Source organism: Hyalangium ruber (genome assembly GCF_034259325.1).
GTDB lineage: Bacteria > Myxococcota > Myxococcia > Myxococcales > Myxococcaceae > Hyalangium_A > Hyalangium_A rubrum.
Genome location: NZ_JAXIVS010000013.1, coordinates 230,686 through 287,258 on the forward strand (window position 1 = coordinate 230,686; position 56,573 = coordinate 287,258).

Consider the following 56,573-nt stretch of genomic DNA (forward strand, 5'->3'; position numbering starts at 1 on the left):
TGCTACGCTGCACTCCACACGCTTCGTCGTAAGGGACACCATGACTGGCACCAACCGGCCCGAAGAGGGGCCGGTGCAGCTCGATGGGAGCGAAGGCGAGGGGGGAGGGCAGATCCTCCGCTCGGCGCTGTCGCTGTCCCTGATTACCGGCCGGCCGTTCGTCATCACCCGGCTGCGTGAGCGCCGAAAGCCCTCGGGCCTGCGCCCCCAGCACCTGGCGTGTGTGCGCGGAGCCGAGGCCATCAGCTCCAGCTCCAGCGAGGGGGCCGTCGTGGACGCCTCGGAGCTGTCTTTCACTCCAGGCCCGGTGCGCCCCGGGGACTACCTGCTGGAGGTGGGCACCGCCGGCAGCATCCCGCTGCTCTTCCAGTGCCTGTTCTTCCCCCTGGCGCTGGTGGGCGGGGGAAAGCTCACCCTGCGCGGGGGCACGCACCTGCCGCACAGCCCCAGCTACCACTACCTCGCGAACGTCTGGCTGCCGGTGATGCACGCCTATGGGCTGCGCGCCTCGCTGGGCCTCACCCATGCCGGCTTCTACCCGGAGGGCGGCGGCGAGTTCGACGCGGAGATCTCCGCTCCCGCCGAGCCCCCGCGCCTGGTGGATCTGCCCGCGCGCGGCACGCTGCACGACATCACCGTGAGCTCCTTCGTGGGCGGGCTGCCCTTCTCCATCGCGGACCGCCAGTCGCGCGCCGCCGAGGCGGCCCTGCGGGAGCGGGGGATCTACTGTAACTCCCAGAACCGGGCGCTGCCGGTGACGCGCTCGGCGGGCACCGTCACCTTCATCCTGGCGCAGTTCGAGAACACCTTCGCGGGCTTCACCGCCCTGGGCGAGCGGGGGAGGCCGGCGGAAGAGGTGGGGCGCGAGGCCGCCGAGGCGGTGGCGCGCTTCATGGAGTCCGCGGGTGCCATCGACGAGCACCTGGGCGATCAGATCCTCCTGCCGGCGGCGCTGTTGGCGGCGGGGAGGCTGGGGCCGGCTTCTCCGGGCACCACACGCTTCACGACCGAGCGGGTGACGGAGCACCTCACGACGCACGCACGCATCGTCGAGCGCTTCCTGCCGGTGCGCGTGCAGGTCGAGCCGGGAGGCGCGGTGGAGGTCCGCCCGGTCTAGGCAGCACCGAAGGGGGGAACATGCGGATCTGCGTCACTACGTTCGGCTCCGAGGGAGACATCCAGCCCTACCTCGCCCTCGCCGGCGGGCTCCGCGAGGCGGGGCACGAGGTGGTGTTCGCGAGCATCGACCGCTATGCCGAGCGGGCCCGCGCGCTCGGGTTGACGTACGTGACCGTGGGGCGCCCGTGGGTGGACCGGCCCGCCGCCGAGGCGACCGCGGCCTTCCGCGAGCGAAACCCCGCCAAGCAGGCCGGCATGTTCACGCGCCTGCTGGAAGAGGATCTCGCCGCCACGGTGCCCGGGCTCCTCGAGGTGACGCGCGACGTGGATCTGGTCGTCAGCCACGCCTTCAATGTGGCGGGCACGGCGGCGGCGCGCGCCCACCGCAAGCCGGTCGTCGTGGGCCACCTGTTCCACAACACGCTGCGGCAGCGGCGGAGCTCTCCCTTCGGCATCCACCTGGGGAGCCTGGGAAACGCGTTGATGTGGCGGATGGCCGAGGCGATGACGCGCCAGCACACCGATCCTCCGCTCAACCGCGCGGTGGTGGCGGCGGGGCTCGCGCCGTGGCGTGACATCCTGTTCCGCTCGGGCCACTCGGAGCTGCTGAACCTCGTGGCCATCAGCCCCTCGATCGTCCCTCCGGATCCCCTGTGGGAGGGGCGCTACCTCGTGAGCGGGTACTGGTTCACTCCTCCCTCCCAGTTCACGCCGGACGCTCGGCTGGCCTCCTTCGTCGAGGGGGAGCGGCCAGTGGTGGTGACGTTCGGCTCCATGGGTGGCGAGGACCCCCGGGAGAAGACCGCCACGTTGGTGGAGGCACTGCGGCGCTCGGGCCGCAAGGCGATCCTCCAGGCCGGCTGGGGCAACCTGGGAGAGGGCGAGCTTCCCCCAAATGTCCTGCGCGTGGGCTTCGTCTCGCACGACTGGTTGTTCTCACACGCCGCCTGCGTGGTTCATCACGGCGGCGCGGGCACCACGGCGGCGACACTCCGGGCTGGAGTCCCCTCGGTGGTGGTCTGGCACCTGGGAGATCAGCCCGTGTGGGGACGGATCCTCGAGCGCCACGGGGTGGCACCACGAGCCATCGCGCACACACGGCTCACGGCCGAGCGGCTCTCCGAGGCCCTCGGGCACGTGCTGGACGAGAAAGGTTTCGGGGAACGGGCCCGCAAACTGGCGGAGCGCATCCACCAGGAAGACGGGGTCACCACGGCCGTACGGGCGATCGAGGGTGCCCTGAAAGCGCGCGCGCCGTAGCCGCCACGGGCCACAGCGCGGGACCGGCGGAGGGAAGGGCTAGGCCTGCTCCTCTTCGCCCTGCTCCTCGTCCTCGTCTCCGCCCTTCTTGCTGCGCCGCGAGGCGGCGCCGAAGGTGTTCGCGTCGGCCATTTCCTTCGTCGTGTTGCGATAGGCGCGCAGCGCGAACGGGGTGGCGGCCAGGAGCACGAGGCCTCCCAGACCGATGGCCGCCCAGGGGATGGGCGTCTCCTTGATCTGGATGTCGTTGCCGTAGGGGTTCATGTTGCCACCCAGCTGACGGGCCTTGATCGCCGCCTTCTCTTCATCGGTGAGCTCGGCGGGAGGCTGGAAGTCCTGCACCGGGCGGCCGGCGAGGACGGCGCCTCCGGTGAGCAGGGCGGACAGGAGGACAAGTCGCGAGAACGTACGCATGGCTCACCATCCTACCACGGGACGACCCGCCGAGAGCCAGAGGGAGGTGGAGGCACCCTCCTCGGGGCCCGGGAGCCTCGGTCCCGGAGGGGCGCTGCCGCCTCCACGCTCGTGGGAGGGGCAAGCGGGTAGCGCGCCCCAGGGGAACGGGAGTTTACATGCCAGTGGAACAAGGCTTGCGTCCGTCCCAGCGCTCCATTACGCGCGGGGGCCCACTCCTTCCTCCAGGCTCTCATGGTGCGCATCGTCTTCGTCGCCCTCGCCAACCTGTTGATCCTGGTGCGGTACCTGCTGGGGCTGCCGTTCCGGCTGCTGGCCTCGCGTCACCGCCCCACCCATGTCCGCTTCCGGCTCGCCGGAGATCCGCCGTACCGCGAGCGGCGCCGCGCCCCGCTGCGGCTACGACTGGGAGGCAGCTCCCTCGAGCCGGCCACCGTCTCCTCGCTGGAGTCCTTCCAGGAGGCGCTCGGGCTGCTGGCGAAGGATCCGCGCGTCAAGGGCATCCTCCTGGAGCTGGAGGGGCTCGAGATCGGCTCGGCGAAGAAGGACGCGCTGGTGAAGTTGCTCACCGACTTCCGGGCCGCGGGCAAGCGGGTGGTGGCGTGGGCGGTGAGCACGGACAGCGTGGGCTACCAGGTGATGTGCGCGGCGGACGAGGTGCTCCTGGCCCCGGCCGGGCGGCTGGAGCTGGTGGGCTACGCGGCGGAGGCCACGGCGCTGGGAGAGGGGCTCGCGCGCGTGGGCATCCAGGCGCACTTCGTGCGGCGCGGCGCCTACAAGACGGCGCCGGAGCTGTTCACCCACTCGCACGTCTCGGACATCCAGCGGCAGACGCTGGAGGCCTTCCTGGATGAGCGCTACGCGGAGCTGGTGGAGGCGATCTCCCGAGGCCGCAAGCGCTCGCCCGAGGAGGTGCGCGCGCTGATCGACGCGGGGCCCTACAGCGCCCAGCGCGCGGTGTCGGCGGGGCTGGTGGACGCGATGTGCAGCGAGGCGGACCTGCCGGCGCGGCTGGAGCCCCCCAGGCCGGAGGAGAAGGCCAAGGCCCCCGCCGAGTCCGAGGCCGAAGCGGAAGCCGAGGAGTCGCTGGAGCCGATGGATACCTGGCTGGCGGCACTGCCCTGGGCTCCGGTGAAGTGGCGCCCGGTGCGGCGCAAGCCGAGGCTGGGGCTGGTGGTGCTCTCGGGGATGATCGTCCCGGGCAAGGGCTCGGGAGGCCCGGTCGGCCCGACCACGGCGGGCGCGGACGCGCTGGTCAAGGCGGTGCGCGCGGCGGGACGGGACAAGCGGGCCAAGGCGCTGGTGCTCTACATCAACAGCCCGGGAGGTTCGGCGCTGGCCTCGGAGCTCATCCTCGAGGCGGTGCAGCGCGTGGCGCGCAAGAAGCCGGTGATCGCCTACGTGGATCAGGTGTGCGCCAGCGGCGGGTACATGGCGGCGCTGGGCGCCAAGGAGATCTGGACGGCGCCCCACGCGATCATCGGCTCCATCGGCGTCTTCGCGGGCAAGTTCGAGGCCTCCGGGTTGCTGGAGCGGCTCGGGGTGCGCCGGACGATCATCGCCCGCGGAGAGAACGCGGGGATCTTCTCGGTGTCCCGGGGCTTCACGCCGCACGAGCGCGAGTCGCTGGAGGCGGAGGTGGAGGAGACGTACCAGGCCTTCCTGGGCCACGTGGCGAAGGCGCGCGGCCGGACGAAGGAGGAGATTCATGAGCGCGCCGAGGGGCGGGTGTACTCGGGCACGCGCGCCATGACGGCGGGGCTGGTGGATCGGCTCGGCGGCTTCGAGGACGCCTGTCGCCACGCGCTGAACCTGGCCAAGGTGCCGACCGAGAAGTTCGAGCTGATGACGTACGGCGGAGGAGCGCGCCGTCGCTCGCTCCTCCAGCTTCTGCTCAGTATGTCGAGCACGCACCTGTACGCACTCTGCCCAACCTGCTGGGGCCTGGCGGGCTTCAAGGCAGGCGAGCACTTCGACGGATGAACCCTGTTACCCTGCCGCGCGTCATGAAGCCCGTCTCCCGCCTGCTCCTGCTGTGGGTCCTGGCCGCTGGGTGCGCCACGCCCAAGGGCCCCAACGTCGTCGCGGAGTCCTACGCGAAGGCGCTGGAGGAGAACCGCCTCGCGGAGGCCTACGCCCTCACCACGGGACTGCCCGAGGGCGAGGTGGGCTTCCGGGAGCGCTATGCGGACGTCGCCGTCCGCCGGGAGCGTGTGTCCGCCGTGCGCCAGGCGACGGAGGGCATGGAGGCCCGCGCCCCGGGGCTGATCCTGGAGCGCCGCGCGGCCACCTGGCGCGTGGTGGAGATGCGGCCGTCGGACGAGGCGAAGGCGGCCCTCACGCGTTTCCTCAACGCGGTGGAGTCCAAGGACTGGGAGAAGGCCTGGAGCCTGCTGAGCGGGCCCCTGCGCGCGCGCTACACCCCGGACCGGTTCCGCGAGGACTTCCAGCGCGAGCCGCTCGCCAAGGAGCGCCTGCGCCGCGCCCGGCTGGCACTCAAGGGCAACGTGAAGGTGACGGGCAGTGAGGCCGCCTTCCCGCTGGGCGCGGATCGAAACGTGCGCCTGGTCATGGAAGAGGGCGAGTACCGGGTCGCCGCCATCGAGTAGGCCCCCTGTCAGGGCCATGCAGGCGGGCAAAGGCCCGGTGCGTGCGGCGGGTGTCCAGCTGCGTTAAACGTCGTTGACAGTTCTCGGGGCGGGTGGCCATCCTCCGCGCCCTTCCGGGCTTGCAACTGCCCGATTTCCAAAAGGTTTCAGGTGTACCGATGAGCGTTTCCGAGCGCGACATCCTCGCGGCGATGTCGAAGGTGATGGATCCCGAGCTGCATGTGGATCTGGTGAAGGCGGGGATGGTGAAGGACATCCGCGTGAGCGGCGACACGGTGAAGCTGAAGATCGAGCTGACCACGCCCGCCTGTCCGATGAAGGGGAAGATCCAGGCGGATGCCGAAGCGGCGCTCAAGGGAGTGCCGGGGCTGAAGTCCTTCGATATCGAGTGGGGCGCGCAGGTGCGGGCCACGGGCGGCGCGGCGCCGGGCCAGGGGCAGGCGCTGCTGCCGGGCGTGAAGAACATCATCCTGGTGGGCGCGGGCAAGGGCGGTGTGGGCAAGAGCACGGTGGCGGTGAACCTGGCCGTGGCGCTGTCGAAGCACGGGGCCAAGGTGGGCCTGCTGGACGCGGACTTCTACGGCCCGTCCATCCCGCTGATGACCGGCATCACCGAGCGCCCGGTGAGCCCGGACGGCAAGACGCTCAACCCCATGGTGAAGCATGGCCTCAAGGTCATGTCGATCGGCTTCCTGGTGGAGCCGGACCAGGCGCTCATCTGGCGCGGGCCCATGCTGCACGGCGCGCTGATGCAGCTGGTGCGCGACGTTCACTGGGGCGAGCTGGACTACCTCATCCTGGACCTGCCGCCGGGCACGGGAGACGTGGCGCTGTCGCTCTCGCAGAACATGCGCGCGGCGGGCGCGGTGCTCGTCACCACGCCGCAGGACGTGGCGCTGGCGGACGTGGTGCGCGCCAAGCAGATGTTCGACAAGGTCCACATCCCGGTGCTGGGGATCGTGGAGAACATGAGCCAGTTCGTCTGCCCGCACTGCTCGAAGACGACGAACATCTTCCACCACGGCGGCGGGAAGAAGGCGGCGGAGATGTTCAACATCTCATTCCTGGGCGAGGTGCCCCTGGATCTGAAGGTTCGCGAGTCGGGAGACTCGGGGGTGCCCGTGGTGGCGGGCGCGCCGGACAGCCCGGAGGCGAAGGCGTTCATGGAGATCGCCCGCAACGTGGCGGGCCGGGTGTCGGCCGAGAGCGCGCGTGCCATCCGCCTGCCGGTGATGCAGGCTCGCTGAGTCCCGCAGTCCCCGAGGTCCCGCATGGCTGGTGACAGTGAAGACTACCCGCCGGATCCGCTGGATGACGATCCGGACTTCGCTCCGCACGGGAGCCGGGAGAGCCGCGCCGGCTTCGTGCCGGAGTTCGTGCGCAAGATGGCGGTAGCGGGGCTGGGCGCCATCTTCATGACGGAGGAGGGCATCCGCAACCTCGCCGGGCAGCTCAAGCTGCCCAAGGAAGTGCTGGGCTTCATCCTCTCCCAGGCGGAGCGGACCAAGGACGAGATCGGCCGGGTGCTGGCGGAGGAGGTGCGCCGCTTCCTGCAGTCGGAGAAGCTGCGCGAGGAGTTCGTCAAGCTGATGTCGGGCATGACGCTGGATGTGCGAGCGCAGATCCGCCTGGTGCCGGCCGACGAGGAGAAGAAGGAGGGCACCGCCGAAGCCAAGGCCAGCGAAGGGGCCTCGGCGGAGCCCAAGGTGGTCATCTCCGAGCTGAACGCGCGCCGCGGCGGCAAGCGGACGAAGAAGGAGTGACGTTGGAGCCCGAAGCGCGGCCGAGCTGGCGCAACCACCCGATGATGAAGCGCCTGCCGTTGCTGGTGCTCGCGGGGCTGGGCCTGTGGCTGTGGCAGGTGACGCGCACGCCGGAGCGTGAGCTGGTGTGGCAACTGGACGGCTCGGGCTGGGGCGCTGTGCGGAGCCTGGACTTCCAGGTAACGGCGGAGGACGGACGGATCGTCAAGCGCGAGGAGCGGTTCTTCTCGGAGGCGCCGCCGGCGGAGGTGAAGGTGAAGGTGGATCTGCCCGAGGGTACCTACCGGGCGCTCATCTTCGTGAAGGAGCCGGGGCGCCCCACGCGTCCGCCGCTGGTGGAGTCGTTCGCGCTGGGCGAGGACCAGTACGTCATCCGAAGGCTGCGGCTGCCTCCGAGTCGTTGACCGGGTCGGAGGGTGGGGGCTATAGCGCCCGCACTTCACTCTTGGCCGAGGTCGTCATGGCAACGGAGCACATCGTCGTCGTCGGGGCAGGGCAGATGGGCGCGGGCATCGCGCAGGTGGCGCTGGTCGCAGGGCTGCGCGTCACGCTGGTGGACGTCTCCAAGGAGGGACTCGCCAAGGGCGCCGACCGCATCCGCGCGGGCCTGGCGAAGCTGGCGGAGAAGGGCAAGCTGGACGCCGAGAAGCGCAAGACGGCGGAAGCCAACCTGGCCACCTCCACGAGCATCACCGAGGTGAAGGACGTGGACTTCGCCGTCGAGGCGGTGACGGAGAACGAGGACCTCAAACGGCGCATCTTCCAGGAACTGGACACGGTGGTGAAGCCGGGTGGGGTGCTGGCGACGAACACCTCGTCGATTCCGATCACGCGCATCGCGGCGTCGACGAAGCGCCCGGAGGCGGTGATCGGGATGCACTTCATGAACCCGGTGCCGGTGATGCAGCTGGTGGAGCTGATTCGAGGCGCGGCGACGTCGGACGAGACGTACCAGAAGACGCGGGCGCTGGCGGAGAAGATGGGGAAGACGACGGTGGTGTCCAAAGACATGCCGGGCTTCATCGTCAACCGCATCCTGATTCCGATGCTGAACGAGGCGTGCTTCGCGCTGATGGAGGGGCTGGGGACGGCGGAGGACATCGACACGGCGATGAAGCTGGGGACGAACCAGCCCATGGGCCCGCTGCAACTGGCGGACTTCATTGGCCTGGACACGTGCCTCTACATCGCCGAGGTGTTGCACAAGGGCCTGGGTGACGACAAGTACCGCCCCTGCCCGCTGCTGCGTCAGTACGTGGACGCCGGCTGGTACGGCAAGAAGAGCGGCCGCGGCTTCTACAAGTACTGAGCGCCCGTCGATAGACTCGCGCCCCATGGAGCCGACAGGAGGCCGTGGGGTGCATCGATCGAGATTGTTGAAGTGGGCCCTGGTGACGCTCGCGCTCGCGGGCTGTGCCACGACGAAGGGGGCGACGGGCACGGAGCCCGTCCTGGCCATCCGGAATGTCCGCATCTTCGATGGGCAGCGGGTGATCCCCGAGGGCACGGTGGTGGTGAGCGGCGGGAAGATCCTCGCCGTGGGCGCGGACGTGAGCCCGCCCGAGGGCGCCGAGGTGCTCGACGGCCAGGGGCAGACGCTGCTGCCCGGCCTCATCGACGCGCACTTCCACGCCGATGGCCCGGACGCCTACCGGGCCGCGCTCGCATTTGGCGCCACCACGGTGTTGGACATGTTCGCCCAGCTCTCGTCCGCCGGGGCGCGCACCCCCGTCGAGCAACTGCCCCAGCGAGGGCCGGACGAGGCGGACAACCTGATGGGGCTGCTCATCACCGCACCGGGCGCGCACGGGACCGAGTATCCCGGTGTCACCGCCCTGACGGCCACCACCCCACAGGAGTGCGAGGCGGCGGTGGAGCGCGCCGTGGCGGCGGGCTCCCGGTTCATCAAGCTCGTCTACGACTCGGGGGAGTTCATCACCCCGCAGCCCGTGCCTACCCTGAAGCGCGAGGTGATGGCTGGCTGCATCCAGGCGGCCCATGCGCGAAACCGGATGGTGGTCGTCCACGCCACCACCGCCCGCGAGAGTCGCGAGACCCTGGAAGCCGGCGTGGATGGGATCGTCCACGGCATCGCAGGCCCGATGCCGGACGACGCCTACCTGCAGCTGCTGGTGCAGCGCGGCGCATTCGTGGTGCCCACGCTCGCGGTCATCCACGCCGCAGCCGGCCAGGGACACCTGGAGCGGGTGTTGAATGACCAGTTGCTGGAGCCCTACGTGACGCCGAGCAGCCTTGCCATGCTGAAGCTGACGTTTCCGGAGGGCTTCGGTGCGCTCCTGCGGCCGGATGTGACGCGGCAGTACACCCGGAAGCTGGTGGAGGCGGGCGTGCCTGTGCTGGCGGGCTCGGACTCCTTCAACCCCGGCGTCACGGTGGGCGCCAGCCTGCACTACGAACTCGAGCTGTTGGTGGAGTCGGGGCTCACACCCGAGCAGACGTTGGCGGCGGCCACCTCGGTACCCGCCACGGCGTTCCACCTCTCCGATCGGGGCCGCATCGCCCCGGGACTGAGGGCGGATCTGCTGCTCGTGCGAGGCGACCCCACGAAGGACATCCGGCAGGCCCGAGACATCGTCGGCGTGTGGAAAGAGGGCCGCAGGCTCGATCGTGACGCCTACCGTGCCTCCGTGGCGGCCGCGCGCGCCCAGGGCACGAAGCCCTGAGGGTGAACGGAAACCGGCGCTCGGACTCCGAGGCTTGTTGTGGGTTTGCGAGGGGCTGGTAACTTCCGCGCCCCACTTTCGTTCCCCTCCCGAGGAGCCACATGGCCTACGAGAACATCCGGCTGGAGTCGCAGGGACCCGTCACGACGCTCACGATCGATCGGCCCAAGGCGCTCAACGCGCTCAACAGCAAGACGCTGCAGGAGATCGAGTCCGCGCTGCAGTCCCTGACCTCCGAAACGCGCGTCCTCATCCTCACGGGAGGAGGGGAGAAGTCCTTCGTCGCGGGGGCGGACATCGCGGAGATGTCGGCCATCAGCGCCTCGCAGGCGCGGGAGTTCGCGGCGCTGGGCCACCGGGTGATGGCGGCGCTGGAGTCCCTTCCGTGCGTGACGATCGCGGCGGTGAACGGCTTCGCCCTCGGCGGTGGCTGCGAGCTGGCCCTGGGGTGCGACCTCATCTACGCCTCGGAGAAGGCGAAGCTGGGGCTGCCCGAGGTGTCGCTGGGCGTCATCCCCGGCTTCGGCGGCACGCAGCGGCTGGCGCGGCTGGTGGGGAAGATGCGGGCCAAGGAGCTCATCTTCACGGGCGGTCACATTCCGGCCGCACAGGCGAAGGAGTACGGCCTGGTGCTCGAGGTGCTGCCGCCCGAGCAGCTGATGGAGCACTGCCGCACCGTGGCCACCAAGATGCTCAAGAACGGCCCGCTCGCTATCTCCCAGGCCAAGCGAGTCATCGAGTTCGGCGCGGACCAGGATCTGCGCGCGGCCAACGAGCTGGAGCGCCAGGGCTTCGCGGCGCTCTTCGGCTCGGAGGACCAGCGTGAGGGCATGAAGGCGTTCCTGGAGAAGCGCGCCGCCGCCTTCACGGGCAAGTAAGGCGCCAGGCCGTACGTTCTCTAATAGGCACGGCAACTCGCCCTCGGGGTCGTCCCCGAGGGCGAGCGCTATTCCCCTCGGGCGCGGCCCATACTATGGAGACCGGCCAAATTTCCTCAGGAGTGCCATGAACTTCGAGCTGACCGACGTCCAGCGCGAGATCCAGCGGATGTGTCGCGAGTTCGCCGCGCGCGAGCTCATCCCGAATGCCCGGAAGTGGGACGAGACCCACGCGTGGCCCACCGAGGCGGTGAAGAAGCTGGCGGAGCTGGCGCTGCTGGGCGTGGCGGTGCCGGAGCAGTACGGCGGCGCCGGGCTGGACAACGTCTGCTACGCCATCGCCATGGAGGAGATCAGCCGCGGCTGTGCCTCCACGGGCGTCATCATGAGCGTGAACAACTCGCTCTACTGCGATCCGGTGATGAAGTTCGGCACCGAGGAGCAGAAGGAGCAGTTCCTCAAGCCCTTCGCGAGCGGCCAGAAGCTGGGCTGCTTCGGCCTGACGGAGCCCGAGGCGGGCAGCGACGCGGCGGCGCAGAAGACGGTCGCGGTGCGCCGGGGCGACGAGTACGTCATCAACGGCTCGAAGAACTGGATCACCAACGGCCCGAAGGCGGACGCCATCGTCCTGTTCACGATGACGAACAAGGAGGCCGGCCACAAGGGCATCACCACGTTCGTGGTGCCCACGAACACGCCGGGCTTCACCCGCGCCGAGCCGGACAAGAAGATGGGCATCAGCGCGGCGCACTCCTGCTCCATGTTCTTCGAGGACATGCGCGTGCCGGCGAAGTACATGCTGGGCAAGGAGGGCGACGGCTTCAAGATCGCCATGAGCACGCTGGACGGCGGGCGCATCGGCATCGCGGCGCAGGCGCTGGGCATCGCCCGGGCGGCGTTCGAGGAGGCGGTGCGCTACTCGGGCGAGCGCAAGACGTTCGGCAAGCCCATCCGCGACCACCAGGCCATCCAGTTCATGCTGGCGGACATGGCCACGGAGATCGACGCGGCGCGGCTGTTGGTCCACCAGGCGGCGGTGCTCAAGGACAAGGGCGTGCGCCACAGCGTGGAGAGCTCGATGGCGAAGCTGTACGCCAGCGAGATGGCCAGCCGGGTGGCGAACAAGGCGCTGCAGGTCCATGGCGGCATGGGCTACAGCAAGGAGATGGACGCCGAGCGCCACGTGCGCGACGCGCGCATCACCGAGATCTACGAGGGGACGAGCGAGATCCAGCGCATCGTCATCTCGGCCAACCTGCTGAAGGAGTAGGGCGCATGAGGCGGTCCTTCGTCGCGATGATGGTGCTGGCCTCCACGGTGGCGCTCGCCCAGGGCGAGCCCGGCTCGAAGCCGTCCAAGGGGGCACGGAAGAAGGCGCCGGCGGAGCTGGACGTGAGCCGGATGCCCTTCTCTCCGGACTCGATCCAGCAGGTGATGATCCACCACAAGGGGAAGATCCAGGCCTGCTACGAGGACACGATGGCGGAGAAGGACAAGAAGGTGGAGGGCAAGCTGATGACGTCCTTCACCATCACCGCCTCGGGCCTGGTGAAGGACGCCAAGGTGCTGAAGAAGGGCACCACGCTCAAGGACAGCGAGCTGCATGACTGCGTGGTGGCGGTGCTGACGGCGCTGACCTTCCCCCAGCCGCCGGACGGCATGGACCACCCCATCGAGTATCCGTTCAACCTCAAGGCCATCGAGTAGGACTCCACACCGTGAACCTCGAGCTGACCGAGACCCAGACGCTCATCCGCGACACCGCGCGCAAGTTCGCCAAGGAGCGGGTCGCCCCCCGGGCGCGCACCATCGACCGGGAGGAGTACTTCCCCACGGAGCTCTTCAAGGAGCTCGGGGAGGTGGGCCTGCTGGGGGTGAACATCCCCGCGCGCTACGGCGGCTCGGAGGCCGGGGTGGTCTCCTACGCGCTGGCGATGATGGAGGTTTCGGCGGCGTGTGCCTCGACGTCGGTGGCGATGGCCGTGACGAACATGTGCGCGGAGCTGATCAACGCGTACGGCACGGACGCGCAGCGCGAGAAGTTCGTCACGAAGCTGGCCTCGGGCGAGGCGATCGTGGGCTCGTTCGCGCTCTCGGAGCCCCATGCGGGCTCGGATCCGGGCGCGCTGCTGACCTCGGCGGTGCGCAAGGGCGACAAGTGGGTGCTCAACGGCAGCAAGCAGTGGATCACCTCGGGCGCGTACGCGGGGGTGATGGTGGTGTGGGCGCGCACGTCTCCGGCGGGCAACAAGGGCCTGTCGGCCTTCATCGTCGAGGGCGGGACCAAGGGCCTCATCATCGGCAAGCATGAGGACAAGATGGGCTTGCGGGCCTCGAACACGGTGAGCCTGACGTTCGAGGACTGCGAGATCCCGGCGGACCAGATCCTGGGCAAGGAAGGCGACGGGTTCAAGCTGGCGATGGTGGCCCTGGACGGCGGCCGCATCGGCATTGCTTCCCAGGCGTGCGGGGTGGCGCGGGCAGCGCTGGACGCCTCGGTGCGCTACACGAAGGACCGCAAGGCGTTCGGGCAGGCGGTGGCGGAGTTCCAGGCGCCGCGCTTCATGATGGCGGACATGAAGGTGCAGCTCGCGGCGGCGGAGTTGCTGACGTTCCGCGCGGCGCACCTCAAGGAGAACGGCAAGCCGTTCACCCGCGAGGCCTCGATGGCGAAGCTGTACGCCAGCGAGATGGCCAACCGCGTCTGCGACAAGGCCGTGCAGCTGCACGGCGGCTACGGCTACATCGACGAGTTTCCGGTGGAGCGCTACTTCCGGGATGCCCGCGTGCAGACCATCTACGAGGGCACCAGCGAGATCCAGCGGATGGTGATCGCCCGGGAGACGTTCAAGCTCTTCTCCTGAGCGACCGTCGACCTAGCCCTTCACCGCGCCCGCGGTGAGGCCCGAGACGATCTTCCGCTGGAAGATCAGCACCAGCACCACGAGCGGCACGGTGACGATGACCGAGGCGGCCATGATGAGGCCCCACGGGGTCTCGAAGGCGCTGCCGCCGCTGAACAGCGCGATGGCCACCGGCACCGTCCGCACGCTGTCGGACTGGGTGAAGGTGAGCGCGAAGAGGAACTCGTTCCACGCCGCGATGAACGCCAGCAGTCCCGTCGTGGCCATGGCGGGCCCCAAGAGCGGCAGGAACACGCGGGTGAGGATGGTCCATGGCGTGGCCCCGTCCACGATGGCCGCCTCCTCCAGCTCCTTGGGCAGCTCGCGCATGAACGTCGTCAGCACCCAGACCGTGAAGGGCAGGGTGAGGATCAGGTTGGAGAGCGCCAGGGCCGGCAGCTTGTTGTAGAGCCCCAGCCAGCGCACCAGCTCGAACATGCCCGACAGCACGGCGATCTGCGGGAACATGGACACGCCGAGCACCGCCAGCAGCAGCGCCTTACGCCCCCGGAACTCGATGCGCGCCAGCGCGAACGAGGCCGTCAGCCCCAGCAGCAGCGAGGCCACCACCACCGCCGTGGCGACGATGACCGAGTTGAGGATGTTCTGCCCGAAGGGCTGCGCCTCGAAGACCGCCGTGTAGTTGCTCCAGGCGGGTTGCTTGGGCCAGGGATCCACTTCGAACAGCTCGCTGCCCGTCTTCAGCGACGTGACGATCGCCCAGTAGAACGGGAACAGCGTGTAGACGGCGATGAACGCCAGCAGCAGCCAGAACGCGATCTTCTTGACCCAGCGCATGGCTCAGGCCTCCTCGCCCAGCTTCACCCGGCCCACCACCATGTAGACGGCGGTGAACAGGGCGATGAGCGCGAACAACAGCGATGCGGATGCGGACCCGACACCTATCTCCTGGTACTCGAACATCCGCTGCCGCGCGTAGCCAGCCATGGGCATGGTGTCCGTGCTACCGCCGGTGAGCACGAAGAACACATCGAACACGCGCAGCGCGTCCAGCATGCGGAAGATGATGGCCACCAGCAGCGGCCCTTTCAGCACCGGCAGGGTGATCTGGAAGAAGACCCGGATGGGCCCCGCGCCGTCGATGCGCGCCGCCTCGTACATGTCCTCGGGCAGCATCTGCAGCGCCGCGAGGATCAGCAGCGCCATGAAGGGCGTCGTCTTCCACACGTCCACGGCCACCACCGCCGCGAACGACAGCCCTGACTCGGCGATCCACGCCAGCGGCTCGTCGATGACTCCCAGGTACATGAGGATCGCGTTGATGACGCCGTAGCTGTCATTGAACATCCACCCCCACATCCTCGCGGAGACGACGGTGGGAATGGCCCACGGCACCAGCACCGCGGCGCGGAGCAGCGCCCGGCCGCGGAACTTGGCGTGCAGGGCCATGGCGACGACCAGGCCCAGCACCGTCTCGAGGAACACGGACAGGAAGGCGAACCGGAAGGTGGTCCACACCGTGGTCCACCAGTCCGAGTCCTCCAGCACCGTCCGCAGGCTCTCCAGCCCCACGAACTGAGAGGCCGTCATGTCCGTCAGGTTCGCGTCCGTGAACGAGAACCAGAAGGTGCGAGCCAATGGCCAGCCCGCGACCAACACCATCGCCACCAGGGTGGGAGTCAGGAACAACCATGCCGCGCGGGTGCGCTGGCGCGTGAGCGCCGAGGCGCGATCCGTGGGCCCGGGAGCGCCCGTGGCCGCGCTGGCTGCGATAGGAGTCGTGGGGCTGGCCATGGTTCAGCGCCTCCTCACTGCCACTTGCCGTCCTTGCCCAGCTTCTTGATCTTCTCCTCCGCCTTCTTCAGCTGGTCGGTCGCCTTGCCCTTGCCGGAGAGCGTGGCGTAGACGGCGTTGCGGAACTCGGTGCTCACCTGGTTGTACTTCGCACCGGTGATCGTCGGCCGCGGCACCGCGTTGACGAAGGTGTTGTACAGCTCGCCGATGAAGGGGTTGGCCTTGAGCAGCTCCGCGTCCTTGTAGAGGCTCATGATGGTGGGGTTGAACGAGGCCACCAGCGCGCGGCGCTTCTGCTCCTCGGGGCCCGTCAGGTACTTCACCAGGTCCGCCGCCAGCTGCGGGTTCTTCGAGTACTTCGACACGCCCAGCTGCCAGCCGCCCAGCGTACCGGTGGACTTGCCCTCCGCGCCGCCCTTGGGCAGCGCCATCACGCCCACCTTGCCCGCGATCGGGCTGTCCTTCGCGTTGGCCAGCGCCCAGGCGTACGGCCAGTTGCGCATGAACACCGCGTCGCCCTTCTGGAACACGCCGCGCGCGCCTTCCTCCTCGTAGGACAGCACGCCCTTGGGCGCTACGTTGCCGATCAGCCCCGCGAAGAAGTCGATGGCCTCCGCGGCCTTGGGGTTGTTGAGGGTGACCTGGCCCTTGGCGTCCACGATCGTGCCGCCGCCGAAGGAGTCCACCCACTCCAGCGCGTTGCACGTCAGGCCCTCGTACGCCTTGCCCTGGAAGACGTAGCCCACCAGCTTGGCGTTGCCGCCCTTCTTCTCGGCATCCACCACCGTCTTGGCCGTCTGGGCCAATTCCTGCCACGTGGTGGGCGGCTTCTGCCCGTGCTTCTCCAGCAAGTCCTTGCGGTAGTAGAGGAGCCCCGCGTCGGTGAACCACGGGATGGCGATCAGCTTGCCATTGACTGTGTTGTTCTTAACAATTGGCTGGAAGTGCTGTTGGAGCACCTCCGCCGGGAAGTAGGGCGTCAGGTCCACGAAGTGGTTGGCCACGATGCCGGGCCACACCACGTCGATGCGCACCACGTCCAGATCCGAGGAGCCCGCGGCCAGCAATTGCTGGAACTGCGCCAGCTGCTGCCCCGCGTCGGTGGGCACGCTCATGAGCTCCACGGTGTGGCCGGTCTTCTTCGCCCAGGCCTCCGCGCCCTGCTTGCAGACATCCGCCTCCTGCCCCACGGAACCGCAAGCGATGACGAGCTTCTCGGCCAGAGCCAGGCCCGGGGTAACGAGCGTTACCGCGGCGGCGAGTCCTGCCAGTGCCTTCTTCATTGCGTATGTCCCTCCCTCGAAGCGCCCCGGTTCTGGAGCGCGTCCCCACGAGCAGCGTCTGCCTTCACGCACCCGTGGGCCGCGCCCCCCGTACCACGGTTTCTCGCTGATCAAGAGGCTTGAATATGGCAACTATTAGGTTTTATGAGGGCCCCGGAATGTGAGTCCTACCAGGGGGAGCCTCTTCCCACTGGCTTACTCCTCACATCCTCCGGAGCTAGATCGTGTCATCTCGCATTGTGCATCTCGTGACTCAATGTTGGCGGAAGTCTCCCGTGGTTTCGTTGCTAGCCGTGCTGAGCTTCTTGGCGCTGCCTTCTCCCGCGCATGCCGCGCTGGAGTCGGGGCCTCTCGAGATCGGCATGTACGGCCGCATGGGCGTGGCCTGGAATCCCCAGAACGGCCAGTTCGTTCAGGGCCAGACCCTGAACCTGCTGGGCGTGACGCTCGGTGGTCGTTTCGAGGAGGGTGACTACCTCGAGCCGACGATCAAGCTGCACATCGTGCGGCCCAGCACGGAGGACACCACCAAGACGTACTTCCACTTCGTCCTCACGCCGTCGATGTTCTCGGCCAACGGCTCGTTCCTGGGCGCCTTCGCCAACAACTTCTCGGCCAACCTGCGCATCGAGCTGTTCCAGGCGTACCTGGAGGCCGGCAACATCTTCGTCCCGGATCTGAAGGTGTGGGCCGGCCAGCGCTTCTACCGCGGCACGGACGTCCACATCGCCGACTACTTCTATTTCAACAACCTGGCCTCCCAGGGCTTCGGCGCCAAGTACAAGGGCCTGGACGTCGCCGTGCTGCTGCAGACCAACCGCAACCAGGGCCTGTACGCGATCGATCAGGACGGGGACCCGAACACCAGCAACCCGCTGATCCAGCGTCAGCGCACCACGTTCGTCGGCCAGTACGTGCTGCCGGTGATGGAGAAGCACTCGCTGCAGTTCCTGGGTGAGTTCCACTACCTGCCGGCCGCGCGTACCAACATTGGCAGCCAGGCGCTGGCGCGCCGCGACTACGGCTACGTGGGCGGCGTCAAGGGTCGCCTGGATCTGGGCAATGGCAGCTTCAACGAGCTGTCGGTGCGCGTCGGCGGCGGCATCGCCAACGGCGCCTTCGGTGCCTCGCAGACGTGGAGCACCTACGGTCGGACCAACGAGGACGATCGCTACGGCGGCGCGCTGGGCGTCGAGGCGGTGGAGCACATCCTCGTGAACGTGAACCCGCTGCTCTCGCTCAACGGCTACGGCATCTTCCAGTACAGCCAGGGCGCCAGCGGCCTGTCACAGGACCACGCCATGAACTTCGCCACGGGCGTGCGCAGCTTCCTGTACCTGCACAACCAGTTCCACCTGATCAACGAGCTGAGCTTCCAGGGGGTCGCCACCGGCCTGCCGGAGGGCGTGGAGTCTCCGCCGCTGCCCTGGGCGACCAAGTTCTCCATCGTGCCGACCATCGTCCCCTCGGGTGAGCGCTCGGCCTGGGCGCGGCCGCACCTGCGCTTCATCTACACGCTGGCCTACTACAGTGAGGGCGCGCGCAGCGCGGCTCGGGCGAACTCGTCCGTCGCCTCGCCGTACCTGCGCAACTTCGGTCCGCGCGAGTTCGGCCACTTCCTGGGCGCCCGCGCCGAGTGGTGGTTCTAAATCGGCCCGTTGTCTGGATGCTCCTGGGGCGGGCAGGCTTGCCGCCCTGGGCCCCGGCTCGCCCCCTCGGACATGTTGCCTGGGGGGGCAGCCGTTCATAGAGAGAGTGAACAAGAATCGCGTGCTCGCTTGACTGCCGGAAAGACCGGTGTCTAGGGTGCGCGGCTTCCAGTCCCCAAGGTGGGGACACACGAGGTTCCCGTCGCGCCCCGCGGGTGACTTTCGTGACGAACAGGGGCAGCTGTACCCGTTTCCAAGGACTTTCAATTCATGCAGCAGAATGTGAACCAGCAGATCGGACCGGAGGCCGGCGACGAGGATTTTGCCGCGATGTTCGAGGCGTCGCTCAAGGAGCGCGGTGGTGACGGCATCCTCAAGGAAGGGGAGATCGTCAAAGGCACCGTCGTTCAGGTGACGAAGGACTACGCGATCGTCGACATCGGCTACAAGTCCGAGGGCCAGGTTCCGATCTCGGAGTTCACCAGCCCGCGCGGCGAGATCACCGTGAAGGCCGGTGACGCCGTGGAAGTGCTCCTGGAGAGCCGCGAGAACGACACCGGCATGGTCGTCCTCTCCAAGGAGAAGGCCGACAAGATGCGCATCTGGGACGAGATCAGCGCCGCCTGCGAGCGCGATGAGATCGTCAAGGGCACCATCGTTGGCCGCGTGAAGGGTGGCCTCTCCGTCGACATCGGCGTCAAGGCGTTCCTGCCCGGCAGCCAGGTCGATATCCGCCCCGTGCGCAACCTTGACCAGTACATCTCGAAGGAATTCGAGTTCAAGGTCATCAAGTTCAACAAGAAGCGCGGCAACATCGTCCTGAGCCGCCGCGTGCTCCTCGAGAAGCAGCGCGAGGAGATGAAGAAGGAGACCCTCAAGAACCTCAAGGAGGGTGCGGTCCTCAAGGGCGTGGTCAAGAACCTCACCGACTACGGCGCCTTCATCGACCTGGGCGGCATCGACGGCCTGCTGCACATCACCGACATGTCCTGGGGCCGCATCGGTCACCCCAGCGAGATGTTCAACGTGGGCGACGAAGTCCGCGTGGTGGTGCTCAAGTTCGACCCGACGCAGGAGCGCGTCAGCCTGGGCCTCAAGCAGATCCAGGAGGATCCGTGGCACCGCGCCGACGAGAAGTACCCGGTCGGCACGCGCGTTCGCGGCAAGGTCGTCTCCATCACCGACTACGGCGCCTTCATCGAGATCGAGCAGGGCGTCGAGGGTCTGGTGCACGTGTCCGAGATGTCCTGGACCAAGCGCCTCAAGCACCCGTCCAAGATCCTGGAGGTCGGCCAGGAGGTGGAGGCCGTCGTCCTGGACATCGATCCGAAGGCCAAGCGCATCGCGCTGGGCATGAAGCAGATCGAGCAGAACCCCTGGACGCTGCTGGAGGACAAGTACCCGATCGGCTCCGTCATCAAGGGCCAGATCCGCAACGTCACCGACTTCGGCGTGTTCGTCGGCGTCGAGGAGGGCGTGGACGGCCTGGTGCATGTGTCCGATATCTCCTGGACCCAGCGCATCAAGCACCCGGGCGAGCTCTACAAGAAGGGCGACGAGGTCGAGGCGGTGGTGCTCAACATCGACGTCGAGAACGAGCGCTTCAGCCTGGGCATCAAGCAGCTCACGCCGGACCCCTGGGAGACGCTGTCCGAGCGCACCCCGGTGGGCAGCCGCGTGAAGGGCAAGGTCACCAAGGTCACCGACTTCGGCGCGTTCGTGGAGATCGAGCCGGGCATCGAGGGTCTGGTCCACGTGTCCGAGCTGCGTGAGGAGCGCGTGGAGAACCCCCGCGACGTGGTCCAGGAGGCTCAGGATGTCGAGGTGAAGATCATCGACATCAACACCCAGGACCGGAAGGTGGCGCTGTCGATGAAGGCGCTCATCGGCGAGGGCTCGGATGACTACCGCGAGTACCTGCGCAAGCAGGCCGAGGGCAGCAAGGCGCGCCTCGGCGACGTGATGGCGAGCAAGCTGAAGAAGTAGCCCTCGCTCCTCCCACTGGGAGGCACGCATGGGCGGCCGGGTTCCCGAATGGGGGCCCGGCCGTCTGCTTTTTCGGGCACTTACATGCATGAAGTCGGCGGGCCTGGGTGTTACCAACAGTCCGTCCGAGTGTCGGAAGCCCAAAGCTCAACTCATGCTGTTCGGGGGCATGAGTCAGAGGGGGGACGACACGCTTGACCCCCCCGGAAGGGGCGGTGATAAGGGCTCACCTGTACGTATCCCCGGTTACCAAGGAGGCAGTTTCCATGGCTCGTGAAGTCGTCATCGTGGGCGCGGCTCGCACCCCTATCGGTTCCTTCCAGGGCGCTCTCGCGAAGCTGACGGCGCCGCAGCTGGGTGCCATCGTCATCAAGGCGGCGCTGGAGCGGGCGGGCGTGAAGCCGGAGGCGGTACAGGAAGTCATCATGGGCAACGTGCTGCAGGCGGGCGTGGGCCAGGCTCCCGCGCGTCAGGCGCTGCGCTTCGCGGGGCTGCCGGACACGGTGCCGGCCACCACGCTCAACAAGGTTTGCGGCTCGGGCCTGAAGGCCGTCATCGCCGGCGCCCAGGCCATCGCGCTGGGTGACGCGGACGTGGTGGTGGTGGGCGGCATGGAGTCCATGTCGAACGCGCCCTACGTGAGCCACACCATGCGCGGCGGCGCCCGCATGGGGAACGTGGAGTTCAAGGACGCGATGATCCTCGATGGCCTGTGGGATCCGTACGACAACGTCCACATGGGCGTCTGCGCCGAGGACTGCGCGGTGAAGCAGGACGTGAGCCGCTCGCAGCAGGACGAGTACGCGCTCGAGTCCACCAAGCGCGCCATCAACGCCCAGAAGGAGGGCCTGTTCACCGCGGAGATCGTCCCGGTGCCGATCCCCGGCAAGAAGCCCGAGGACACGGTGATGGTGGTGGAGGACGAGGGCCCGCGTAACGCGAAGCCGGAGAAGATCCCCACGCTCAAGCCGGTGTTCAAGAAGGACGGCACGGTGACGGCGGCCAACGCCTCGTCCATCAACGACGGCGCCGCGGCGCTGGTGCTCATGAGCGAGGAGCGCGCCAAGGCCGAGGGCCGGACGATCCTCGGTCGGATTACGGGCCACGCCCAGGCGGCGCGCAAGCCGGTGGAGTTCACCATCGCCCCGACGGACGCGATCAACAAGCTGCTGGAGAAGAAGGGCCTGAAGACGGACGCGGTGGATCTCTGGGAGATCAACGAGGCGTTCGCGGTGGTGTCCATCGCCAACAACCGGCTGCTGAAGCTGGACCCGTCGAAGGTGAACGTGCGCGGCGGCGCGGTGTCGCTGGGTCACCCCATCGGCGCCTCGGGCGCGCGCGTGCTGGTGACGCTGCTGCACGCGATGAAGGATCTGGACAAGAAGCGCGGGGTCGCGTCGCTGTGCATCGGCGGCGGCGAGGGCATCGCGCTGATGGTGGAGCGCTGATCTTCCTCTCCCTTCGGGGGAGGACCGGGGTGAGGGTGCTGAGCATCCTCACCCCGTGTTTCTTGTAGCGGGAGGGCGGATGAACAAGATCTACGCGAGCGCGGACGAGGCGGTCGCCGACATCCCGGATAACTGCACGCTGATGAGCGGCGGCTTCGGGCTGAGCGGCAACCCTGAGAACCTGATCGAGGCACTTCACCGCAAGAACGTGAAGGGGCTGACGATCATCTCCAACAACTGCGGCACCACCGAGCTGGGGCTCGGCATCCTGCTGGCGAACAAGCAGGTGAAGAAGATGGTGTCCAGCTACGTGGGAGAGAACAAGATCTTCGAGGCGCAGTTCCTCTCGGGCGAGCTGAAGGTGGAGCTCAACCCGCAGGGCACGCTGGCCGAGCGCATCCGCGCCGGCGGCAGCGGCATCGGCGGCTTCTTCACCCCGACGGGCGCGGGCACGCCGCTGGCCGAGGGCAAGGAGACGCGGATGATCGACGGGCGCCTGCACGTGTTGGAGACGCCGCTGAAGGCGGACTTCGCGATCGTTCGCGCGTGGAAGGCGGACCGCCTGGGCAACCTGGTGTTCCGCAAGACGGCCCGCAACTTCTCGCCGATGATGTGCATGGCGGCGAAGGTGACGATCGTCGAGGCGGAGCACATCGTCGAGGCCGGAGAGATCGACGGCGATCTCATCCACGTGCCCAGCGTGTTCGTGCATCGCATCATCCAGTCGAAGAACCTGAAGAAGTGGATCGAGCGGCGCACCGTCCGCAAGCAGGCCTGAGGACCTCCATGCCCCTGACCCGTGAACAGATCGCGCAGCGCATCGCCCAGGAGCTGAAGGACGGCTTCTACGTGAACCTCGGCATTGGCGTGCCCACGCTGGTGGCCAACTACGTCCCGGCCGGCATCGACATCATGCTCCAGTCGGAGAACGGCCTGCTGGGCATCGGCCCCTGGCCCACGGAGGCCGACGTGGACCCGGACCTCATCAACGCCGGCAAGGAGACGGTGACGGCGGTGAAGGGCGCCGCCTTCTTCGACTCGGCGCTGTCGTTCGGGATGATCCGCGGCGGCCACATCGACATGGCCGTGCTGGGCGCCCTCGAGGTGAGCGAGGAGGGTGACCTGGCCAACTGGATGGTGCCCGGCAAGATGGTGAAGGGCCCGGGCGGCGCCATGGACCTGGCCGTGGGTGCCAAGCGCATCTACGTGGCCATGGAGCACGCCACCAAGGATGGCAGCCCGAAGATCCTCAAGAAGTGCTCGCTGCCGCTCACCGGCCTCAAGTGCGTACACCACATCGTCACCGACCACGCCCTGATCGACGTGACGCCCGAGGGGCTGCTGCTGCGCGAGCTGGCGCCCGGGGTGACGGTGGAGCAGGTGCAGCGCATCACCGAGCCGAAGCTGAAGGTGGCTTCGGATGTGCGGGAGATGAAGGTCTGAGAGATTGACGCTCTGGCGCTCCGCTGCGACCATCCCGGTCCCCACAGCGGAGCGCTCATGCCGGAACACTCTCAGAAGCCCAACCCAGGGGCACGGGCGCCCCGGCTCGAATATGAGCTGCCGGTGGCGTACCGGACCGTGTCGGGCTTCGTCACGGACTGGGCGGTCAACATCTCCCGGGGTGGGCTCTTCATCAATACGCAGAAGCCCCTGCCGGTGGGGACGCTGGTCAAGCTCATCATCTCGCTGCCGGGGACGGAGTTTCCGTTCGACCTGACGGGGCGGGTGACGCGGGTGAACGAGGCCCACGCGGAGCCAAACCAGGTCCCCGGGATGGCCGTCGAGTTCGTAAACGTTGATGACGAGAAGCGGTCGCGCATCGAGGAGTTCGTGGAGCGCCTGCGCAAGGCGCTCCCCCCGGAAGAGCGGGGCTGAGGCGCGACCCGGTACCCGCGTGGCCCCTTGGAGCCGCGCCCGAGCGCCCCATGTTGCCCCTGCCTGAGACCCCCATTGATGTGACGATCGAGCGCCTCGGGCAGCTGGGCGAGGGCGTGGCCTCCTGGCAGGGCCGCACCGTCTTCGTGCCGGGTGCCTTCCCGGGCGATGTGGTGCGCGTGCAGTTGGAGCAGCAGGGCAAGGTGCTGCGCGGGCTCCTGGAGCAGGTGGTGACGCCGAGCAAGGATCGGCGTGCCTCGCCGTGCCCCCTGAATACGGAGTGTGGCGGCTGCGACTGGCTGGAGCTGGCCGAGCCCGCCCAGCGTGCCGCGAAGCAGGAGATCGTCCTTTCTACCCTGGAGCACCTGGGCCGGCTGCAGAGGGACCGGTTCACCGTGCGCCCGCTGCTCGTGGCGCCGAGGGACTTCGGGTACCGGCGGCGGGCGGTGCTGCACTTCGCCAAGGGGGCGCTGGCGTACTTTGGACGGCGGAGCCACGAGCGGGTGCCGGTATCCGAGTGCGGCGCGCTGACTCCGGTGCTCGCTCCGTTGCCTGGGAGGCTGGCGCCGCTGCTCAAGCCGCTCTCCAAGGACGCGGAGGAGGTGCATCTGCTGGCGGAGGGCGCCAAGGCCTCCTTCGCGGTGATGATGACGGGGTTGGTGACGGCGCGGCACGTGGAGGCCGCCGAGGCCGCCGTGCGCGCGCTGCGGTTGGAGGGCGCGGTGCTGGTGCCGAAGGAGGGCTCGCCCCGGCTCATTGGCAAGCCGGCGCTGCGCTCGCTGTCGCCGCTGCGGCCCGAGGTGCCGATGTACCTGCGGCCGGACTCCTTCTCCCAGGCACATGCGGAGGCCAACGTGGGCCTTGTCACTTCGGCCCTGTACGAGCTGGCCCCGCGTGAGACGGACTCGGTGTTGGAGCTGTACTCGGGCAACGGCAACTTCACCTTCCCGGTGGCGGCCACCGCGGCCTCGGTGCTGGGGGTGGAGTCGTCTCCCGTCGGTGTGGAGCTGGCCCAGCGCAGCGCCCGGGAGGGTGGGGTGGCCAACGTGCGCTTCATCCAGGGCGACGCGCGCAAGGCCTGCGAGGGGCTTCGGGTGGAGGGGCAGCGGTTCGACCTCTGTCTGGCGGATCCACCGCGCACGGGCGCTCCGGGACTCGCACTCCAGGTATCAGCACTGGGAGTGAAGAGGGTGGTGTATGTGGCGTGTGACCCGGCCTCGTTGGCTCGAGACGCGGCGGGGTTGGTGGAGGCGGGTTACAAGCCCCTGGCGCTCCAGGTGGTGGACATGTTCCCGCAGACCCACCATGTGGAAGCCGTCATGTCGTTCGAGCGCTGAAGGAGGACGCGTGGACGCCCGCATCGTCGAGTTCGCCGAGGTGCTGCGCCAGAACGGTGTTCGGGTGAGCACATCCGAGGTGCAGGACGCCCTGCGTGCCGCCTCCGAGGTGGGCCTGAAGGAGCGCACCGTCTTTCGCGCGGTGATGCGCACCACGCTCATCAAGCGCGAGCTGGACGTGGACGTCTTCAACCGCGCCTTCGACTTCTACTTCTCAGGGGCGGCGAAGACGTTCGAGGCGCTCGACAAGTCGCTGGCGAAGCAGATCGAGGAGGACGGCTATCTCCAGGGCGACGAGCTGAAGATGGTGCTGTACCAGATGAACCTGCTCTTCCCGGAGATGTCGCCGCTGGCCAAGGCCATCGTGGAGGGAGACCGGGCGCGGCTGGCGCAGATCTTCCGCTCGGCCATGCTCCAGCTGGACCTGTCGCGGATGGAGAGCGGCCTTCAGGCGGGGTTCTTCTCTCGCCGGTTGCTGGCGGGCGCGGGCATGGAGCAGGCGCGCTTGGACCTGAAGTCCATGGAGGCCGAGCTGGCCGCGCGCGGCCTGTCCGTGGAAGGGGTGGAGATCGTCTCCCGCTATGTCGCGGACGCGATGCGGAAGATCGAGGAGGCGGCGCGTCAGGAGGTGAAGCAGCAGGCCGAGGCGCGCATCCGCCGGCGCACGGACTCGGTGGCGGACAAGCCGCTGCACCTGCTCACCCAGGCCGAGATCGATCAGATGCAGTCGGCTGTGCGAACCCTGGCCGAGAAGCTCAAGAGCCGGCTCATTCGCAAGCAACGCTCGCACCGGCGCGGAGCGCTCAACGTGCGCCGCACGCTGCGCCGCAACATGCCGTGGGGTGGGGTGCCCATGGTGCCCCAGTTCCGCGCGCGGCGCCCCGAGCGCCCCGAGGTGGTCGTCCTCTGCGACGTCTCGGACTCGGTGCGCAATGCGTCTCGGATGATGCTGCTCTTCACGTACACGCTGCAGGAGCTGTTCGTGCGCGTGCGCTCCTTCGTCTTCGTCTCGGACGTGGGTGAGGTGACGCAGTTCTTCAAGGATCAGGATGTGGACCAGGCGATCGATCTAGCCACCGCGGGCAAGACGATCTCCTTGAGCTCCAACTCGAACTACGGCCGGGCGCTCGCGGACTTCTCGCGGGATTACCTGGGAAGCATCACCCGGCGCACCACGGTGATGATCATTGGAGACGGCCGGAACAACTACAACCCGAACAACGCCTGGGCGCTGAAGGATCTCAAGCGCAAGGCGAAGCGGCTGCTGTGGATCTGCCCCGAGGAGCGGGGCAACTGGGGCATCGGCGACAGCGAGATGCTCACCTATGAGAAGCACTGCCACCAGGCGGTGACGGTCAACTCGGTGAGCGACCTCGCCCGCATCGCCGACCAACTCGTACCTGCCTGACGGAGATTCGCCATGTCCTCCTTCTTCGATGACACGCATGAACTGGTCACCACCGATATGCAGGCCGCGGATGACCGGACGCTGCGGCTCGCGGCTGTTCCGCTCACCGAGCAGGAGCTCGAAGGGCTGATCCGCTACCAGGAGACCTTCCTGTCCATCGCGGAGCACACGCCGGGGGCCGAGGCGCTCGCGCGAGCGCACACGGAGGCACTCAAGGCCTCCGGCCTACCGGACGCCCGGCGGGTCGAGCAGGGCAATGCGATTCTCCGGACCTTCAGCGGGCAGCGCTGGGGTATCCACAAGCTCAAGGACAAGCTGAAGCAGTTGGAGTCCCAGGGCCCCGAGGCGGACGAGCTGCGCGAGCGCATCCGCGAGGAGCTGACCCGGCTGGAGCGGACCGATGGCTTCTCCCGGCGCTATGGAGAGGAGCTACTCAAGCTCCTCCAGAAGCACGAGGAGCAGTTGGTGAAGCTCCACACCCGGATGACCGGGGTGCTCAGCCGGGGCTGAGGAGATATCTCCAGGGCGGAAGTGACTATGAGCGCGAGGGGTATGCTCGTTTTCAGCGGGTCGTTGAGCTGCATCCTTGGGGCGCTGGGCGTTGGGTGCGCGTCCACTGCATCTGCACCGCGTGCGGACGCCTCCAGAGACATCGCGGCTCAGCAGCATCAATCACGGGAGGCGTTCAGGGACGCGGCTCAGCAACTTCTCGATGAAAGGGTCACCCTCAGGGAGGCCGCAGAACAGTACCTCGAGGATTCAGCAGCACAACGGGGAAGCCGCCTGAGCGTCATTCAGGTAGCGGGAAAGGATCCGGTCATCCCCAGGTTCGAGTGCATGGAGTACGGGTGTCCTGACAAAGTGCTCTGCGGAGACGCCAAGGCAGTCTGCCTTGTTACCCACTGTGGGAAGGGAAGCTGCAACCTCTGCCCCGAGCCCATGCCAGATGCGTTCAAGAATCTCGTATTCAAGCAGTGGTGCGAATACGAGTGCGTGAGGGGCGCAGCTCGGCTTGGAACCGTCATTGGTTTTGTCCCGAGCTTCGGGAGTGGTTTTGTTGGACCATTCGGCTGTCCGAAGGAATAGCTCTTCATGTCTTCGTCATCCGAGAACGAAGCGGTTCGTATCGGCAATGCGTTGAACGGACTGGGCCATCTCGCCACCGGCCAGTCACTGGAGGAGATTCGTCGTTCCAGCGGCGACGCGAGGCTGAGGGCTCTCGTTCATGAGTCGGCAACCCTCCTCTTTGAAATGGTGGGACGCGAGGAAAGGACCAATCCGAAGGTAGTGCCTCGCTCCCAAGAAGCCATGACGGCGCTCTCTCACGTGAGGGACCTGGTGCGGTCCGTTGACTGGGATGATGCGGAGAGCACGAGCAGGCTCAGGCAGTACGCTCGCCAGGCCCTCGAAGCCCTGGGGTTCGGGTTGCCAGAGTGAAGCGTCGCAGGAGGGGCAGGGGAGCAGTAGGGCGGATGGCTTGACCGCCGGACCTCGCGTCCGGGTTGCATTCTGGCGCCCGACAGCGCATAAAAGCCCGTTTTTCAACGAGAAAAGCCCATGAAGCGCTACTTCATCCACACCTTCGGCTGCCAGATGAACGTCAACGACTCGCTGCGCATGAGCGAGGTGCTGGCGAAGCTCTCGTACGTGCCCACGCCGACGCCGGATGACGCCGACCTCATCATCCTCAACACCTGCGCCATCCGTGAGAAGGCCGAGGACAAGATGCTCTCGGCCCTCGGTCGTTACCGGCCCGTCAAGGTCAGTCGTGGCGCTCTCATCGGCGTCGGCGGCTGCGTCGCGCAGCAGGAGAAGGACCGCCTCCTCAAGAAGGTCCCCTACGTCGACTTCGTCTTCGGCCCCGACAACATCGCCAAGCTGCCGGAGATCATCGACCGCATCACCCAGGAGCGCGAGCGCATCGTCGAGACCGCCTTCGTCGACTCCGAGGAGTACATCTTCCCGCGCGCCGACCCTGAAACTTCGCGCGGCAAGGTCACCGAGTTCGTCACCGTCATGAAGGGCTGCGACAACGTCTGCTCCTTCTGCGTCGTGCCCCACACCCGCGGCCGCGAGGTCAGCCGCGCCTTCCCGGACGTGCTCACCGAGGTGGCCGACCTCGCCCGCGTCGGCGTGCGCGAAGTCACCCTCATCGGCCAGAACGTCAACTCGTACAAGGGCGGCATCAGCTTCGCCCAGCTCCTGCTCCGCACCGCCGAGGTGCCCGGCATTGAGCGCGTGCGCTTCACCACCAGCCACCCGCACGACCTCTCCGACGAGCTGATCGAGGCCTTCCGCATCCAGCCGAAGATCGCCCCGCACTTCCACCTGCCCGTGCAGTGTGGCTCCGACCGCATCCTCAAGATGATGCGCCGTGACTACACCGTGGAGCAGTACCTCGAGCGGCTCGCCAAGCTGCGCGCCGCCCGGCCCGGCATCGCCGTCACCACCGACATCATCGTCGGCTTCCCCGGGGAGACCGACGAGGAGTTCGAGATGACGATGAAGCTCACCGAGCAGGTGCGCTACGAGAACCAGTTCTCTTTCATCTTCAGCCCTCGCCCCAAGACCGGCGCCTCCCTGCGCGAGAAGGACTGGGGCCCCGTTCCCCACGAGGTGAAGATCACCCGCCTGGAGCGCTTGCAGAAGCTCCAGCGGAAGATCTGCGGAGAGATCACCGCCGCCCAGGTGGGCCTCGAAGTCGAAGTGCTCGTCGAGGGCCATTCCAAGTACGACGCCGCCAAGCGCTTCGGCCGCACCCCCGAGAACCGCACCGTCAACTTCGATGGCGACGCCCCCGCGGGCGCCCTGGTCAAGGTCCTCATCGAGCGCGCCACCCCCAACCAGCTCATGGGCAAGCAGCTCGCGGTGCTCCAGGCTCCCACCGTGGTGGCTCCGCCCGTCGAGACCTTGACGGGTGTTCAGCCCGACCGGTTTCCTCTGGTCGTGGCATAAAGCCCCCCCTCCTTTCTCCGGCCCGTCAGATCCAAACGCTGACGGGGAGGGGTGGGCCGTGGTAGGAGCACTCCCATGGCCATCGTGCCCGAGACCGTGCTGAAGGCGTGCCCCATCTTCAAGGGGTTCACGGACACTGGCATCGCGATCTTCGCCAGCATCGCCGTCCCGCGCGCTTTCCCCAAGGGCTCCAAGCTCTTCGACGAGGGCAAGATGGGAGAGTCCCTCATCATCGTCGGTGAGGGCACCGTGCGGCTGAGCGCGAAGAACCCCGCCGGCGAAGAGATCTCTCTCGGCGATGTGAGCGCGGGTGAGCCCCTGGGTGAGCTGGCCCTGGTGCAGAAGGGCGAGCGACTCTGCTCCGCCACCGCCATGACGGATGTGTCCGCGCTGGAGATCCGCCACGGCGACTTCCAGAAGCTCCTCATCCAGAAGCCCCAGGCCTGCGTGAAGCTGATGATGGGCATCGTCACGTACTTCGGGCAGAAGGCCCGCGACAACCGCGACATGCTCCGCACCCTCGTCGGAAAGGCCCCGACCACCTGAGCCGTGCGTGCTAGCTTGGACGCCCCTCATGCGTGCGTGCGTTCAGGTGCTCGCCGTGCTGCTGGCCCTCGGAGCCTGGCCAGCACGCGCCGAGACCGACTGGTTCGCCAGCGTCTACACCCCCGGCGGCATCGAGATCCGCGCCGACGCGCGCGTCTTCTCCCTCTTCGCCCTGCTCAACCGCGCCGGCTATGACGCCGGCCCCCTGCGGCGCGAGCACCCCGTGCCCGCCTACCGCTATTCGCCCGCGCGCACCCGCGTGCGCGAGGCCCTCGCCGGGGCCGACCCCTCCGTGCTCCAGCGCGCCCAGGCCTTCTTCGATGCCCACCCGCTGCCCCTGGAGCGGTACCTGGCCCTCGCCGTGCGCCTGGAGGATGGAGGAGCCCTGCCGGCCGAGCTGCGCGAGCTGGAGGGGCTCGAGACGCTCCTGGACCACGTGGAGGCCAAGTGGCCCGTGCCGGCCCTCCGGACCGAGACGTTCGATGACTACCGCGCGGCGATGCGCGCCTACCTTGCCGTGGCGGACGCGCCGCTCCAACGTGCCCAGCAGCTCCTCCGCTTGCCAGAAAGCGGGCCCGGCATCCGGCTCGTGGTTAATCTGCTCGCCGAGGAAGGGTGGGTACGGGGCTTTCACACCGGCCTGCGGGTGGTGGTGGTGGTAGGGCCGGGTAGGACACCGGAGGTGGAGCGGGTGGTGAGAGAGTATGCCCGGCTGATGCTGCCTCCCCAGGTGGGGGAGCAGGCTCAGGCGCGGTGGACGGCGGGGCCGGCGCTGCTTCGGGAGGCGCAGGCCCTGGGTGCTCGGGAGGCCACGGTGGGAGATTATGCGGTGGCGCTGCTGAGCCGCGCCCTGGCACTGGCGGCCCTACAAGCCCCTGATTCGGCCTATGAGGCTGCTCATCGGGAAGGCTATTTTGGTCTCAAAGTGCTAGCGGGGAGTTTTGGGGACCCGCGCCCGGTTGATGCGTGGGCGTTGGAAGGTCTAGCTCGGGTAGGTACCGGGCGAGCCCCTCGGAAGTGAACCAAGAGCCTAAGGACCAAGCGTGGAAGAGCTCCTCACTAGCCTGCTGGGCAACACTCAGGGTTTCATCGCGTACGCGACCGTTTTCCTGATCCTCCTGGCCTGCGGGCTTGGCGTGCCGCTCCCCGAGGACATCTCCCTCATTCTCGGAGGCTTCCTGGCGCACAAGGGCGCCGCGAACCTGCCGATCATGATGGTGGTGGGCTTCGCCGGCATCCTCGCGGGCGACAGCCTCATCTTCTACTTCGGGCGCCGGTTGGGCTCGAAGGTCGGGCGCAAACCCGGCGGCTTCTTCGCCCGGATCATCACTCCCGAGAAACGCGCCAAGGTGGAGGGGCTGTTCTCCATCCACGGGCAGAAGATCGTCATGATCGCGCGCTTCATGCCGGGCGTGCGCGCGGTGACGTACTTCACCGCCGGCTCGGTGGGCATGTCCTACTGGCGCTTCATCTTCTGGGACGGTCTGGCCGCGCTCCTGTCGGCGCCAGTGTTCGTCTTCCTCGGCTACCACTTCGGCAGCGAGCTGGACTACCTCATCGGCAAGCTGAAGGAGGGCCAGTACGCGGTGCTCGCCGGCGCGGCCGTCATCGGCCTGGGCGTCTTCCTGTGGCGCAAGCGCCGCAAGGCCACCCAGCCCCAGACGGAGGCGGCGCAGGCCCTGCAGGCCACCGTGGTGCCTGTCGGCTCCGAGAGCGCCGCCGTGGACTCCAAGCCCGCGCCGTTCCTCGAGGCGGCGGAGAAGCAGATCGCCGCCCGTTCCCACTCCTCCGAGTTGCAGAAGTAGGGCGGCTACCGCGCCGAGCCCGGCATGCTGCTGTGGAGCACCGGGTCGAAGTGGGACAGGTAGTAGCCCTTGTCGTCGAAGGACTGGAGCAGCGTGTTGCCGTAGGCGATCGTCCGCTCGTTCTCCGGGCGGCGCGCCTCCTCGTAGCGGTGGAGCGCGTGCTCGAGCGAGGCGCGGCCCTCGAAGTACTGGCTCAGGGAGCTGCTCAGGGCCTCGGCATCCTCGAAGGTGAGGCTCATGCCCTGGCCCGTCACCGGGTGGGCCAGGTGCGCGGCATCCCCCAGCAGCACCACGTTGCCGCGGAAGTAGCGTGAGGCGTTCATACTCGCGGTCGGCAGCCGGATGAAGCCCGACAGATCCGTGATCGACGCCAGGGCGTCATCGCTCTGGGTCACGAAGGTCCGGATGCTCTCGATGAGGCCCGAGGCCGGCCCCTCGAAGATCGCCCGATCCTTGGACGGCAGGCTGATGCTGATGCGCATGAGCGACTGCGTCACGGGGTACATGTAGACCATCCACCGGCGTGAGCTGATGTAGAGGCGGTTGAGCTCCGCCACGCTCGTGGCCAGGGGGAGGGTCATCATGTAGACCTCCTGGTCGTACTGGCGGGGCTGATCCGGCAGGTGCATGGACTCGCGCACGATGGAGCGCGCGCCATCGGCCCCCACCACGATGCCGGCACGCACGCGCTGGCCTCCGCCCAGGATGAGCTCGTCCACGTGCTCGCCGCTCAGGCGCAGCTCGGCGACGGGAGACTCCACGCGCAGCTGGACCGTGTCGAGCCGGCCCATCGCCTCGAGCAGCACCGACATCGTCGTCGAGTACGGCACGATGAGGTAGTGGCCGAGATCGGTGTGCTCGCTGTAGTCGTGATCGATGATGGGCAGGCCGTCGTGGTAGTAGCGGATGCGGTTGCGCCGCAGCGCCCCGCGCCCCAGGAGCGGCTCGGCGAGCCCGTGTCTGTCGAGCACCTTGAATCCGCGTGGCTTGAGGAAGTCGGCCCCGTTGGAAGGTGGGCTCTTGCCCCGCTCGAGCAGGAGAACCCGGAGGCCCCGTCGGCCCAGCAGCGTGGCGAGCAGACAGCCCGCGGCGCCGGCGCCGACGATCGCGACGTCCGCTTCGAGAGTTGCTTCGTTCTTCATGGATGTACCCCCCGAGGTACCGTGACCGCGACTTCAGGCCGTCAGGGCCTGAAGTTCGCGTACCAGTCGATCAATGTCCGTCTCGTCATTGAAGAAGTGGGTCGACACGCGGATGCCGCCGACCCCGGATGTGAAACGCATGGAGACGTAGATCTTCCTATCCAGCAGCCGCTCGACGAGGGCCTGGTCCTTGGCGGGCTCGTCGAACCAGCGGAAGACCGTGAGCCCCGAGCGCGAGGCGGCGTCCTCCGGCGTCAGCAGCCGGGCGCCGATGCGCAGCAACTCGGAGCGCAGCCGGTCGGTCAGCGCGCGGATATGGGCCTCGGCCTGATCGACGCCGAGCGTGTTGAGCAGCCGCACCGAGGCGCCCAGGCCGATCGCGCCCGGGTAGTTGGCCGTCCCGCCGTGCTCGAAGGCCCGCGCCTCGCGGACGAAGTGGTGGTCCTCGAACGGCGTCACCGAGGGGGTGCGGAAGTACTGGCCCCAGCCCTCCGGCGGCGGCTCCATCGAGAGGTAGCCATGGCTGGGCGGCCGCAGCTCCTCCAGGACGCGATCGGAGACGACCATGAGCCCACACCCGAAGGGCGCGTTGAGCCACTTGTGGCCGCCGGTGATGAGGAAGTCGGAGTAGCGCTCGCGCACGTCCACCCGCATCGCGCCGATCTCATGGATGGCGTCGACCACGAGCCAGATCCGCCGCTCGCGGCACAGCTCTCCGAGGCGCCGCATGTCGAGCCGGTAGCCCGTACACCACTGCACCGAGGAGACGCAGACGACGCGGGTGTGCGCGTCCATGGCCCGCTCGAAGGCTTCGACGGTGAGCACGCCCCCGGGCTCGCTGCGGACCGGCCGCACTTCCACCTCGCGCAGGCCCTGCCAGGGGATGGCCACCTGCATGAACTCGGTGTCGGGCACGAGCACGTTGCTGCCGGGCTCCAAGCGGATCGCCTGCGCCGCGAGGTTGAGGCCGTGCGAGGTGCTCTCGATGAGGGCCACATGGCGCTGCTCGGCGTGGAGCAGCTTCGCCACCTCCCGCGCCGCCTCGGTCCGCTGGCGATCCATCTCCAGGTGGTGGTGCGAGGCGTCCCGAGCGGGGCAGCGCACCGCCATCTCGGTGAAGCGGGAGATGGCCTGCTGGGCATCCACCGGCGCCAGACTCACGCATGCGGAATCAAGGAAGACCTTGTCCTCAAGGCCAGGGAAGTTCCGTCGGGCCAGACCCACGAGCATGCGGGGGAGCCAAACAGGGCCTACCCACTACGTCAAGCGGCCTTGCTCGCTCTCTTAGAACTCAGTAGGTCACCATGTGGGCAGAAGAAGCGGGTCGTCCCACGCTCGGTGCCAACCCTGACGGCGCGGGGGGAAAATTCCACCGCACATGGCTTCAGCGGCGCGCGAAGAGTCCCTTGAGCCAGCCCACCACGCCGGCTTTGCGCGCACTGGGAGGAGGGGGCATGGCCGCTCCCTGTTCAGGCGAGGGGGCGGGCGCGGGTCGCTCCGGCGGCGGCTCCGGTGGGGCCTGGCGCGCCTTCACCGCCTCGGCGGTGTCCCGCGTGGAGAAGGTGCTCGACACCTCGCGGCCCGTGCCGTCCTCCTTCGCCGTCACCTTCAACAGCGACTCGCCGTTCACCTCGAAGGAGACGGTGATGTGGACTTCGCCGCGCGCGCGCTTGGGCAGCCCGGTCAGCTTCAGCGTGCCCAGGTACTCGTTCTCGCCCACGCGGTCCGAGTCACCCTGGAAGATGCTGACTTCGACTTCGGTCTGGTTGTCGCGGTTGGTGGACAGCCCGTACGTCTTGGCCGCTGGCAGCGGCGCATTGCGCTCCAGCACCGGCTTGAAGCGCCCGCCCGGCAGCCCCACGCCGATGGCCATGGGCAGCACGTCGATGAGAACCACGCCCTCCAGCTGTCCCTGGCTGTGCGCCAGCAGCGCCGCGCCCAATGCCACCGCCTCGTCCGGGTGGATGTTCTTGGTGGGCGCCTTGCCGAAGAACTTCGTGATCTTCTCGTGGACCAGCGGGAAGCGGCTCTGGCCTCCCACCAGCACCACCTCCTGCACGTCCTTCACGGTGAGGCTCTTGGCCTTGAGCACCTCGTCGCAGACCTCGATCGTCCGGTCCACGAGCTTCTCGGTCAATTCGATCAACTTGGCCCGCGTCAGCGTGACGTCCAGATCGTACGGCTTGTTGTCGATCATCGTCACGAAGGCCACGTGGATGCGCATGTCCTGGCGCTCCGACAACGCGCACTTGGCGCGCTCGGCCGCGTCGTGGATGCGCTGCATCGCCACCCGGTCTCCGTGGAAGACCTGGCCCGTCTTCTTCTGGAACTCCTCGAGCAGGTACTCGACGATGGCGTTGTCGAAGTCGATGCCGCCCAGGAAGGTGTCGCCGCCGGTGGAGATCACCTCGTAGACGTTGTCGTGCAGCTCCAGCACCGACGCGTCGAAGGTGCCGCCGCCCAGGTCGTAGACGAGGATGCGCTGGTGCAGCTTGCGCCCGTAGCCGTACGCCAGGGACGCCGCCGTGGGCTCGTTGAGGATGCGCTCGACGTAGATGCCCGCCAGCCGCCCCGCGTCCCGCACCGCCTGGCGCTGGTTGTCGTTGTAGTAGGCGGGCACGGTGATGACCGCCCGCGACACGGGCTGGCCGATGTGGTTCTGCGCCAGCTCGCGCACCTCGCGGAGGATCAGCGCGGAGATCTGCTGCAGCGAGTAGATGCGGTTGCCGAGCTGCACCGCCGCCTCGCCGTTCTCCCCGGGGGCGATCTCGTAGTGGAACCGATCCTTGATGTGCTGGACGACGGGCGAGTCGTACGCGCGGCCCACCAGGCGCTTGGCGCCGTACACCGTCTGCCGCGGGTTGGTCAGCATCTGCCCCTTGGCGGGGTGGCCCACCACCAGCTTGCCGCGCGCGTTGAGCGCCAGGATGGAGGGCACGGTGTTGTGGCCCTCGCGGCTGCGCAGCACCTCGGGCTTGCCGTTGCGCACGTAGGCCGAGCACGAGTTCGTCGTGCCCAGATCGATGCCGATGATTGGCCCCTCGCGCTTGGGCTCCTCCTTGGGGGCATCGAAGGGAGGCGCCGTGGGCACCGTGGGCCCGGCCACCCCGACCACCGGCGCCACGGCCCCGATGGGCACCGGCGTCGCGGTTCGCGCCGGAGCTGCGGGGACCTGCGGGGCGAGCGTCGGAGCCACCGGTTGGGGTGGGACGGTGTAGTCAGGAGTACCAACGCCCGCGGGGACAGGAGGCACCGCGGCCTGGGCGTGGGGCAGGGTGGCGAGGGCGGTGTCGAGGAAGCGCTTCGTCTCCGGGTCGAGCGTGAGGAAGCGCAGCCCCATGCCAGGAACGCCCTGGCCCTGCTGCCCGGTGACGAAGTGGACGACGGCGGAGGCGTAGATGATCCGCGCGCCGGTGGAGAGCTTGAGGTCCAGGGTGACGGGGGTGCCCGGGGCCTTCACCGTCTTGGAGCGCAGGTAGATGCCACCCCGGGTGACGTTGGCTCCGTACTTCGCGAGGAACTCTTCCGGGGTGGCGAAGGGCAGCTTGACCACCAGCCCGATAGGCCCCTGATTGGATTCCGTCAAAGCCTGGTCCCGAACGTGAGAAGTGCGGGCAAGTATCGCCTGTTCCCAAGCTGAACGTGCATCAAAACAGCCAACAGTCCGGGCCTGGGAATCGTTGCGACGGCGATACGAAGTGCGTATGGAGGCCTCATGCTCAACCCCGACGTCCGGCTCGCGCTCACCTTCGATGATGTCCTGCTGCTCCCGGCCGAGAGCTCAGTCGTCCCGAAGGATGTCGTGCTGTCCACGCGACTCACGCGCAACATCCGCCTGAACATGCCCCTGCTGTCGGCGGCCATGGACACCGTCACCGAGGCGCGCACCGCCATCGCCATGGCGCAGGAGGGCGGCATCGGCGTCATCCACAAGAACATGACGCCCGAGCAGCAGGCGCTCGAGGTCCTCAAGGTCAAGAAGTTCGAGAGCGGCATGGTGATCGATCCCGTCACCACCGAGCCCGATGTGCCGCTCTCACGCGCCCTGGAGCTGATGCGTCAGCACGGCGTGTCCGGCATCCCCGTGACGAAGGGCAAGAAGCTGGTGGGCATCGTCACCAGCCGCGACGTGCGCTTCGAGACGAACCTCTCCCAGAAGGTCGAGCAGATGATGACGCGCAAGCTCATCACCGGCCGCGAGGGAATCACCCAGGCCGAGGCGCAGGAGCTGCTGCACAAGCACCGCATCGAAAAGCTCCTCATCGTCAACGAGGAGTACGAGCTCAAGGGGCTCATCACCATCAAGGACATCGAGAAGCGGCGCGCCAACCCCAACGCGGCCAAGGACACCAAGGGGCGCCTGCTGTGCGCCGCCGCCGTGGGCGTGTCCGCGGACCGCGAGGCCCGCATCGACGCGCTGGTGAAGGCCGGCGTGGACGTCATCGTCATCGACACGGCGCACGGGCACTCGAAGGGTGTGCTCGAGGGCGTGCGCGATACACGCAAGAACTTCAAGGGCTTCGACTTGATCGCCGGCAACGTGGCCACCGCCGAGGGCACCCGCGCGCTGATCGCGGCCGGGGTGGACGCGGTGAAGGTGGGCATCGGCCCGGGTTCCATCTGCACCACCCGTGTGGTGGCCGGAGTGGGCGTGCCGCAGATCACCGCCGTGGACGACTGCTCCCGCGAGGCGGACAAGCACGACGTCCCCATCATCTCGGATGGCGGCATCAAGTACTCGGGCGACATCGTCAAGGCGCTGGCCGCCGGGGCGAGTTCGGTGATGATCGGCTCGCTCTTCGCGGGCACCGAGGAAGCGCCGGGCGACGTCATCCTGTACCAGGGCCGCAGCTACAAGAGCTACCGGGGCATGGGCTCGCTGGGCGCGATGAAGCAGGGCGCCAAGGACCGCTACTTCCAGGCGGACGTGGACGCGGTGAAGCTGGTGCCCGAGGGCATCGAAGGGCGCGTGCCGTACAAAGGTACCCTGTCCATGAACGTGCATCAGATGCTGGGCGGCATCCGCAGCGGCATGGGCTACGTGGGTTGCGGCACCATCGAGGAATTGCGCCGCAATGCCCAGTTCATCCGCATCACCTCGGCCGGGCTCAAGGAGAGCCACGTCCACGACGTCATCATCACCGAAGAGGCCCCCAACTACCGGGTGGAGTAAGGGGCGTACATAGAGAGAAGCTTCTGGCGCTTGCGGGGGCTCCGGGATGTGTCGGAGAGTGGACGTTCACTCTTCGTTTGGAGTCCCCACATGAAGCGCTTCTCTCTCTCCCGCTTGGGCTCGGCGCTGCTGCTGCTGCAGGCCACCGCGTGTGTCGGTGTGACGAACACCCTGACGGCGGACACCGTCGGGAAGGGCAAGACCCAGGTCGCGATCGCCCCTTCCTACGTGCGAGGGATGGGAGAGGGGATGGGAGAAGCGGGCTTCCTGGTCGGAGCCCAGGCCCAGGTGCTGCACGGCGTCTCGAACACCTCCGATGTCGGCGCCCGGTTGACCTACCAGCGGGCCTTTCTCAATGATGATTTCGATTCCACGGGCGCGGACTCGACGGTCGCCGGCTACGGCGCGGAGTTCCTCTCGCGCTTCCAGATCAGTCGCTCCAACAAGCTGATCCTGTCGGTCGCCCCGTCCGTGGGCTACAACCGCCTGTCCGCGTCGGCCAGCCAGGGCAACGTGTCGGTCAGCTCCGGTATCAACGCCTTCCAGGCCAAGCTCCCCCTGCTCGTGGGCGTCCCGGTGGGCGAGCATCAGTTCGTGGCGAGCCTGTCGGTGTCGGATGCCATCTTCCTGAGTGGTTCGGACGAGCTCGGGAACACCAACACCATCAACGCGGGCGCGACGGTGGGGTTCGCGGCGCGCATCCCCGGCACGAGCGTCCGCATCATCCCCGAGGTGGGCATGCTCTACCCGCTGGTGGGCAGCATCCCCGGTGAGGGCTCCTCGTTCAACGAGAGCGGCGGCTTCTATCTGCAGTTCGGGCTGGGCGTCATGTTCGGCGGTGGTGGCGGCCGCGCGGTCCAGTCCGAGGACGGTGAAGAGGTCCAGGAGGAAGAGCAGCAGGAGGAGGAGGACGAGGAGGGCTACGACAGCGAGTACTGACGTCGCGAGGGCTCCTCCACGAGCTGGCCCGCCCCGGCAAGGCGTCGAAGTCGCCTGCCGGAGCGGGGAGGCCGCTCCTCAGAAGTTCATGGCCTCGATGGCGGCCACCATCTTGCCCACGTCGTAGGCGTAGAAGCCCGCCGAGTTCAGGTTGTTGATCTCCCCGACGCTCAGCTGGTCCTCGTGCATGAACACGTCCAGCGCGTAGGCCCGGTCCGGGCCCCAGCGATCGGCCATTCGCTGCGCGAAGGCGTAGACCTCAGGCTCGACCTCGCGCGAGGACATGACCCGGTCGCCCAGCTTGTAGCGCGTGCCGGTGATGACGCGGCCATCCACGACCACCATGCGGTACTCACGCTGGATGGACTTCGGGGCGCTGACCGCCACCCGCGTGTCCTCGGTGAGGGTGGCGTACTCCTCGAGCCCGCGGACCTTCTCGCGCCAGTCGGCGAACTCCTCCCACGTGGTGACCATGCCCGAGAACGACTTGTCGTCCAGGCAGGGGCGGATGAAGAAGGGGCCGTCCTGAGGGGGGACATCCCCGAAGCGGTACACCCGGGCGTCACCGTTGAGCAGGTACTCGCCCAGGTGCTGCTGCCACACCTGGAAGTCGAAGTTGTCGTTGATGAAGGCCCCGGGGGCCCAGCCGCGCTTCAGCGCGTAGCGCGTGAGGCTCAACGAGCCCATCACCACGATGGGGCCGGTCACGTCCACCGTCGGCTCGACATCTCCGTCGAAGGGGATGACCTTCACCAGGGTGTGCGGGATGCCCCCGCGCTCCAGCACCTGCATCAGGTCGTGAAAGCCGCGCTCGTTGAACAGGTTGTTCTGGACGACCCAGTGCATGTGCTGATCCCGTGTGGAGTGTGGTCGCGCCGGACGCGGCGTTCCGAGGGCTCCTGACTCTTCTGTGAGGAGCTGTCCGGACCTACCGCGAAGGCCGGCTCAGGACGTACGTGGCACCCACGAGCATGAGCCCCGCGGCCACGGCGAGCACCGGCCACTTCACCTTCGCCACGAAGGCCATGAACGCCAGGCTCACCCCCATGGCGGTGAGGGCGCTCACCTTCACCTTGACCGGGACGATGCCGTGCTCGTGCCAGGCCTGGAGCCGGGGGCCGAAGCGCGGGTGCGTGTAGAGCCAGTGGTGGAAGCGGTTCGAGCTGCGCGAGAAGGCCCACAGCGCCACGAGCAGGAAGGGCGTCGTGGGCAACAGCGGCAGGACCGCCCCCAGTCCTCCAAGGCCCACGCAGACGAAGCCGAGGGCCAGGAAGAGGAAACGGAAGCGCGGGTTCGGCTCAGGCAACGGCAAGCAGCACCGTGCCAGGCCCACGTCTCCAGAGCACGTCGATGTGAGCAAACCCGGCGGACTGAAGCGCATCCAGCTCCTCGGTCACGCTGAAGTAGCGGTCCTCTTGGGCCCAGGCGTCGAAGCGCGCGTAGGCCTCCGCCTCGGTGTCTCCGCACGCCACCAGGTGAGCGGCCCAGCCGGTGCGCGTCAGCTTCTCCAGGGCGGGGGCCGTGGCCAACGTGATGTCGACATTCACCAGCACGCCCCCCGTCGGCAGGGTCGCGCGGATGTTGCCGTACAGGCGCCGCTTCTCGCTCAAGTCGTGGACATGGTGCAGCGCCAGGGAGGCGATCGCCGCCTCGCACGCGGGCAGCGGATCGAAGAACGAGCCGCGCAGGAACTTCGCCCGCCCACCCAGGGAGGCGAGCCGCCCACGGGCTTGCTCCAGCATGGCGGGATCCGCGTCGAGCAGGGTCAGCGAGGCCTCGGGCATCCGCGCCGCCACCTCTTGAGAGAACGCCCCGGTGCCCGCCCCAAGGTCCAGGATGTGGGCCTTCGGAGACACCAGCCCGGCCAGCGTCTCGACGGCGCGGGAGAGCATCTCCTCGTAGTGAGGGATGAACTTGCGAATGGCCACGTCGTACGCGGCCGGTGCGACATCGAGGTGTGCCTGGACAGAGTGCGACATGGCGATCCTCCTCCTCACTCAGGAGAACAGCTCTAGCAGATCCTCGCGGGTGATGGCCGTCGCGGCTGACGCCTCGCTCAGGGCCGCCTCGAAGAGCGCACGCTTCTTCTCCTGTAGCCCGAGGATCCGTTCCTCCACCGTTCCCTGCGAGACCAGCCGGTACACCATCACCGGGCGCTCCTGGCCGATGCGGTGGGCTCGGTCCGCCGCCTGCGCCTCCGCGGCCGGGTTCCACCAGGGATCCATCAGGAACACGTGGTCCGCCGCCGTGAGGTTCAGGCCCGTGCCGCCGGCCTTGAGCGACATCAGCATGACCGGTGCTCCCTCTGGAGACTGGAAGCGCGCTGTCACCTCGCCGCGGTTGGCCGTCGAGCCATCCAGGCGCTCGAAGGTGACTCCGGCCTCCTTCAGCGGTGGCTCGATCAGATCGAGCAGCGAGGTCCACTGCGAGAACACCAGCGCCTTGTGGCCCTCCGAGACGGCGGTGGTGAGGGCGTCCACGAGCGTCTCCACCTTCGAGGACGAGGTGGCGTGCTGGCCGGGCACCAGCGCTGGGTGGCAGGCCGCCTGGCGCAGGCGCAGCAGGGCCTCCAGCGCCTTGAGCACGCTGCCGCCTTCCTTCAGCAGGGCGACTACCTCCGTGCGCGTCGCCGCCATCACCGCGTCGTAGACGGCGCGCTCGCGCTCATCCAGCGAGATGTGCATCACCGCCTCGGTGCGCGGCGGCAGCTCGGGTGCCACATCCCGCTTGAGGCGCCGCAGGACGAAGGGACGGATGCGCTTGCGCAGCCGCTCGGCCGCCTCGGCGTTTCCTTCGCTGATGGGCCGCGCCAGCTTCTCGTCGAACTGCCGGCGGCCCCCGAGCAGGCCCGGGTTGGCGAAGTGCATCAAGCTCCAGAGCTCCTCCAGCCGGTTCTCCAGCGGCGTGCCGCTCAGCGCCAGTCGCAGGTTCGCCTTGAGCCCGAACGCCGCGCGCGTCACCTGGCTCTCCGGGTTTTTGATGGCCTGCGCCTCGTCCAGCACCACCGCGTCCCAGGTGCGCCCCGAGAGCACGGCGGCATCCAACCGGAGGATGGCGTACGTGGTGATCGTCACGTCGGCCGTCTCGTCCAGCGCGCGGCCGGGCCCGTGGTACACGCTGACCTTCAGCGAGGGCCGGAAGCGCTTGAGCTCCGCCGCCCAGTTCGGCAGCACGCTGGTGGGGCAGACGACGAGCGAGCGGGAGCCCAGCACGCATATCGTCTGCAACGTCTTCCCGAGGCCCATGTCGTCGGCGAGGATTCCTCCGAGCCCCGCGCTCCGGAGGAAGCCCAGCCAGCTCACGCCCTGCTGCTGGTAGGTGCGCAGCGTCGCGGTGAGATCGCTCGGCAGGGTGGGGGGCGGCAGCTTCTGGAAGCCCTCGACCATCGGCGCCAGGCGGTCCAGCCCCGGCGGAGGCGGCTGCTCCAGCGTCTCACACAGCGCGGTCAGGTCCGGCAGGGCGTGGTTGGAGACCTTGCCATCCGCCTGACGCGCGGACAGCAGGTCGGCGACGCGCTGGCCGTGCTTGTCCAGCCAGGCCCGGGGCAGGGGCGCCCAGCCTCCGCCCTGGAGGGGAACGAGCCCCAGTCCCTCCGACCATGCGCGGATGACCGCCGCCGCGTCCACGGTCTGTGGGGCGCCCTTTCCGCCCTCCACTTGGAACTCGAGCGTGAAGCGCACCTCGGGAACGCCCGCCCCCGAAGCTCCGGCGTCCACCTGGAGCAGAGGCCGGAGCCGGACGTCCGGGCTCACCACCCCCGCCGCGTCGCCGGCGAGGTCTCCTCCCCATCGCCGCAGCTTGTCCGCCCAGCGCACCATCTCCTGACCCTGCACCGTCAGTCGCCGGCCGGGGACCAGGTTCAGCTCATCCCGAAGGTGGTGGATGAGCCGCTGCTCGGCCGCCTCGTCCCGGAGGGGCACCGCGCCGCGCAGGTAGACCATCCGGCCGCCGCTGTCGATCCGCACCGAGGGCGGCGCCCCGTACACGAGGGTGGGCAGTACGGACAGCCCCGACTCGAGCTGGTTGAGCTCCAGCAGGATGCGTGGCTTCAGCTCGCGGTCGATAGGCGGCAGGCGCCGGCTGCGCACGTCGATCGGCATGCGGCGAGCTAGCTCCGGAAGCACCTTCGAGGTGACCTCGCCGATCTGCTCGGAGGCAAAGGTGCGGACGATCGGGAGGTTCTGCAGCCACGTCCCCGTCATCGCCGTCTCGCCCAGCCGCGCCAGCGCATCGCCGCACAGCGCGACTCCGGCGCTCACCACCTCCGTGACGCGCGGATCCCTCCCCACCGTCACCACCAATTGCCCGCCGCGATCCTCCACCGTGGCCCGGGGGTAGACGACCTCATCCGAGATCGCCACCGGCCGCCCGTCGAGCAGCACGTTGCGCGCCGACTCGAGCGCCCGGAGCAGCACCTCCAGCTTCTCGGGGGCGAGCGCCCCGCGCGTGCGGCGCTCCAACAGGCGATCCGCGTTGAGGTCCGCCTGTTCGATCTGCATCGTCGCCGCCACCGCCGGCCTGGCGAGCAGCGCGGCCACGCTGTCCTCCAGCGGCTCCTCCTTCCCGTCGGCATGCACCACGGTCCGGTGCAGCTGCAGCCCGCCGTCGGCGCGCGTGAAGTGGTACACCACGCGGGACCAGCGGTTGGCCGTGGCCTTCAGCGGCGTTTCCTGCTTCTCCGCCTGCTGCACGGTGATGGCGGCCGCCACCACGTGCTCGCACGGATCCACCTGGCTGGGGCAGTCGCACTCCCACGCCTCGAGCTTCAGGTAGAGGGTGACGGTGAGGGCGACCGAGCGACCCGGGGCTCGCACCCGCAGCTCGATCTCGTCCGCCGTCTGCGCCTGGAGCGCTACGGCCCCCTGGCGAGAGAGGGTCACCCCGGTGGACCAGATGCCGGGGCGTGCTTCCTTCCGAACAGCTTCGAGCAGCTCTTGAGGGGTCGCGGACATGGGCGCCGCGACTCCCTACGCTCCGAGGGGGCGGCGCGCAACGCGGATCCGCCCCTCCTGTGTGCTACTTGCTGCCGCGGCGCTTGCCGCCCGCTCCGGCGGGCTCTTCCTCGGGCGCCTTGGCCGTCGACACCTTCTTCTCCGCGCTCGCCACCCGGTTGAGCAGCTGCTCCTTGTCGTCCGGCGAGAGCGTCTCGATGGCCTGCCGCAGGGCGTTGAAGTCCAGGCGGGCGATCGTCACCGTGTTGCCGCCCTTGATCTCCTGCACCGTGGGCACCTCGACCAGCTCGCGCATGTAGTTCTCGAACTCCACGCGCACGTCCGCGGTCTGCTGGATGCAGGTGTCCTTGGCGGCCACGATGTTCACCGCGCCCTCCCGGTACTGCAGGTCCGGGTTGCGCGTCATCGCCTCCTCGAAGGTCTGCGTGCGCTTGCGGAGCGAGTCGTACAGGGTGACGTAGTCCATCAGCCGCTCCGTCTCGGGCCGGTTGACGTTGCGCGCCTTGGTCAGGTCGTCGGCGGTGTTCTCGCAGTTGAGCTTCTCCAGCTCGCCGGCCTGCGGAGTGTCCTTCATCGACAGGGTGCTCGTCTCGCGGTCGAGTCGCTCCTCCGAGGGGACGTCCTTGGGCAGGCAGCCGGTGGCGGACAGGAGGAGAGCGGCGGCGGCGGCGGCGGACAGACGATGCATCCAGAACCTCGGAAAAGGAGCGGAACGGACAGCTGGGGCGTTAAACGGTTGATCTCCTAAAGTTTGTAGCGGTATGGGCCGGCCTCCGTCAACGACGCCCGGAGAACCTCGTGGATATCCATGCCGAGAAGATCCTCATCCTCGATTTCGGCAGCCAGTACACGCAGCTCATCGCCCGGCGCGTTCGCGAGCTAGGCGTCTACTGTGAGATCCACCGCCCGGACCTGCCCGAGGAGCAGATTCGTAGCTTCGCGCCTCGGGGCATCATCCTCTCGGGTGGCCCCGCCTCCGTGGAGGCGGAGGGCTCGCCCCGGTGTGATCCCTACGTCTTCACGGCGGGCGTGCCGGTGCTGGGCATCTGCTATGGGTTGCAACTGCTGGCCAAGCTGCTCGGGGGCAAGGTCGATCGGTCGGCCCACCGGGAGTATGGCCCCGCGGAGGTCGAGGTGCTGGCCGCGCGCGGCCCGCTGGCCGAGTTCCACCCGGGAGACCGGGTGAAGGTGTTGATGAGCCACGGCGACCGGGTGGAGGCGCTGCCGCCCGGGTTCGAGGCGATTGGCCGCAGCGGCAACTCGCCGTTCGCGGCGGCGGCCCATACCTCCAAGCCGATCTACGGGCTCCAGTTCCACCCCGAGGTGGTGCATACGCCGCAGGGAAAGGTGATGCTGCGGGCGTTCCTGTTCACCGACTGCAAGGTGAGCGGCACCTGGACGATGAAGGGCTTCAGCCAGGAGGCCGAGGCGGCCATCCGCCAGAAGGTGGGCGAGCACGGTCGGGTCATCTGTGGACTGTCGGGCGGAGTGGACAGCTCGGTGGCGGCGCTGTTGCTGCACCGGGCGCTTGGTCCTCGGCTGCAGTGCATCTTCGTGGACAACGGCCTGCTGCGGCAGGGCGAGCGGGCCCAGGTGGAGGCGCTCTTCGTGGATCGCTTCCACGTTCCGCTGAAGACGGTGGATGCCCGGGCGCGCTTCCTGGAGAAGCTGGCGGGCGTCACGGACCCTGAGAAGAAACGGAAGATCATCGGCCGCGAGTTCATCGCGGTGTTCGAGGAGGCCGCGCGCGAGGTGCATGACGCGGAGTTCCTCGCGCAGGGCACGCTCTACCCGGACGTAATCGAGTCGGTCTCGTACAAGGGCCCGTCGGTCACCATCAAGAGTCACCACAACGTGGGCGGGCTGCCGGAGCAGATGAAGCTCAAGCTGGTGGAGCCGCTGCGGGAGCTCTTCAAGGACGAGGTGCGTGCCCTGGGCAAGGAGCTGGGGCTGCCCGACGAGATGGTGAGCCGGCAGCCGTTTCCGGGGCCGGGCCTGGCCATCCGCGTGCTGGGAGAGGTGACGGACGCGCGGCTGGAGCTGGTGCGCCGCGCGGATGAGATCGTCCAGGACGAGATCCGCAAGGCGGGGCTCTATAAGGAGGTGTGGCAGGCGTTCGCGGTGCTGCTGCCGGTGCAGAGCGTGGGCGTGATGGGCGACGAGCGCACCTACGAGTCCACATGCGTGCTGCGCGCCGTCACCAGCGTGGATGGCATGACGGCGGACTGGGCCCGGATTCCCTTCGAGGTGCTGGAGCGCATCTCCACGCGCATCACCAACGAGGTGCGCGGCATCAACCGCGTCGTCTACGACATCTCCTCCAAGCCCCCCGCCACGATCGAGTGGGAGTAGGGGAGCGCCCCGTCAGGCTTCGTCCGCCAGCGGGGCGAAGCAGGCCTCCACGTCCTCCTCGCGGACCTCGGCCAGGGTGGCGGGGTTCCAACGAGGCTTCTGGTCCTTGTCCACCAGCACCGCCCGGATGCCCTCGCGGAAGTCCGGGCGCGAGGTGAGGTGCTGGCTCAGCCGGTATTCGATGGGGACGACCTCGTCGTAGGGGAGCGCCCGGCACCGGCGCAGTTGGCGCAGCGTCACCTTCAGGCTCGTGGGGCACATGCGCGCCAGGGTGACCCGCGTCGCCTCTGCCCACTCCGAGCCCTCGGCGGCGAGCGCGGCGAGGATGTCCTCCACCCGGTCCGCCGCGAAGCATCGATCGATCGCCTCCCGCTGCGCGCTCAGCGGCGCGGGGCCGGCGTCCGTGGCGTGGGAGGCGAGGACTCTCGCCACCACCTCCTGGGGTGAGCCCTGGTTCCAGTCCGCCGCTACCAGCGCCTCCAGCAGCGCGTCGAGCCTAGCGTGATTCACATGGTGAGTGCCGTAACCGGTCCACATCGCGTCGGCCGCATTGCCCCGTGCGCCCGTGAGCGCCAGATAGGTGCCCACCTCACCAGGAAAGCGCGGGAGGAACCAACCGCCGCCCACATCCGGGAAGATGCCGATGGCCGTCTCCGGCATGGAGAACATGAGCCGCTCGGTCACCACCCGGTATGAGCCATGGATGGAGAGCCCCAGCCCGCCGCCCATGCTGATGCCGTCCACGAGCGCGATGTACGGCTTCTCATAGTGGTGGATGCGGCGGTTGAGACCGTACTCCTCGCGGAAGTAGTCCTGGGCCAGCGGACCGGTCGAGGCGGCCACGGCGCGCACATCCCCGCCGGCGCAGAAGGCCTTCCCGCCCGCGCCTCGGATGACCACGGCCTTCACCTCGGGGGTGCTCGCCCACGCGTCCAGCCGCGGGTGGATGGCCCGAATCATGTCCAGACTGAGCGCATTGAGCGCCTTGGGGCGATCGAGTGTCACCAATCCAATGGGGCCCCGGGTCTCCAGTTGCACGTCATGGCTCATGCCTGGGGTGTACCCGATTTGATAAAAGGAGTCCGTGGCCTTGAAGGTGATGACGTTCAACGTGCTCTTCGGAGGGGAGGACCGCTTCGACGCGATCCTCGCGCTCCTGGCCCGCGTGCGTCCGGATGTCCTGGTGCTCCAGGAGTGCCTCTGGTGGGAGACCGGCGATCGTCTCCATCAGGTCGCCACCGCCCTGGGCATTCCCTCCAGCGCGGCCCACATCCACCTGGGGACCTCTCGCCCCCGCTGGAGTGGCCGGCGCTACCACGTGGTCGTCGCCAGCCGGCGCCCTCTGCGGGCGATCCAGAACCACAATGATCCCCGGCTGATCGGCCACTGCCTGGTCCAGTGCCAGCTCGACTCGGGAGGGCCACTGACCCTCTTCGGCACGCACTACGACGCGCACCAGGAGGACATCCGCCTCGTCGAGGCCCGCTACCTGTGCGATCTGCTCGAGCCGCAGACCTTCCAGGAGGAGCAGTACCTGCTGGCCGGCGATCTCAACTCCCTGTCCCGGAAGGATCCCTATCCTTCGGACCTCGCCGACAAGCTCCTGTCCGCCGGCACGGACAAGTACGGCCATCCGCCTCGCTTCTCGGTGATGGACACGCTGGAGTCCTTCGGCTGGGTCGACACCCTCTACCACCGGCAGTCCCCCGCCCACTGGGTGACCGCGCAGCGCCAGCGCAATGGCGTGGTGATCGACTACCGCACCGACTACATCCTCGCCTCGCCCCGGATGGCCGAGCGGCTCATCGGCTCCGAGGTGGTGGACGTGGGCACGGCCTCGGACCACCACGCGGTGGTGGCCACCTTCCGCGAAGGCTGAGGCCTCAGCTGGCGCGCGTGCCCTCGATGTAGCGCGTCATCGCTTCCAGATCCTTGGTCATGGCCTTCTTGAAGCTGCCCACCATCAGGCGCCCGAAGAACTCCATGACTTTGCTCAGTCCGCCGATCTCTCCGGTCATGGTCAGCGCCGTCTTCCCGTCCCGGGGCTCGAGCTGGTAGCGGAAGCGGTAGTACCCGCGCCGCGAGGAGCCCTGGGTGCCGTCCACGTAGAGCTCGACCGTCTTGTTGGGCTCGTAGCCGGTGACCTCGAACAGCTCGCTGGCCTTTTGCCCGTACATCTTCCGCGTCTCGCGCCACTTCATCCCCACGCCGACTTTGTCCGGGGTGAGCTTCTCGATGCCCACGAAGTTCGTCATCCACTTCGACGCGGCATCCAGGTCCGTCAGGGTGGCGAAGACGCGCTCGGGCGGAGCGTTGATCTCCTGCTGGAGCGAGAGGTGGATGGGCATGGCGGCTCTCCGGAGCGTTGGGGAGGGCGGACCCTACCGACCTGGGCACGAGGGACTCAATAGCCCTCGCGTCCAACCGCGCGTCGCACCGTGCATTACTGGGACTTCAGGGGCGCGTTCCCGCTCTCGGCCGCGAGCGCCTGCTTCAGCCAACCCTGGAGCGCTCCCGGCGCCAGGGGCAGATCGTCCGGCCACAGCCGCACGGAGCCATCCCGGCTCGCGGAGGCCACCGACCGGCCATCCGGCGAGAACGCCACCTGGACAACACCCTCCGTGTGGCCCTGGAGTCCTCGGCTCTCGCCACTCTCCACGTCCCACAGCCGCACCGTCTTGTCGTCGCTCGCGGTGACCATGCGCCGGCCCTCGGGTGACCAAGCGAAGTGGTTCACCTGGTTCACATGGCCTCGCAGCACGCCGCGCGCCTCTCCGGTGGCCACGTCCCACAACCGCACGGCGTTGTCTCCCTGGCTCGTGCTGACCACCGTCTTGCCCTCCGGAGAGAAGCCCACCGCGAGCACGCCGACGCCACCGACGTCGAGCCGCTTCCCCGTGCCCTCCGGCAGCTCCTGGATCCAGAGGGTGTGGTCCTTGCTGCCGGAGACCAGCCGCTGCCCGTCCGCCGAGAAGGCCAGCGTCACGACCGCGTCATCACTCACGTGCAGGGTGCGGCCCTGTCCGCCGTCCACGGCCCACAGCCGCAGGGCGTTGTCCTCGCCTCCCGAGGCGACGAACCGCCCATCCGGAGAGAAGGCCAGGCAGAGCACTCCGCGCGTGTGCCGACCGAGGATCCGTTCCTGCTTCGAGGTCGGATCCCACAGGCGCACCATGCCATCGGCGCTGCCCAGGGCCACCCACTTGCCGGAAGGGGAGAACTCCAGCGCCCGCATGGCATGCGCGGAGACCGGGAGCACGCCCACCTCCTGGCCGGAGCGATTCCACACGCGCACGGTGCCGTCGGTGCCTCCCGAGACGACCCGCTCCCCATCCGAGGACAGCCGCGCCAGGGGGACTTCCCCGCGGTGGCCGCGCATCTGCACGGGCTGGCCTCCCGAGGTGCTCCACCGCCGCACCGTCCCATCCGCCGCCGAGGAGAGCAGCTCCTGGCCATCCCCCGAGAACCCCAGGGAGTACACCGGTCCCACGTGCTGTCCGACGACGCGGAAGGGATCGGCGCCCACGGGGTAGAGCCGGGTGACGCCATCCACGCTGGCCACCGCGAGCCATTGCCCCTGGGGAGAGAACGACAGCGACGTCACCGCGTCCTCGGCGCCTCGCAGCACCCGGCTCTGCCCGGTGTGCAGGTCGATCAGGTACGTGAGCCGATCGCGGCTACCGGTGGCGAGCCAGCGTCCGTCGGCCGAGAAGGTGAGCGGCGCTGGGGTCTGCTTGGGGCCGTCGAACACGCGGGCGGTCCCGGTGGCCAGGTCCCACACCCGCAGCGTGCCATCGAGCGAGCGCGAGGCGAGCTTCGTACCGTCCGGCGAGAAGGCCACGGAGCGGACACTGGCGGTGTGGCCCTCGAACACGCGCATGCGTCCCGTGGCGGTCTCCCACAGCCGGACCTTGCCGTCCTCGCACGGGGCGGCGATGAGCGAGCCGTCCGGAGAGAAGCGGACCTGATAGACGGTGGCCGGCACGGGCCCGAGGTTCTGGCTCTCTCCGCTCTCCACGTCCCACAGCCGTACCGTCTTGTCCTCACGTCCCACGGACACCAGCCGACGCGAGTCGGGAGAGATGTCCAGGTTCGGGACCCAGCCTTCGTGGCGCCCCAGGCGTCGGCCTTCGCCGCTGGCGATCTCCCAGCGCCACACCTCCCCATCCATGCTGGAGGTGAACACCCGCCGGCCGTCCGGAGAGAAGACCACCCCGATGCTCGGCGCGGCATGGCCCTGGAGTACCCGGACGGTGCCCGTCTCCACCTCCCACAGCCGCAGCGTCCGATCCTTGCTCGTGGTGGCGAGCAGCTTGCCGTCCGGCGAGAAGGCCGCGCGCCACACCTCGTCCTCATGGGTGCCCAGCACGCGCGTCTCTCCGCTGCGGGCGTCCCACAGGCGCACGGTCCGGTCGTCACTCACGGTGGCCAGCCAGCGGCCCTCCGGGGAGAAGGTGGCGAGGTTGATGCCCTTGGTGTGGCCGCGCAGCAGCAGCGCCAGCCCGCGCGCCTGGGCATCCGCGGCGATGACTCGCGCCGAGCCCCACTGGGTGAAGGCCGACGACAGGGTGCCGAGCCACTCGAGCGCCTTGTTGGGGAAGCGCTCCACCGCGGAGCGGGCCTCCACCAGGGTGAGCTGATCGGCGCGCATCGTCGCCTCGCGCCAGGCTGTCTCAGCCTCCACCTGTTTGCGCTCGGCCCGGTCACGCTCCGCCATGATGCGACGCACGCTGATCGCGCCGACCGTGCCCAGCGCCGCCAGGGCGACGCCCGCCACCGCCAGCACCGCCCGATTGCGCCGGACGAAGCGCTTGAGCAGATCCAGCCGCGAGTAGTGGTGCGCTCCGACGAGCTGTCCGGTGAGGAAGCGTCGCAGATCTTCCGCCAGGGCCTGAGCCGTCGGGTAGCGCTTCGTCGGCTCCCGCGCCATGGCGTGGCTGACGATCGCCAGCAGTTCTTCTGGGATATCCGCCTGGAGCCCCTCGAGCGAGGCGGGAGGGCCGGCGATCACCCGATCCAGCACCTCGGAGGCACTGCCACTGCCGTAGGGCCGAGTGCCAGCGAGCAGGTGATAGAGGATGGCCCCCAGGGCATAGACGTCCGCGCGCTCATCCACGGGCCGCCCCGCGGCCTGCTCGGGCGGCATGTACGCCGGCGTGCCCAGGACGATCCCCGCCAGCGTGTGCTCCGCGTTGTTCCGGGACAGGGTTGGCGTCGTGGAGTCGGCGGAGAAAGAACCGGATACGGAACTGGAGACCTGGCCGGCCTGCGGATCGACGGGGGCCACGCCCGCGAGGGCTTCTCCCTCCGAGGAGAGCTGCTTGGCCAGGCCCCAGTCGATGACCACGGTCTCACCGAACTCGCCGACCAGGACGTTGGCGGGCTTGAGATCGCGGTGGATGATCCGCTGGCTGTGGGCATAGGCCACGGCCTCGGCGACGGCGAGCACGTGGGGCAACAGGGCCAGCCGCTCCCCAAAGCCGCGCTTCTCAACGAGCCGCTCGTCGAGCGAGCGCCCGGAGACGAGCCGCATCGCGTAGAAGGGCTCGCCGCTGGACCAACGCCCCGCCTCGTAGATGGGGACGATGCCGGGGTGCTGCAGCCGCGCCGTCACCATCGCTTCGTTGAGGAAGCGGCCCTCCTCGGGGCCTCCGGGCTCCAGCAATTCCTTGAGGGCCACCGGCCGACCGAGCCGCTGATCCCGAGCGCGGAGGATGCGGCCGATGCCACCCCGGGCGAACACGCCGTCCACGGCGTAGGTCTGCCGATCCACCACCGGCAGGTGCTGCGTGCCGGGAGGGGGAGGGGAGGTGGGGCGTGTCTTGCCTCCCGCGGAGATGAGTGTGCCCTCGTCGGCCGATTCGGGGGCGGAGGGCTCCACCGAGCGGCCCGTTTCGGGAGCAGGCCCCCGGGGCATCCATGGGCGGTTGGCGGGATCGCTCATAGGGCCTGCGCGTCGACGAGGATCCGGTGCCGGAACAGCTCGATCAGGATGTCATCGTGCAGATCCGCCTGCTTCTCGTCACGGAGGCGCTGGCGCACGATCTCCACGGGGTCCTTGCCGTTGAACTCCACCAGCAGCGCGTAGGCCTCTCCGGGCAGGGCCACCGCGTCGAACTCGCTGTACGAGGCCAGGGCGATGCTCCCATCCGGCAGCCACTGCACGGTGGTGCTCGGGTTGAACTTGAGCGACTTGGGCAGGCGCGGGCCCACGGCCGCCTCGTGCTGCCGCTTGAGGATGGCCTGCTCGACGACGCCGTCCAGGCCGAGCAGGTTGTCGAACTCCTCCGAGGACAGGGCCCGGACGCTCTCGAAGCACTTGCCGTAGAACTCCGCCTCGCGGCCCGCCCACTGGCGCCACAGCTCGGCGTATTCCTTGTCGGGCAGGGGCTTGTCATCGAGATCCTCGCTCGTCAGCGGCCCTCCGGAGTTGTCCGCCTTGTCCTTGCCCTGGATGACGTAGTCCGGCAGCAGCTGGAGCAGGGCGTAGCGCGACAGCTGGATCTCCGCGAGGGTGAGCCATGTCTTGAGCGTCATCCAGAACTTGCGGCCGTCGGCGCCCGCCACGTACTTGCAGAAGTAGGTGGAGCACACGGCCTCGCGGTAGCGCCAGATGGTGCAGAGGCCGCCCTGCGGCTCGTAGTAGGGACAGCGCAGCGCCTGCGTCCGGCCGAACGCCTGGCGCGCGTTGCTATAAAGGAGGTTGTAGCGCGTGGGCGCCTTGATCCACTGCGGGTTCACGGCGACGCGGCGGGAGATCTTCTCCTGGATGCGCCGCCGGCCCTCGGCCATGGGGGCGTCCTGATCGGCCAGGATCGCGCCCACGAGATAATTGGGCAGGCGAGGGTGGTAGGTGCAGCACTTGGTGTCCGGCCTGAAGAAGCGGCTCACCCCGTCCACGGACTCGATGGGCGTGGGGTTGTTGGCCTCGCACATGGCGCACGCCGAGCACGTGGCCTTGGTCTCGGCGGGCAGGGGGCTCTGGAAGAACGAGGGGAAGAGGTCTCGGTAGAGCGCGGGCAGGCTGTCCAGGATCGTGGGCATGGGTAGGCGCTCAGAAGTCGAGGATGCCGCCGACGAGCTCGAAGAAGAAACTGATTCCGGTATCCAGCAGATCGAGGCCACCCTCGGTGGCGACCTCCACGCCGACGTCCACGGCGAACTCCACGGCTTCGGAGCCTTCTCCGCCGGAGCTGTTCGCGAAGGCGGGCGTGGCCTGCATCTGGGAGTCGATCCGCCGGTAGAAGCCGTCCATCTTCATCTTGTCCATGAGGAGCTGGGCGGCCACGGCGGGGGCCACGACCGCGCCGGCGGCACCGGCGGCGGCGGCCATCTGCTTCATGTCCTCGACCGCCGAGCCCAGGGCCTTGGGATCCAGGATGCTCAGCGGAGAGCGGCAGCTCGGACAGACGGTGTCCCGGGCCAGGGAGACGGAGCCGCCGCAGTCGGAGCATTGCAGCGTCTGCACGTGCTTCTTCAGCTCCAGGAGTTCCCGGGGGTTGAGGCTGCGGACGATCCCTTTCTCCCGGAGGAACTGGAAGAAGGTGATGAAGTGCCCATGGCCCGCGGTGCAGCGGTAGTACTGGATGCGGTTGTTGCGGGCCATGTCGTGCGTGCGCTCCAGCGTCGCGCGGCAGCGAGGGCACTTGAGCGGCTCGGTGAGGCGGTGGGCGCCGTCACGCTTGCCGTGCATCTCCCGGAACAGCCGGAGCACGCCCTTGGAGGACAGGCGCATGCTCTCCTTGGCGTCGAACCACAGGCCATGGCACGTGTGGCAGACATCCAGGAGGACTCGGGCTCCGTTCGACCCTTCGAAGCCCTGTTCGACCGCGTCGGACTTGCAGGCTGGGCAGTTCATACAGCCCGTCATCCTATACAAAGAGAAGAGGCCGCCGGAGCATCCCGACGGCCTCATTGACTCAATGCGTCAAGTCTGGGATGGGTCAGCCCGCGGGGTTCGCCTTCACCGTGGCGGGCCTGGCGCTGGGGCGCAGCTCTTCGATGACGCGCCGGGCGCCGTAGATCTTCTGCAGCGACTCGAGCAGGGCGTCGCTGTGGATGGAGACGGCGCGGTTGACGCTCTCGTCGAAGCCGAAGTCGCCGCCGAGCGACTGGATGTTGCCGTCGAACACCAGGCCGACGATCTCCGCGTCCTTGTTGATGACGGGCGAGCCAGAGTTGCCGCCGATGATGTCGTTGGTGCTCACGAAGTTCATCGGGGTGGTGAGCTTGAGCTTGCCCTGGGCCTCCAGCCAGGTGCCAGGCAGGGCGAACGGGGCCTCGCCCGTGTTGCGCTCATAGGCGCCGGCCATGGTGGTGATAGGGGCGACCTTCTTGCCGTCCTCCATGTAGCCCTTCACCGCACCGTAGGACAGGCGCAGGCTGAAGGTGGCGTCCGGGGAGATGTTGGTGCCGTACACCTCGAACTTCGCCTTGGCCACCAGCTCGCTGTTCTTGCGGATGACCGCCTCGATGTTCTCCTCGTAGTTCTTGCGGATGGCGCGCGCGTCCGGATCCACCAGCGCGGCCAGGCGGACCATCGGATCCTGCGAGGCCTCGACGGCCTTCTTGCCGCCCTCGAAGAGCTGCTGGCGCACCTTCGGATCGCGCAATTGGGTGCCGTTCACCACGCGGGTGGCCAGCGTCCGGGGAGACTCCTTGCCGAGCACCTTCTTCACGAAGGGGTGGTCGGCGCCCAGCTCCTCGCGCAGCTTGGTCAGCGAGAACTCCAGCCGGAGGATCTCCAGCTCCGGGTAGATGGGGGCGGTGCTGAACAGCTGGTTCCTGAGGGCCGGCAGGCCGGCCTCGGTGTACTCGCGCAGGCGCTGGCCGTTCTCCTTGGGCAGCTCCGCCGTGGCGCGCACCAGCGTCCGGGCGTGGGCATAGAGCGACGAGCTGAAGCCCTGGGAGTTTTCGATGAAGCTCAGCTCCTTGCGCACGTTCTTGAGCTGCTCCTGGGCCTTGGCGATCTCGTCCCAGGCCGCGCCGTACTTCTTCTTGAGCTCGGGGTTGGCCTCGACCTTCTGGCGCAGCTCCTGCTCAGCGGCGACCTTCTGGGCGAAGAACTTCTTGTCCAGCAGCGCCTCGTGCCGGCCCTTACTGGACTTGAGCGAGTTCTCCACGCCGAACAGCAGGTTGTTGGAGATTCGCTTCTGCTCGGGGCCACGCTTCTGGAACTCGGTCACCACGCCGCGCAGCTCCGCGGTGATCTGCTGGTGCTTGGGCAGGGCCACGTCCCGCTGGTACTCGAGCTCCGCCACGGTGAGCCCGCGCGACGTCTTTCCCGGGTGCCCGGAGATGAAGGTGAGCTCGCCTTCCTTCGCGCCCGCCTTGGACCACTTGAAGTGGTGCTCGGTGGGGGCCGGCTTGCCGTCCTGGTAGACGCGCAGGAAGGCGACGTCGAGATCGTACCGGGGGAACTCGAAGTTGTCGGGATCGCCGCCGAAGAAGGCAATGGCGTGCTCGGGGGCGAACACCAGGCGCACGTCCTGGAAGCGGCGGTACTTGTAGAGGTTGTACTTGCCGCCCTGGTAGAGCGTCACCACGTCACAGCGGACCTGATCGCTGGTGGCGCAGTCCTTCTCGAGCTTCGACATCTCGGCCTTGAGGGTGTCGTTGTACTGCTTGCCCGTAAGGCCCTGGGTGGCGGCGTTGAGCTGGGCGGTGACGTCGATGATCTCGCTGAGCTGGTTCATCTCCATGGCCGGGCACTTGAGCTCGTCCGTGGCGGCCTGCGCGTAGAAGCCGTTGGCGATGTAGTCCTTGTCGGCGGTGGACAGCTGCTCGATGCAGCCCCGGGCACAGTGGTGGTTGGTCATCACCAGGCCGTTGGGGGACACGAAGCTCGCGGAGCAGCCGCCGGCGATGCGGGCCGAGGACAGGCGCACCTTGTCGAGCCACGCCTGGGAGGGCTCGAAGCCGTACTTTTCCTTCACCTTGGCGGAGGGGAAGTTGTTGTACGTCCACATGCCTTCATCGGCCAGGACGGGGGCGGCGCCAAGCAGGGCGGCCAGGACGACCAGACGCTTCATGGAAGGGTTCCTTTGGAGGGGAGCCAGGGGTGCGCGCGTTCTGCGAGAAGCCCCAGTCCCGGTCAAGCGGGGAAAATCCCGGCCCCTGAACGGGCCAGGGGACGGTTGATTCCGGTGGGAACCGGAGGCCGCAAGAAACCCCGAATCGGCCCAGATGCCTAGTTTACATAACGCATCTTATCAGACCCTAAGTCAGAGCGTGACCAGGGCGGAACCCGGCCTCCGGCACCCCGATTTCGGGCTTTTCGGTTCCGGTTCCGGGACGTACCTTGTCCGGCCTATGCGTCGTTTTCTCCGTCCCGGC

General features: G+C 68.2%; 51 protein-coding genes (1 of these 51 running past the window's edge). 33 read left to right on the top strand and 18 right to left on the bottom strand.

Annotated elements, in window-relative coordinates; genetic code table 11:
- The first annotated feature begins 40 nt into the window (after positions 1 to 40).
- Positions 41 to 1,117, top strand: a complete 1,077-nt coding sequence (gene rtcA, locus SYV04_RS32200) for an RNA 3'-terminal phosphate cyclase (protein ID WP_321549803.1) — start codon at positions 41 to 43, stop codon at positions 1,115 to 1,117.
- 20 nt (positions 1,118 to 1,137) lie between these two features.
- On the top strand, positions 1,138 to 2,379 hold the full coding sequence (locus SYV04_RS32205) for a glycosyltransferase (protein ID WP_321549804.1): 1,242 nt from the start codon (positions 1,138 to 1,140) through the stop codon (positions 2,377 to 2,379).
- A gap of 39 nt (positions 2,380 to 2,418) precedes the next feature.
- Here SYV04_RS32205 and SYV04_RS32210 read toward each other — a convergent pair whose 3' ends face one another.
- The gene (locus SYV04_RS32210) at positions 2,419 to 2,793 is read right to left on the bottom strand and encodes a hypothetical protein (protein WP_321549805.1); all 375 of its coding nucleotides are present in this window, start codon (positions 2,791 to 2,793) and stop codon (positions 2,419 to 2,421) included.
- 234 nt (positions 2,794 to 3,027) lie between these two features.
- On the opposite strand from SYV04_RS32210, the gene sppA reads away from it, so the two are divergent.
- The 11 genes from sppA (at position 3,028) to SYV04_RS32265 (ending at position 13,591) form a co-directional block, all read left to right on the top strand.
- The gene (gene sppA, locus SYV04_RS32215) at positions 3,028 to 4,776 is read left to right on the top strand and encodes a signal peptide peptidase SppA (protein ID WP_321549806.1); all 1,749 of its coding nucleotides are present in this window, start codon (positions 3,028 to 3,030) and stop codon (positions 4,774 to 4,776) included.
- Positions 4,773 to 5,402, top strand: coding sequence for a hypothetical protein (locus tag SYV04_RS32220; RefSeq protein ID WP_321549807.1), 630 nt, complete (start codon positions 4,773 to 4,775; stop codon positions 5,400 to 5,402). Before sppA ends, SYV04_RS32220 begins: the two co-directional genes overlap by 4 nt.
- 158 nt (positions 5,403 to 5,560) lie before the next feature.
- Positions 5,561 to 6,649 carry an iron-sulfur cluster carrier protein ApbC gene (gene apbC, locus SYV04_RS32225; protein WP_321549808.1) on the top strand — a complete coding sequence of 363 codons (1,089 nt, stop codon included), beginning with the start codon at positions 5,561 to 5,563 and terminating at the stop codon, positions 6,647 to 6,649.
- Between the two features lie 24 nt (positions 6,650 to 6,673).
- Entirely contained in the window at positions 6,674 to 7,165 is a 492-nt protein-coding gene (locus tag SYV04_RS32230) for a hypothetical protein (RefSeq protein ID WP_321549809.1), read from the top strand.
- A 2-nt stretch (positions 7,166 to 7,167) separates the two neighbouring features.
- Positions 7,168 to 7,569 (top strand): hypothetical protein, encoded by a 402-nt coding sequence (locus SYV04_RS32235; RefSeq protein WP_321549810.1) that lies wholly within the window; start codon positions 7,168 to 7,170, stop codon positions 7,567 to 7,569.
- Between the two features lie 56 nt (positions 7,570 to 7,625).
- On the top strand, positions 7,626 to 8,474 hold the full coding sequence (locus SYV04_RS32240) for a 3-hydroxyacyl-CoA dehydrogenase family protein (RefSeq protein WP_321549811.1): 849 nt from the start codon (positions 7,626 to 7,628) through the stop codon (positions 8,472 to 8,474).
- 49 nt (positions 8,475 to 8,523) lie between these two features.
- The gene (locus tag SYV04_RS32245; protein ID WP_321549812.1) at positions 8,524 to 9,849 is read left to right on the top strand and encodes an amidohydrolase family protein; all 1,326 of its coding nucleotides are present in this window, start codon (positions 8,524 to 8,526) and stop codon (positions 9,847 to 9,849) included.
- Positions 9,850 to 9,950: 101 nt separating this feature from the next.
- Complete coding sequence (locus tag SYV04_RS32250) at positions 9,951 to 10,727, top strand: enoyl-CoA hydratase-related protein (protein ID WP_321549813.1); 777 nt, start codon at positions 9,951 to 9,953, stop codon at positions 10,725 to 10,727.
- 127 nt (positions 10,728 to 10,854) lie between these two features.
- Positions 10,855 to 11,997, top strand: coding sequence for an acyl-CoA dehydrogenase (locus tag SYV04_RS32255; protein WP_321549814.1), 1,143 nt, complete (start codon positions 10,855 to 10,857; stop codon positions 11,995 to 11,997).
- Positions 11,998 to 12,002: 5 nt separating this feature from the next.
- Entirely contained in the window at positions 12,003 to 12,434 is a 432-nt protein-coding gene (locus tag SYV04_RS32260; protein ID WP_321549815.1) for an AgmX/PglI C-terminal domain-containing protein, read from the top strand.
- Positions 12,435 to 12,445: 11 nt separating this feature from the next.
- A complete protein-coding gene (locus tag SYV04_RS32265) occupies positions 12,446 to 13,591 on the top strand; it encodes an acyl-CoA dehydrogenase family protein (protein ID WP_321549816.1) in 1,146 nt (381 codons plus the stop codon).
- A 12-nt stretch (positions 13,592 to 13,603) separates the two neighbouring features.
- On the opposite strand, the gene SYV04_RS32270 is transcribed toward SYV04_RS32265, so the two are convergent.
- The 3 genes from SYV04_RS32270 to SYV04_RS32280 are packed head-to-tail and all read right to left on the bottom strand — an operon-like array spanning position 13,604 to position 16,668.
- Positions 13,604 to 14,428, bottom strand: a complete 825-nt coding sequence (locus SYV04_RS32270; RefSeq protein WP_321549817.1) for a carbohydrate ABC transporter permease — start codon at positions 14,426 to 14,428, stop codon at positions 13,604 to 13,606.
- Between the two features lie 3 nt (positions 14,429 to 14,431).
- Positions 14,432 to 15,385, bottom strand: a complete 954-nt coding sequence (locus SYV04_RS32275; protein WP_321549818.1) for a carbohydrate ABC transporter permease — start codon at positions 15,383 to 15,385, stop codon at positions 14,432 to 14,434.
- Positions 15,386 to 15,399: 14 nt separating this feature from the next.
- The gene (locus SYV04_RS32280) at positions 15,400 to 16,668 is read right to left on the bottom strand and encodes an ABC transporter substrate-binding protein (RefSeq protein WP_321549819.1); all 1,269 of its coding nucleotides are present in this window, start codon (positions 16,666 to 16,668) and stop codon (positions 15,400 to 15,402) included.
- 275 nt (positions 16,669 to 16,943) lie between these two features.
- Here SYV04_RS32280 and SYV04_RS32285 point away from each other — a divergent pair, with 275 nt between their 5' ends.
- The 15 genes from SYV04_RS32285 (at position 16,944) to SYV04_RS32355 (ending at position 31,680) form a co-directional block, all read left to right on the top strand.
- Complete coding sequence (locus tag SYV04_RS32285; RefSeq protein ID WP_321549820.1) at positions 16,944 to 18,317, top strand: carbohydrate porin; 1,374 nt, start codon at positions 16,944 to 16,946, stop codon at positions 18,315 to 18,317.
- A gap of 270 nt (positions 18,318 to 18,587) precedes the next feature.
- Positions 18,588 to 20,303 (top strand): 30S ribosomal protein S1, encoded by a 1,716-nt coding sequence (locus SYV04_RS32290; RefSeq protein WP_321549821.1) that lies wholly within the window; start codon positions 18,588 to 18,590, stop codon positions 20,301 to 20,303.
- A 266-nt stretch (positions 20,304 to 20,569) separates the two neighbouring features.
- Positions 20,570 to 21,751, top strand: coding sequence for a thiolase family protein (locus SYV04_RS32295; protein ID WP_321549822.1), 1,182 nt, complete (start codon positions 20,570 to 20,572; stop codon positions 21,749 to 21,751).
- 79 nt (positions 21,752 to 21,830) lie between these two features.
- Complete coding sequence (locus SYV04_RS32300; protein WP_321549823.1) at positions 21,831 to 22,529, top strand: CoA transferase subunit A; 699 nt, start codon at positions 21,831 to 21,833, stop codon at positions 22,527 to 22,529.
- Between the two features lie 8 nt (positions 22,530 to 22,537).
- The gene (locus SYV04_RS32305; protein WP_321549824.1) at positions 22,538 to 23,194 is read left to right on the top strand and encodes a CoA transferase subunit B; all 657 of its coding nucleotides are present in this window, start codon (positions 22,538 to 22,540) and stop codon (positions 23,192 to 23,194) included.
- A 57-nt stretch (positions 23,195 to 23,251) separates the two neighbouring features.
- Positions 23,252 to 23,629 carry a TIGR02266 family protein gene (locus tag SYV04_RS32310; RefSeq protein ID WP_321549825.1) on the top strand — a complete coding sequence of 126 codons (378 nt, stop codon included), beginning with the start codon at positions 23,252 to 23,254 and terminating at the stop codon, positions 23,627 to 23,629.
- Positions 23,630 to 23,679: 50 nt separating this feature from the next.
- Positions 23,680 to 24,966 (top strand): class I SAM-dependent RNA methyltransferase, encoded by a 1,287-nt coding sequence (locus SYV04_RS32315; RefSeq protein WP_321549826.1) that lies wholly within the window; start codon positions 23,680 to 23,682, stop codon positions 24,964 to 24,966.
- 10 nt (positions 24,967 to 24,976) lie between these two features.
- Positions 24,977 to 26,374 carry a vWA domain-containing protein gene (locus SYV04_RS32320; protein WP_321549827.1) on the top strand — a complete coding sequence of 466 codons (1,398 nt, stop codon included), beginning with the start codon at positions 24,977 to 24,979 and terminating at the stop codon, positions 26,372 to 26,374.
- A 12-nt stretch (positions 26,375 to 26,386) separates the two neighbouring features.
- Positions 26,387 to 26,884, top strand: coding sequence for a hypothetical protein (locus SYV04_RS32325; protein WP_321549828.1), 498 nt, complete (start codon positions 26,387 to 26,389; stop codon positions 26,882 to 26,884).
- Positions 26,885 to 26,926: 42 nt separating this feature from the next.
- Entirely contained in the window at positions 26,927 to 27,460 is a 534-nt protein-coding gene (locus tag SYV04_RS32330) for a hypothetical protein (protein WP_321549829.1), read from the top strand.
- Between the two features lie 6 nt (positions 27,461 to 27,466).
- Entirely contained in the window at positions 27,467 to 27,811 is a 345-nt protein-coding gene (locus SYV04_RS32335; RefSeq protein WP_321549830.1) for a hypothetical protein, read from the top strand.
- Positions 27,812 to 27,931: 120 nt separating this feature from the next.
- Complete coding sequence (miaB, locus tag SYV04_RS32340) at positions 27,932 to 29,329, top strand: tRNA (N6-isopentenyl adenosine(37)-C2)-methylthiotransferase MiaB (protein WP_321549831.1); 1,398 nt, start codon at positions 27,932 to 27,934, stop codon at positions 29,327 to 29,329.
- Between the two features lie 75 nt (positions 29,330 to 29,404).
- Positions 29,405 to 29,875, top strand: coding sequence for a cyclic nucleotide-binding domain-containing protein (locus SYV04_RS32345; protein ID WP_321549832.1), 471 nt, complete (start codon positions 29,405 to 29,407; stop codon positions 29,873 to 29,875).
- 28 nt (positions 29,876 to 29,903) lie between these two features.
- On the top strand, positions 29,904 to 30,896 hold the full coding sequence (locus SYV04_RS32350) for a hypothetical protein (protein WP_321549833.1): 993 nt from the start codon (positions 29,904 to 29,906) through the stop codon (positions 30,894 to 30,896).
- 22 nt (positions 30,897 to 30,918) lie between these two features.
- Positions 30,919 to 31,680: a DedA family protein gene (locus tag SYV04_RS32355; protein ID WP_321549834.1), complete on the top strand. Its 762-nt coding sequence runs from the start codon at positions 30,919 to 30,921 to the stop codon at positions 31,678 to 31,680.
- A gap of 5 nt (positions 31,681 to 31,685) precedes the next feature.
- Here the strand turns inward: SYV04_RS32355 and SYV04_RS32360 are convergent, their stop codons facing one another.
- The 3 genes from SYV04_RS32360 to SYV04_RS32370 form a co-directional block, all read right to left on the bottom strand.
- Positions 31,686 to 32,822 carry an FAD-dependent monooxygenase gene (locus SYV04_RS32360; protein WP_321549835.1) on the bottom strand — a complete coding sequence of 379 codons (1,137 nt, stop codon included), beginning with the start codon at positions 32,820 to 32,822 and terminating at the stop codon, positions 31,686 to 31,688.
- A 33-nt stretch (positions 32,823 to 32,855) separates the two neighbouring features.
- Positions 32,856 to 34,052 carry an aminotransferase class V-fold PLP-dependent enzyme gene (locus SYV04_RS32365; RefSeq protein WP_321549836.1) on the bottom strand — a complete coding sequence of 399 codons (1,197 nt, stop codon included), beginning with the start codon at positions 34,050 to 34,052 and terminating at the stop codon, positions 32,856 to 32,858.
- Between the two features lie 154 nt (positions 34,053 to 34,206).
- Positions 34,207 to 36,408: a TIGR02266 family protein gene (locus SYV04_RS32370; protein WP_321549837.1), complete on the bottom strand. Its 2,202-nt coding sequence runs from the start codon at positions 36,406 to 36,408 to the stop codon at positions 34,207 to 34,209.
- A gap of 129 nt (positions 36,409 to 36,537) precedes the next feature.
- Here SYV04_RS32370 and guaB point away from each other — a divergent pair, with 129 nt between their 5' ends.
- Entirely contained in the window at positions 36,538 to 37,995 is a 1,458-nt protein-coding gene (gene guaB / locus SYV04_RS32375; protein WP_321549838.1) for an IMP dehydrogenase, read from the top strand.
- 90 nt (positions 37,996 to 38,085) lie between these two features.
- A complete protein-coding gene (locus SYV04_RS32380) occupies positions 38,086 to 38,934 on the top strand; it encodes a hypothetical protein (protein WP_321549839.1) in 849 nt (282 codons plus the stop codon).
- 78 nt (positions 38,935 to 39,012) lie between these two features.
- Here SYV04_RS32380 and SYV04_RS32385 read toward each other — a convergent pair whose 3' ends face one another.
- The 5 genes from SYV04_RS32385 to SYV04_RS32405 form a co-directional block, all read right to left on the bottom strand.
- A complete protein-coding gene (locus SYV04_RS32385) occupies positions 39,013 to 39,780 on the bottom strand; it encodes an ATP-grasp domain-containing protein (protein WP_321549840.1) in 768 nt (255 codons plus the stop codon).
- Positions 39,781 to 39,862: 82 nt separating this feature from the next.
- A complete protein-coding gene (locus tag SYV04_RS32390) occupies positions 39,863 to 40,240 on the bottom strand; it encodes a YbaN family protein (RefSeq protein WP_321549841.1) in 378 nt (125 codons plus the stop codon).
- Entirely contained in the window at positions 40,233 to 40,913 is a 681-nt protein-coding gene (locus SYV04_RS32395; RefSeq protein ID WP_321549842.1) for a class I SAM-dependent methyltransferase, read from the bottom strand. The genes SYV04_RS32390 and SYV04_RS32395 overlap by 8 nt, the downstream gene beginning before the upstream one ends.
- A gap of 18 nt (positions 40,914 to 40,931) precedes the next feature.
- Complete coding sequence (locus SYV04_RS32400; protein WP_321549843.1) at positions 40,932 to 43,886, bottom strand: DEAD/DEAH box helicase; 2,955 nt, start codon at positions 43,884 to 43,886, stop codon at positions 40,932 to 40,934.
- Between the two features lie 64 nt (positions 43,887 to 43,950).
- Positions 43,951 to 44,574: a hypothetical protein gene (locus tag SYV04_RS32405; protein WP_321549844.1), complete on the bottom strand. Its 624-nt coding sequence runs from the start codon at positions 44,572 to 44,574 to the stop codon at positions 43,951 to 43,953.
- Positions 44,575 to 44,684: 110 nt separating this feature from the next.
- On the opposite strand from SYV04_RS32405, the gene guaA reads away from it, so the two are divergent.
- Positions 44,685 to 46,238 carry a glutamine-hydrolyzing GMP synthase gene (gene guaA / locus SYV04_RS32410; protein WP_321549845.1) on the top strand — a complete coding sequence of 518 codons (1,554 nt, stop codon included), beginning with the start codon at positions 44,685 to 44,687 and terminating at the stop codon, positions 46,236 to 46,238.
- Between the two features lie 12 nt (positions 46,239 to 46,250).
- On the opposite strand, the gene SYV04_RS32415 is transcribed toward guaA, so the two are convergent.
- Complete coding sequence (locus SYV04_RS32415) at positions 46,251 to 47,288, bottom strand: enoyl-CoA hydratase/isomerase family protein (RefSeq protein ID WP_321549903.1); 1,038 nt, start codon at positions 47,286 to 47,288, stop codon at positions 46,251 to 46,253.
- A gap of 49 nt (positions 47,289 to 47,337) precedes the next feature.
- Between SYV04_RS32415 and SYV04_RS32420 the strand changes: the two genes are divergently transcribed.
- A complete protein-coding gene (locus SYV04_RS32420) occupies positions 47,338 to 48,117 on the top strand; it encodes an endonuclease/exonuclease/phosphatase family protein (RefSeq protein ID WP_321549904.1) in 780 nt (259 codons plus the stop codon).
- Positions 48,118 to 48,121: 4 nt separating this feature from the next.
- Here the strand turns inward: SYV04_RS32420 and SYV04_RS32425 are convergent, their stop codons facing one another.
- From SYV04_RS32425 to SYV04_RS32445, 5 genes are all read right to left on the bottom strand, one after another.
- Positions 48,122 to 48,586 carry an SRPBCC family protein gene (locus tag SYV04_RS32425; RefSeq protein WP_321549846.1) on the bottom strand — a complete coding sequence of 155 codons (465 nt, stop codon included), beginning with the start codon at positions 48,584 to 48,586 and terminating at the stop codon, positions 48,122 to 48,124.
- Positions 48,587 to 48,681: 95 nt separating this feature from the next.
- The gene (locus SYV04_RS32430) at positions 48,682 to 52,182 is read right to left on the bottom strand and encodes a WD40 repeat domain-containing serine/threonine protein kinase (protein ID WP_321549847.1); all 3,501 of its coding nucleotides are present in this window, start codon (positions 52,180 to 52,182) and stop codon (positions 48,682 to 48,684) included.
- A complete protein-coding gene (locus SYV04_RS32435) occupies positions 52,179 to 53,282 on the bottom strand; it encodes a hypothetical protein (RefSeq protein ID WP_321549848.1) in 1,104 nt (367 codons plus the stop codon). Before SYV04_RS32435 ends, SYV04_RS32430 begins: the two co-directional genes overlap by 4 nt.
- A gap of 10 nt (positions 53,283 to 53,292) precedes the next feature.
- Entirely contained in the window at positions 53,293 to 54,096 is an 804-nt protein-coding gene (locus SYV04_RS32440; protein ID WP_321549849.1) for a TFIIB-type zinc ribbon-containing protein, read from the bottom strand.
- 85 nt (positions 54,097 to 54,181) lie between these two features.
- The gene (locus SYV04_RS32445) at positions 54,182 to 56,269 is read right to left on the bottom strand and encodes a S46 family peptidase (RefSeq protein ID WP_321549850.1); all 2,088 of its coding nucleotides are present in this window, start codon (positions 56,267 to 56,269) and stop codon (positions 54,182 to 54,184) included.
- Positions 56,270 to 56,549: 280 nt separating this feature from the next.
- Between SYV04_RS32445 and SYV04_RS32450 the strand changes: the two genes are divergently transcribed.
- Positions 56,550 to 56,573 carry the start of a hypothetical protein gene (locus SYV04_RS32450; protein WP_321549851.1) on the top strand. 528 nt of this gene lie beyond the right edge of the window, so the window shows 24 of its 552 coding nt (coding positions 1–24); its start codon is at positions 56,550 to 56,552; its stop codon lies off the right edge, out of view.

Coding starts and splice junctions, on each gene's coding strand:
- SYV04_RS32230 (WP_321549809.1), top strand. CDS start 6,674: ATGGCTGGTGACAGTGAAGACTACCCGCCGGATCCGCTGGATGACGAT.
- SYV04_RS32275 (WP_321549818.1), bottom strand. CDS start 15,385: ATGGCCAGCCCCACGACTCCTATCGCAGCCAGCGCGGCCACGGGCGCT.
- SYV04_RS32295 (WP_321549822.1), top strand. CDS start 20,570: ATGGCTCGTGAAGTCGTCATCGTGGGCGCGGCTCGCACCCCTATCGGT.
- SYV04_RS32420 (WP_321549904.1), top strand. CDS start 47,338: ATGACGTTCAACGTGCTCTTCGGAGGGGAGGACCGCTTCGACGCGATC.
- SYV04_RS32425 (WP_321549846.1), bottom strand. CDS start 48,586: ATGCCCATCCACCTCTCGCTCCAGCAGGAGATCAACGCTCCGCCCGAG.
- SYV04_RS32385 (WP_321549840.1), bottom strand. CDS start 39,780: ATGCACTGGGTCGTCCAGAACAACCTGTTCAACGAGCGCGGCTTTCAC.
- SYV04_RS32220 (WP_321549807.1), top strand. CDS start 4,773: ATGAACCCTGTTACCCTGCCGCGCGTCATGAAGCCCGTCTCCCGCCTG.
- SYV04_RS32310 (WP_321549825.1), top strand. CDS start 23,252: ATGCCGGAACACTCTCAGAAGCCCAACCCAGGGGCACGGGCGCCCCGG.
- SYV04_RS32300 (WP_321549823.1), top strand. CDS start 21,831: ATGAACAAGATCTACGCGAGCGCGGACGAGGCGGTCGCCGACATCCCG.
- SYV04_RS32430 (WP_321549847.1), bottom strand. CDS start 52,182: ATGAGCGATCCCGCCAACCGCCCATGGATGCCCCGGGGGCCTGCTCCC.
- SYV04_RS32205 (WP_321549804.1), top strand. CDS start 1,138: ATGCGGATCTGCGTCACTACGTTCGGCTCCGAGGGAGACATCCAGCCC.
- SYV04_RS32240 (WP_321549811.1), top strand. CDS start 7,626: ATGGCAACGGAGCACATCGTCGTCGTCGGGGCAGGGCAGATGGGCGCG.
- SYV04_RS32380 (WP_321549839.1), top strand. CDS start 38,086: ATGAAGCGCTTCTCTCTCTCCCGCTTGGGCTCGGCGCTGCTGCTGCTG.
- SYV04_RS32290 (WP_321549821.1), top strand. CDS start 18,588: ATGCAGCAGAATGTGAACCAGCAGATCGGACCGGAGGCCGGCGACGAG.
- SYV04_RS32250 (WP_321549813.1), top strand. CDS start 9,951: ATGGCCTACGAGAACATCCGGCTGGAGTCGCAGGGACCCGTCACGACG.
- sppA (WP_321549806.1), top strand. CDS start 3,028: ATGGTGCGCATCGTCTTCGTCGCCCTCGCCAACCTGTTGATCCTGGTG.
- SYV04_RS32255 (WP_321549814.1), top strand. CDS start 10,855: ATGAACTTCGAGCTGACCGACGTCCAGCGCGAGATCCAGCGGATGTGT.
- apbC (WP_321549808.1), top strand. CDS start 5,561: ATGAGCGTTTCCGAGCGCGACATCCTCGCGGCGATGTCGAAGGTGATG.
- SYV04_RS32260 (WP_321549815.1), top strand. CDS start 12,003: ATGAGGCGGTCCTTCGTCGCGATGATGGTGCTGGCCTCCACGGTGGCG.
- rtcA (WP_321549803.1), top strand. CDS start 41: ATGACTGGCACCAACCGGCCCGAAGAGGGGCCGGTGCAGCTCGATGGG.
- SYV04_RS32445 (WP_321549850.1), bottom strand. CDS start 56,269: ATGAAGCGTCTGGTCGTCCTGGCCGCCCTGCTTGGCGCCGCCCCCGTC.
- SYV04_RS32270 (WP_321549817.1), bottom strand. CDS start 14,428: ATGCGCTGGGTCAAGAAGATCGCGTTCTGGCTGCTGCTGGCGTTCATC.
- SYV04_RS32345 (WP_321549832.1), top strand. CDS start 29,405: ATGGCCATCGTGCCCGAGACCGTGCTGAAGGCGTGCCCCATCTTCAAG.
- SYV04_RS32210 (WP_321549805.1), bottom strand. CDS start 2,793: ATGCGTACGTTCTCGCGACTTGTCCTCCTGTCCGCCCTGCTCACCGGA.
- SYV04_RS32315 (WP_321549826.1), top strand. CDS start 23,680: ATGTTGCCCCTGCCTGAGACCCCCATTGATGTGACGATCGAGCGCCTC.
- SYV04_RS32325 (WP_321549828.1), top strand. CDS start 26,387: ATGTCCTCCTTCTTCGATGACACGCATGAACTGGTCACCACCGATATG.
- guaB (WP_321549838.1), top strand. CDS start 36,538: ATGCTCAACCCCGACGTCCGGCTCGCGCTCACCTTCGATGATGTCCTG.
- miaB (WP_321549831.1), top strand. CDS start 27,932: ATGAAGCGCTACTTCATCCACACCTTCGGCTGCCAGATGAACGTCAAC.
- SYV04_RS32415 (WP_321549903.1), bottom strand. CDS start 47,288: ATGAGCCATGACGTGCAACTGGAGACCCGGGGCCCCATTGGATTGGTG.
- SYV04_RS32305 (WP_321549824.1), top strand. CDS start 22,538: ATGCCCCTGACCCGTGAACAGATCGCGCAGCGCATCGCCCAGGAGCTG.
- SYV04_RS32400 (WP_321549843.1), bottom strand. CDS start 43,886: ATGTCCGCGACCCCTCAAGAGCTGCTCGAAGCTGTTCGGAAGGAAGCA.
- SYV04_RS32405 (WP_321549844.1), bottom strand. CDS start 44,574: ATGCATCGTCTGTCCGCCGCCGCCGCCGCCGCTCTCCTCCTGTCCGCC.
- SYV04_RS32335 (WP_321549830.1), top strand. CDS start 27,467: ATGTCTTCGTCATCCGAGAACGAAGCGGTTCGTATCGGCAATGCGTTG.
- SYV04_RS32330 (WP_321549829.1), top strand. CDS start 26,927: ATGCTCGTTTTCAGCGGGTCGTTGAGCTGCATCCTTGGGGCGCTGGGC.
- SYV04_RS32350 (WP_321549833.1), top strand. CDS start 29,904: ATGCGTGCGTGCGTTCAGGTGCTCGCCGTGCTGCTGGCCCTCGGAGCC.
- SYV04_RS32440 (WP_321549849.1), bottom strand. CDS start 54,096: ATGAACTGCCCAGCCTGCAAGTCCGACGCGGTCGAACAGGGCTTCGAA.
- SYV04_RS32280 (WP_321549819.1), bottom strand. CDS start 16,668: ATGAAGAAGGCACTGGCAGGACTCGCCGCCGCGGTAACGCTCGTTACC.
- SYV04_RS32360 (WP_321549835.1), bottom strand. CDS start 32,822: ATGAAGAACGAAGCAACTCTCGAAGCGGACGTCGCGATCGTCGGCGCC.
- SYV04_RS32395 (WP_321549842.1), bottom strand. CDS start 40,913: ATGTCGCACTCTGTCCAGGCACACCTCGATGTCGCACCGGCCGCGTAC.
- SYV04_RS32435 (WP_321549848.1), bottom strand. CDS start 53,282: ATGCCCACGATCCTGGACAGCCTGCCCGCGCTCTACCGAGACCTCTTC.
- SYV04_RS32365 (WP_321549836.1), bottom strand. CDS start 34,052: ATGCTCGTGGGTCTGGCCCGACGGAACTTCCCTGGCCTTGAGGACAAG.